This window comes from Polaromonas sp. (genome assembly GCF_041689105.1).
Classification (GTDB): Bacteria; Pseudomonadota; Gammaproteobacteria; order Burkholderiales; family Burkholderiaceae_C; genus Polaromonas.
This window is the reverse complement of sequence record NZ_JBDNGU010000088.1, coordinates 1-55,515: the sequence shown is the minus strand read 5'-3', so window position 1 is coordinate 55,515 and position 55,515 is coordinate 1. Positions and strand designations below refer to the sequence as shown.

54 protein-coding genes are annotated in these 55,515 nt (G+C 62.1%); 32 read left to right on the top strand and 22 right to left on the bottom strand.

Going from position 1 to position 55,515, the window contains the following annotated elements; genetic code table 11:
* The first annotated feature begins 504 nt into the window (after window positions 1-504).
* The 12 genes from ACESMT_RS08645 to ACESMT_RS08590 all read left to right on the top strand — a co-directional run bounded on the left by ACESMT_RS08645 (window position 505) and on the right by ACESMT_RS08590 (window position 16,152).
* A complete protein-coding gene (locus tag ACESMT_RS08645; RefSeq protein WP_372826165.1) occupies window positions 505-1,104 on the top strand; it encodes a hypothetical protein in 600 nt (199 codons plus the stop codon).
* Window positions 1,101-2,846: a type I secretion system permease/ATPase gene (locus ACESMT_RS08640; RefSeq protein WP_372826164.1), complete on the top strand. Its 1,746-nt coding sequence runs from the start codon at window positions 1,101-1,103 to the stop codon at window positions 2,844-2,846. Before ACESMT_RS08645 ends, ACESMT_RS08640 begins: the two co-directional genes overlap by 4 nt.
* A gap of 28 nt (window positions 2,847-2,874) precedes the next feature.
* The gene (locus ACESMT_RS08635) at window positions 2,875-4,614 is read left to right on the top strand and encodes a type I secretion system permease/ATPase (RefSeq protein WP_372826163.1); all 1,740 of its coding nucleotides are present in this window, start codon (window positions 2,875-2,877) and stop codon (window positions 4,612-4,614) included.
* 150 nt (window positions 4,615-4,764) lie between these two features.
* On the top strand, window positions 4,765-6,132 hold the full coding sequence (locus tag ACESMT_RS08630; protein WP_372826162.1) for an HlyD family type I secretion periplasmic adaptor subunit: 1,368 nt from the start codon (window positions 4,765-4,767) through the stop codon (window positions 6,130-6,132).
* Window positions 6,133-6,136: 4 nt separating this feature from the next.
* Complete coding sequence (locus ACESMT_RS08625; RefSeq protein ID WP_372826161.1) at window positions 6,137-7,510, top strand: TolC family outer membrane protein; 1,374 nt, start codon at window positions 6,137-6,139, stop codon at window positions 7,508-7,510.
* A gap of 76 nt (window positions 7,511-7,586) precedes the next feature.
* On the top strand, window positions 7,587-8,357 hold the full coding sequence (locus ACESMT_RS08620) for a transketolase (protein WP_372826160.1): 771 nt from the start codon (window positions 7,587-7,589) through the stop codon (window positions 8,355-8,357).
* A gap of 23 nt (window positions 8,358-8,380) precedes the next feature.
* Window positions 8,381-9,262 carry a transketolase gene (locus ACESMT_RS08615; protein WP_372826159.1) on the top strand — a complete coding sequence of 294 codons (882 nt, stop codon included), beginning with the start codon at window positions 8,381-8,383 and terminating at the stop codon, window positions 9,260-9,262.
* Window positions 9,263-9,265: 3 nt separating this feature from the next.
* On the top strand, window positions 9,266-11,230 hold the full coding sequence (locus ACESMT_RS08610) for an NAD-dependent epimerase/dehydratase family protein (protein WP_372826158.1): 1,965 nt from the start codon (window positions 9,266-9,268) through the stop codon (window positions 11,228-11,230).
* A gap of 18 nt (window positions 11,231-11,248) precedes the next feature.
* Window positions 11,249-13,087: a hypothetical protein gene (locus tag ACESMT_RS08605; protein WP_372826157.1), complete on the top strand. Its 1,839-nt coding sequence runs from the start codon at window positions 11,249-11,251 to the stop codon at window positions 13,085-13,087.
* Between the two features lie 30 nt (window positions 13,088-13,117).
* A complete protein-coding gene (locus ACESMT_RS08600; protein WP_372826156.1) occupies window positions 13,118-14,026 on the top strand; it encodes a class I SAM-dependent methyltransferase in 909 nt (302 codons plus the stop codon).
* A complete protein-coding gene (locus ACESMT_RS08595) occupies window positions 14,019-14,447 on the top strand; it encodes a GtrA family protein (RefSeq protein WP_372826155.1) in 429 nt (142 codons plus the stop codon). Before ACESMT_RS08600 ends, ACESMT_RS08595 begins: the two co-directional genes overlap by 8 nt.
* A 67-nt stretch (window positions 14,448-14,514) precedes the next feature.
* Window positions 14,515-16,152: a hypothetical protein gene (locus ACESMT_RS08590; protein ID WP_372826154.1), complete on the top strand. Its 1,638-nt coding sequence runs from the start codon at window positions 14,515-14,517 to the stop codon at window positions 16,150-16,152.
* 51 nt (window positions 16,153-16,203) lie between these two features.
* Here the strand turns inward: ACESMT_RS08590 and ACESMT_RS08585 are convergent, their stop codons facing one another.
* A complete protein-coding gene (locus ACESMT_RS08585; protein WP_372826153.1) occupies window positions 16,204-18,201 on the bottom strand; it encodes an SDR family oxidoreductase in 1,998 nt (665 codons plus the stop codon).
* A 224-nt stretch (window positions 18,202-18,425) separates the two neighbouring features.
* Here ACESMT_RS08585 and ACESMT_RS08580 point away from each other — a divergent pair, with 224 nt between their 5' ends.
* The 4 genes from ACESMT_RS08580 (at window position 18,426) to ACESMT_RS08565 (ending at window position 21,923) form a co-directional block, all read left to right on the top strand.
* Window positions 18,426-18,932 carry a phasin family protein gene (locus ACESMT_RS08580; RefSeq protein ID WP_372826152.1) on the top strand — a complete coding sequence of 169 codons (507 nt, stop codon included), beginning with the start codon at window positions 18,426-18,428 and terminating at the stop codon, window positions 18,930-18,932.
* A gap of 117 nt (window positions 18,933-19,049) precedes the next feature.
* On the top strand, window positions 19,050-20,354 hold the full coding sequence (locus ACESMT_RS08575) for a patatin-like phospholipase family protein (RefSeq protein WP_372826151.1): 1,305 nt from the start codon (window positions 19,050-19,052) through the stop codon (window positions 20,352-20,354).
* Between the two features lie 88 nt (window positions 20,355-20,442).
* Window positions 20,443-21,102 (top strand): TetR/AcrR family transcriptional regulator, encoded by a 660-nt coding sequence (locus ACESMT_RS08570; protein WP_372826150.1) that lies wholly within the window; start codon window positions 20,443-20,445, stop codon window positions 21,100-21,102.
* A gap of 47 nt (window positions 21,103-21,149) precedes the next feature.
* A complete protein-coding gene (locus ACESMT_RS08565) occupies window positions 21,150-21,923 on the top strand; it encodes a hypothetical protein (protein WP_372826149.1) in 774 nt (257 codons plus the stop codon).
* 115 nt (window positions 21,924-22,038) lie between these two features.
* Here ACESMT_RS08565 and ACESMT_RS08560 read toward each other — a convergent pair whose 3' ends face one another.
* The 7 genes from ACESMT_RS08560 to ACESMT_RS08530 all read right to left on the bottom strand — a co-directional run bounded on the left by ACESMT_RS08560 (window position 22,039) and on the right by ACESMT_RS08530 (window position 29,741).
* Complete coding sequence (locus tag ACESMT_RS08560; RefSeq protein WP_372826148.1) at window positions 22,039-23,136, bottom strand: M14 family metallopeptidase; 1,098 nt, start codon at window positions 23,134-23,136, stop codon at window positions 22,039-22,041.
* Window positions 23,133-24,329 (bottom strand): M20 aminoacylase family protein, encoded by a 1,197-nt coding sequence (locus tag ACESMT_RS08555; RefSeq protein ID WP_372826147.1) that lies wholly within the window; start codon window positions 24,327-24,329, stop codon window positions 23,133-23,135. The genes ACESMT_RS08560 and ACESMT_RS08555 overlap by 4 nt, the downstream gene beginning before the upstream one ends.
* A gap of 34 nt (window positions 24,330-24,363) precedes the next feature.
* A complete protein-coding gene (locus tag ACESMT_RS08550) occupies window positions 24,364-25,038 on the bottom strand; it encodes an HAD family hydrolase (RefSeq protein ID WP_372826146.1) in 675 nt (224 codons plus the stop codon).
* Complete coding sequence (locus tag ACESMT_RS08545) at window positions 25,026-26,564, bottom strand: ArnT family glycosyltransferase (RefSeq protein WP_372826145.1); 1,539 nt, start codon at window positions 26,562-26,564, stop codon at window positions 25,026-25,028. Before ACESMT_RS08545 ends, ACESMT_RS08550 begins: the two co-directional genes overlap by 13 nt.
* An 11-nt stretch (window positions 26,565-26,575) precedes the next feature.
* Window positions 26,576-27,562 carry a YbhN family protein gene (locus tag ACESMT_RS08540; protein ID WP_372826144.1) on the bottom strand — a complete coding sequence of 329 codons (987 nt, stop codon included), beginning with the start codon at window positions 27,560-27,562 and terminating at the stop codon, window positions 26,576-26,578.
* The gene (locus tag ACESMT_RS08535; protein WP_372826142.1) at window positions 27,505-28,359 is read right to left on the bottom strand and encodes a decaprenyl-phosphate phosphoribosyltransferase; all 855 of its coding nucleotides are present in this window, start codon (window positions 28,357-28,359) and stop codon (window positions 27,505-27,507) included. The genes ACESMT_RS08540 and ACESMT_RS08535 overlap by 58 nt, the downstream gene beginning before the upstream one ends.
* 251 nt (window positions 28,360-28,610) lie before the next feature.
* Window positions 28,611-29,741 carry an ABC transporter substrate-binding protein gene (locus tag ACESMT_RS08530; RefSeq protein WP_372826141.1) on the bottom strand — a complete coding sequence of 377 codons (1,131 nt, stop codon included), beginning with the start codon at window positions 29,739-29,741 and terminating at the stop codon, window positions 28,611-28,613.
* A gap of 66 nt (window positions 29,742-29,807) precedes the next feature.
* Here ACESMT_RS08530 and ACESMT_RS08525 point away from each other — a divergent pair, with 66 nt between their 5' ends.
* The 5 genes from ACESMT_RS08525 (at window position 29,808) to ACESMT_RS08505 (ending at window position 35,794) form a co-directional block, all read left to right on the top strand.
* Window positions 29,808-31,907 (top strand): molybdopterin-dependent oxidoreductase, encoded by a 2,100-nt coding sequence (locus ACESMT_RS08525; RefSeq protein WP_372826140.1) that lies wholly within the window; start codon window positions 29,808-29,810, stop codon window positions 31,905-31,907.
* Window positions 31,908-31,912: 5 nt separating this feature from the next.
* Window positions 31,913-33,022, top strand: coding sequence for an aminopeptidase (locus ACESMT_RS08520; RefSeq protein WP_372826139.1), 1,110 nt, complete (start codon window positions 31,913-31,915; stop codon window positions 33,020-33,022).
* Complete coding sequence (locus ACESMT_RS08515) at window positions 33,015-33,341, top strand: polyhydroxyalkanoic acid system family protein (RefSeq protein ID WP_372826138.1); 327 nt, start codon at window positions 33,015-33,017, stop codon at window positions 33,339-33,341. Before ACESMT_RS08520 ends, ACESMT_RS08515 begins: the two co-directional genes overlap by 8 nt.
* On the top strand, window positions 33,338-34,567 hold the full coding sequence (locus ACESMT_RS08510; RefSeq protein WP_372826137.1) for a CaiB/BaiF CoA transferase family protein: 1,230 nt from the start codon (window positions 33,338-33,340) through the stop codon (window positions 34,565-34,567). The genes ACESMT_RS08515 and ACESMT_RS08510 overlap by 4 nt, the downstream gene beginning before the upstream one ends.
* A 600-nt stretch (window positions 34,568-35,167) precedes the next feature.
* Window positions 35,168-35,794 carry a cyclopropane-fatty-acyl-phospholipid synthase family protein gene (locus ACESMT_RS08505; RefSeq protein ID WP_372826136.1) on the top strand — a complete coding sequence of 209 codons (627 nt, stop codon included), beginning with the start codon at window positions 35,168-35,170 and terminating at the stop codon, window positions 35,792-35,794.
* A 181-nt stretch (window positions 35,795-35,975) separates the two neighbouring features.
* Here the strand turns inward: ACESMT_RS08505 and ACESMT_RS08500 are convergent, their stop codons facing one another.
* Entirely contained in the window at window positions 35,976-36,230 is a 255-nt protein-coding gene (locus tag ACESMT_RS08500) for an acyl-CoA-binding protein (protein ID WP_372826135.1), read from the bottom strand.
* A 324-nt stretch (window positions 36,231-36,554) separates the two neighbouring features.
* On the opposite strand from ACESMT_RS08500, the gene ACESMT_RS08495 reads away from it, so the two are divergent.
* Window positions 36,555-38,093 (top strand): wax ester/triacylglycerol synthase family O-acyltransferase, encoded by a 1,539-nt coding sequence (locus tag ACESMT_RS08495; RefSeq protein WP_372826134.1) that lies wholly within the window; start codon window positions 36,555-36,557, stop codon window positions 38,091-38,093.
* Window positions 38,094-38,406: 313 nt separating this feature from the next.
* Here the strand turns inward: ACESMT_RS08495 and ACESMT_RS08490 are convergent, their stop codons facing one another.
* From ACESMT_RS08490 to ACESMT_RS08470, 5 genes are all read right to left on the bottom strand, one after another.
* A complete protein-coding gene (locus tag ACESMT_RS08490; protein WP_372826133.1) occupies window positions 38,407-38,655 on the bottom strand; it encodes a hypothetical protein in 249 nt (82 codons plus the stop codon).
* 2 nt (window positions 38,656-38,657) lie between these two features.
* Window positions 38,658-39,707 (bottom strand): NAD(P)H-dependent glycerol-3-phosphate dehydrogenase, encoded by a 1,050-nt coding sequence (locus tag ACESMT_RS08485; protein ID WP_372826132.1) that lies wholly within the window; start codon window positions 39,705-39,707, stop codon window positions 38,658-38,660.
* 47 nt (window positions 39,708-39,754) lie between these two features.
* Window positions 39,755-40,222, bottom strand: a complete 468-nt coding sequence (gene secB / locus ACESMT_RS08480; protein ID WP_372826131.1) for a protein-export chaperone SecB — start codon at window positions 40,220-40,222, stop codon at window positions 39,755-39,757.
* A 111-nt stretch (window positions 40,223-40,333) separates the two neighbouring features.
* Window positions 40,334-40,591 (bottom strand): glutaredoxin 3, encoded by a 258-nt coding sequence (grxC, locus tag ACESMT_RS08475; RefSeq protein ID WP_372826130.1) that lies wholly within the window; start codon window positions 40,589-40,591, stop codon window positions 40,334-40,336.
* 206 nt (window positions 40,592-40,797) lie between these two features.
* Complete coding sequence (locus ACESMT_RS08470) at window positions 40,798-41,208, bottom strand: rhodanese-like domain-containing protein (RefSeq protein ID WP_372826129.1); 411 nt, start codon at window positions 41,206-41,208, stop codon at window positions 40,798-40,800.
* Between the two features lie 157 nt (window positions 41,209-41,365).
* Between ACESMT_RS08470 and gpmA the strand changes: the two genes are divergently transcribed.
* The 3 genes from gpmA to ACESMT_RS08455 all read left to right on the top strand — a co-directional run bounded on the left by gpmA (window position 41,366) and on the right by ACESMT_RS08455 (window position 44,561).
* Complete coding sequence (gene gpmA, locus ACESMT_RS08465) at window positions 41,366-42,109, top strand: 2,3-diphosphoglycerate-dependent phosphoglycerate mutase (RefSeq protein WP_372826128.1); 744 nt, start codon at window positions 41,366-41,368, stop codon at window positions 42,107-42,109.
* Window positions 42,110-42,274: 165 nt separating this feature from the next.
* Window positions 42,275-43,711 (top strand): S41 family peptidase, encoded by a 1,437-nt coding sequence (locus ACESMT_RS08460; RefSeq protein ID WP_372826127.1) that lies wholly within the window; start codon window positions 42,275-42,277, stop codon window positions 43,709-43,711.
* An 82-nt stretch (window positions 43,712-43,793) separates the two neighbouring features.
* Window positions 43,794-44,561, top strand: coding sequence for a ThiF family adenylyltransferase (locus ACESMT_RS08455; RefSeq protein ID WP_372826126.1), 768 nt, complete (start codon window positions 43,794-43,796; stop codon window positions 44,559-44,561).
* Here ACESMT_RS08455 and ACESMT_RS08450 read toward each other — a convergent pair.
* Window positions 44,554-46,548: an AsmA family protein gene (locus ACESMT_RS08450; protein WP_372826125.1), complete on the bottom strand. Its 1,995-nt coding sequence runs from the start codon at window positions 46,546-46,548 to the stop codon at window positions 44,554-44,556. The two genes, ACESMT_RS08455 and ACESMT_RS08450, sit on opposite strands and share 8 nt — an antisense overlap.
* Window positions 46,549-46,828: 280 nt before the next feature.
* Here ACESMT_RS08450 and ACESMT_RS08445 point away from each other — a divergent pair, with 280 nt between their 5' ends.
* Window positions 46,829-47,194 (top strand): response regulator transcription factor, encoded by a 366-nt coding sequence (locus tag ACESMT_RS08445; protein WP_372826124.1) that lies wholly within the window; start codon window positions 46,829-46,831, stop codon window positions 47,192-47,194.
* Window positions 47,195-47,221: 27 nt separating this feature from the next.
* On the opposite strand, the gene ACESMT_RS08440 is transcribed toward ACESMT_RS08445, so the two are convergent.
* Window positions 47,222-47,854, bottom strand: a complete 633-nt coding sequence (locus tag ACESMT_RS08440) for a response regulator (RefSeq protein ID WP_372826123.1) — start codon at window positions 47,852-47,854, stop codon at window positions 47,222-47,224.
* A gap of 161 nt (window positions 47,855-48,015) precedes the next feature.
* On the opposite strand from ACESMT_RS08440, the gene ACESMT_RS08435 reads away from it, so the two are divergent.
* The 6 genes from ACESMT_RS08435 (at window position 48,016) to ACESMT_RS08410 (ending at window position 51,476) form a co-directional block, all read left to right on the top strand.
* Entirely contained in the window at window positions 48,016-49,341 is a 1,326-nt protein-coding gene (locus ACESMT_RS08435) for a CHASE3 domain-containing protein (protein ID WP_372826122.1), read from the top strand.
* A 203-nt stretch (window positions 49,342-49,544) separates the two neighbouring features.
* Window positions 49,545-49,709 carry a DUF1328 domain-containing protein gene (locus ACESMT_RS08430; RefSeq protein ID WP_372826121.1) on the top strand — a complete coding sequence of 55 codons (165 nt, stop codon included), beginning with the start codon at window positions 49,545-49,547 and terminating at the stop codon, window positions 49,707-49,709.
* Window positions 49,710-49,792: 83 nt separating this feature from the next.
* Window positions 49,793-50,194 carry a hypothetical protein gene (locus ACESMT_RS08425; protein ID WP_372826120.1) on the top strand — a complete coding sequence of 134 codons (402 nt, stop codon included), beginning with the start codon at window positions 49,793-49,795 and terminating at the stop codon, window positions 50,192-50,194.
* Between the two features lie 34 nt (window positions 50,195-50,228).
* Window positions 50,229-50,594, top strand: coding sequence for a hypothetical protein (locus ACESMT_RS08420; protein WP_372826119.1), 366 nt, complete (start codon window positions 50,229-50,231; stop codon window positions 50,592-50,594).
* 26 nt (window positions 50,595-50,620) lie between these two features.
* On the top strand, window positions 50,621-51,067 hold the full coding sequence (locus ACESMT_RS08415) for a hypothetical protein (RefSeq protein ID WP_372826118.1): 447 nt from the start codon (window positions 50,621-50,623) through the stop codon (window positions 51,065-51,067).
* A 94-nt stretch (window positions 51,068-51,161) separates the two neighbouring features.
* On the top strand, window positions 51,162-51,476 hold the full coding sequence (locus tag ACESMT_RS08410) for a BON domain-containing protein (RefSeq protein ID WP_372826117.1): 315 nt from the start codon (window positions 51,162-51,164) through the stop codon (window positions 51,474-51,476).
* Window positions 51,477-51,676: 200 nt separating this feature from the next.
* Here ACESMT_RS08410 and ACESMT_RS08405 read toward each other — a convergent pair whose 3' ends face one another.
* From ACESMT_RS08405 to ACESMT_RS08380, 6 genes are all read right to left on the bottom strand, one after another.
* On the bottom strand, window positions 51,677-52,141 hold the full coding sequence (locus ACESMT_RS08405; protein ID WP_372826116.1) for a BON domain-containing protein: 465 nt from the start codon (window positions 52,139-52,141) through the stop codon (window positions 51,677-51,679).
* Window positions 52,142-52,182: 41 nt separating this feature from the next.
* A complete protein-coding gene (locus ACESMT_RS08400; RefSeq protein ID WP_372826115.1) occupies window positions 52,183-52,380 on the bottom strand; it encodes a CsbD family protein in 198 nt (65 codons plus the stop codon).
* Between the two features lie 144 nt (window positions 52,381-52,524).
* Complete coding sequence (locus ACESMT_RS08395) at window positions 52,525-53,028, bottom strand: thermonuclease family protein (protein ID WP_372826114.1); 504 nt, start codon at window positions 53,026-53,028, stop codon at window positions 52,525-52,527.
* On the bottom strand, window positions 53,025-53,396 hold the full coding sequence (locus tag ACESMT_RS08390) for a DUF2784 domain-containing protein (protein ID WP_372826113.1): 372 nt from the start codon (window positions 53,394-53,396) through the stop codon (window positions 53,025-53,027). The genes ACESMT_RS08395 and ACESMT_RS08390 overlap by 4 nt, the downstream gene beginning before the upstream one ends.
* Window positions 53,397-53,496: 100 nt before the next feature.
* A complete protein-coding gene (locus ACESMT_RS08385; protein ID WP_372826112.1) occupies window positions 53,497-54,330 on the bottom strand; it encodes a DUF429 domain-containing protein in 834 nt (277 codons plus the stop codon).
* Between the two features lie 14 nt (window positions 54,331-54,344).
* Window positions 54,345-55,226: an EamA family transporter gene (locus ACESMT_RS08380; protein ID WP_372826111.1), complete on the bottom strand. Its 882-nt coding sequence runs from the start codon at window positions 55,224-55,226 to the stop codon at window positions 54,345-54,347.
* Window positions 55,227-55,515 lie beyond the last annotated feature (289 nt).

Sequence of the window (55,515 nt, the reverse complement as noted above, 5' to 3'; positions counted from 1 at the left end):
CGCTAACCCGACCTACAGGATTCGGGGAGCTTCGTGGCGCAGGCCGGCAAGCAGTCTTGTAGGTCGGGTTAGCCGAAGGCGTAACCCGACATCGGCGTTCTTGGCGCTGTCGGCGTCCGTGGCGAAGGATGTCTGTCGGCGTCCGTGGCGGAACATGTCGGGTTACGCTGCGCTAACCCGACCTACAGGATTCGGGGAGCTTCGTGGCGCAGGCCGGCAAGCAGTCTTGTAGGTCGGGTTAGCCGAAGGCGTAACCCGACATCGACGTTCTTGGCTTGGTCGGCGTCCGTGGCGGAGGATGTCGGGTTACGCTGCGCTAACCCGACCTACAGGATTCGGGGAGGTTCGTGGCGCAGACCGGCAGGCAGCAGAGGATGTCGGGTTACGCTGCGCTAACCCGACCTGCGTCGTGTGAGTTTTCTTTGTGATCCGGATCACAACTTGGCGAAGTGGCCTTAAAAATTCATATAGGAAGCCGTACAATCCGCTTCCTATATGAATTTTATGTTGCGCATTCCCCTGAATGGTTCGTCAGAGCAGCTGACCAGCCTGCGCGCACTGCAGCAAGCGTTTGCGCAGGTGTGCAACGCATTGGCGCCCTTGGTGCAGGAGTCGCGCTGCTGGAACCGCGTGACGCTTCATCACCTGGCCTACAAATTACTGCGAGAAAAGTTTCCGGCCATGGGATCCCAAATGGTGTGTAACGCGATTTACTCGGTTTCGCGGACCAGCCGCCTTGTCTACCAGCACCCCGCCAGCCCGTTCAACCTGACCCGGCTGGGTGACAAGCCGCTGCCGCTGCTGCGCTTTACCGATACCTGCCCGGTTTACTTCGACCGCCACACGCTCAGTGTCAAGGCGGGGCAGCTGTCCATGTATACCCTGGATGGGCGTATCCGGTTTCATCTGGCGCTGCAGCCGGGCGACGAGGCGAGCTTTCATGAAAAAAAGTTGCGGGAGATCGTGTTGTCCCGTACGGCTGCCGACGGCTTTGAGCTGTCTTTCCTGTTTTTAATGCCCGGCGAAGGCGAAGAAGTTCCCCTTGCTGCGGAGCAAGACCTGGGCGAAATCCCTGAATACGTGATGGTTGAGGAGGCCACATGATCTCTCAAAAAACACCTTCTGAATTGCGCCGCGCCATGACGACGCTTCGGCCTTACTTTGTCCGGGCCACCTGGTTCAGCCTGTGCGCCTCCCTGCTGATCCTCGCCCCCAGCGGCTACATGCTGGAGGTTTATGACCGGGTCATCAACAGCCGCAGCCACATGACACTGGCGATGCTGACCGTGCTGGTGCTGGGGGCGTACGTGCTGATGGAAATTCTGGAATGGGCACGCGCCGAGATTTTGTACGAGGGGAGCGTGCAGCTGGACCACAAGATGCGCAATCGGGTTTTTGACGCGATCTTCGAGGCCAATCTCAAACGCATGCCCGGCGGCAGTGTGCAACCGATCAACGACTTTCGAGTGGTCCGGGAATTCCTGTATTCGCCCCCGCTGCTGGCGCTGATGGAAGCCCCCGTGTCACTGGTCTTTTTGGGTTTGATGTTTGCCATCAGTCCGGTGCTGGGCTGGTCGGCGGTGGTGGGCTCGCTGGTACAGGTTTTTGTGGGCTGGCTGAATGAAAAGAACACGCAGCCGCCTTTGGTGGCCGCCAATCGCAGCGCGATTGCAGCGCAGCAATATGCCGACAGTTCGCTGCGCAATGCGCAAGTGATCGAGTCCATGGGCATGCTGCGCGATATTCACCGCCGCTGGATGGGCAAGCAGCGGGAGTTTCTGGGCTTGCAGGCGATCGCCTCAGACCGGGCGGGAGGTTACCAGGCGGCCACCAAGTTCCTGCAAGTCACCATGGGCTCGCTGTTGCTGGGGCTGGGCGCCTGGCTGCTGCTGCACAACCAGCTCAACGGCGGCGCCGGCATGATGATCGTCGGTTCGATCCTGGGCGGCCGGGTGCTGGCACCATTGGTCCAGATCGTGACCCAGTGGCGCACGGTGGTCAACGTCCGTGATGCCTGGCAACGTCTGGAGGGTCTGCTGGCGACCGTCCCGCGCCGGCCGGTCGCGATGACACTGCCAGCCCCGCACGGCCTGCTGCAAGTGGAAAGCCTGATGGCGGGTGCGCCCAGTGGCGGACCGGCCATCATCAAGAATGTGGCCTTCAGTCTGTCCCCGGGTGAAGTCCTGGCAGTGGTCGGTCCCTCCGCGTCGGGCAAGACCACCCTGGCGCGGCTGCTGGTGGGTCTTTGGCCGGCAGCGGGCGGCAAGGTACGGCTTGACGGCGCAGATATCTTTACCTGGGACAAAAGCGAGCTGGGTCCGCACATCGGCTATCTGCCGCAAGGGGTGGAGCTTCTCGAAGGCACCCTGGCAGAAAATATCGCCCGCTTCGGCGACATCGAGAACGCCAAGATCAAGGCCGCCGCCCGTGCCGTCGGCCTGCACGATTTCATCATGAGCCTGCCAGAGGGTTACGACAGTCCGGTCGGCCGGGAGGGCGCCATGTTGTCTGGCGGTCAACGCCAGCGGGTGGCTCTGGCGCGTGCCATTTATGGTGACCCGGTGCTGGTGATCCTGGATGAGCCCAATTCCAGCCTGGACGAGGCTGGCGACGCGGCCCTTGCCTCTGCGATCCTGGAACTCAAGGCGCGGGGCACGACCTTTGTCGTCATGACGCACCGCACCAGTGTGTTGGCGGTAGCGGACAAAATGCTGGTCTTGCGCGACGGCATCATGCAGGCCTTCGGCCCCCGGGATGAAGTGTTGGCCGCCTTGAAACAGGCCAATGAACAGGCTGCGGCGCAGTCCCGCCCGGGCAGCGGCGGTGCCCTCGCCAGCATGGCCTGACGCACGGATGCGAAAACAGAACCTACTCATGAAAACACCCGAATTCTTCAATCGCAGTGAATTAACTGCCACGCTGTGGGCTTTCCGCGAGGAATTCCTGCTCGTCGGGCTACTGAGCTTTTTGACAAATCTGCTGATGCTGGCGCCGACCCTCTACATGCTGCAGATATTTGACCGCGTCCTGACCAGTCAAAGCGAACTCACACTGCTTGCGGTTTCGGTCATTACGTTGTTCCTGTTCGGCGTGATGGCGTGTTCAGAGTGGCTGCGCTCGCGGGTGCTGGTCCGGGCTGGCATGCGCTTTGACGAGCAGCTCAGCACCCGGGTTTTCAATGCCAGTTTCGAGGACTACCTGAGCCAGTCATCGAAGAGTCCGTCGCGGGCTTTCGGCGACCTGATCCAGATTCGCCAGTTCATGACGGGCAGCGGCATCTTCGCGCTGTTTGATGCGCCGTGGGCGCCCATCTATATTGCGGTCACCTTTTTTCTGCATCCCTGGCTGGGCATTTTATCGCTGCTGTTCGCCGTGATCCAGGCTGCGCTGGCCTGGTTTGGACACCGGCACACCGTCGCCCCTTCCGAAGAAGCGGCCAAAGTCAGCAGTGAAACCAACAGCTACCTGCAAAGTAAATTAAGAAACGCGGAAGTGCTGGAGTCCATGGGCATGATCGGCAATCTGCAAAGGCGCTGGAATGACAAATATGCGGTCTGGATGGACAAAAGCGCCTCCGCGCAAGGCCTGACCCATCGCGTGACCGCCTGGAGCAAGTTCATTCGGTACAGCCAGCAGTCGCTGTCGCTGGGGGCCGGCGCCTTGCTGGTGATTGACGGGCAAATATCGCCTGGCGCCATGATTGCAGCGAACGTGCTGATGGCGCGCGCGCTCGCGCCGATTGACCAGTTGGTGAGCACCTGGCGCGGTTTTGTGTCGAGTAAAAACGCCTTTGCCCGGCTCGAAAAGCTGCTGGCGGACTACCCGGAACGCGACCCGGCGCTGACGCGGGTCGGGCCCACGGGCGAGATCACGCTGCACCAGGTGTTTGCCAGTGCCGCAGGACGCACGACACCGATTTTGAAAAATGTGTCGTTCGCGGTTCCAGCGGGGACCGTGGTGGCCGTGCTGGGGCCGTCCGGGTCGGGCAAGTCCACGCTGGCCAGGGTCATGGTCGGAATCTGGCCGGACGTGATCGGAGAAACGCTGCTCGACGGTTTGCCGATCCAGGCCTGGAATCGCATCGAACTCGGGCCCCATCTGGGCTATCTGCCGCAGGATGTGGAGCTGTTCGAGGGCTCGATTGCGGAGAATATTGCGCGCCTTGGTGAGGTCGATTCCGACAAGGTGATCGCGGCGGCGCGCTGCGCCGGAATGCACGAGATGATCCTGCGCTTTCCCAAAGGTTACGACACGTCTATCGGCGAGGCCGGTAACCTGCTGTCTGGCGGACAACGGCAACGCATTGGCCTGGCGCGCGCGATCTACGGTGAGCCGTCCCTGATCGTGCTGGACGAGCCGAATGCGAATCTGGACGACGCCGGCGAAGCCGCCTTGCTGCGCACGGTGCGCGAGCTGAAAGCCAAAGGAAAAACTGTCTTTCTGATCACGCATCGACCCGGCGCCATTGCCGTGGCGGACCGACTCATGGTTCTTCGGGATGGCGAGATTTTTGCCGATGGGCCGAAGGAGGCCGTGCTGGCCGCCTTGCGCTCCCCCGCTGCCGCGCCCTCTTCCGCACCACCGGTGCCGCCGATGTCACCCCAGCTCGCCTGATTCCATGTCCAGATCAATACGATATGTTGTTGCTTCGCCTTGCCGTGCTACAGCACTGTCTGCGGCTTCGCGCCTAATCTCCTATCGATCTGAAAATGGAATGAGTCGGCTACAGCGCCCCTTTTTCATTACTTTTCACCAGAGTCCGCCATGGCCAAACCAGATTTCTTGAAACGCCTGACCCGCCCCGCTGACGCGCCCACCGTGGGAGAGCCGATCTGGGGCGATGCCCCCCAATCCGACCTGGGCCGGGGCGGGCGCATCGGCCTGTGGGCGCTGGGCATCGGCTTTGGCGGCTTTCTGCTGTGGGCGGCCTTGGCCCCGCTGGATGAAGGCATTCCCAGTCAGGGGCACGTCGCGATAGATACCAAACGCAAGACGGTCCAGCATTTGAGCGGCGGCATCATCAAGGAAGTGCTGGTCGGCGAAGGGGATCAGGTCAAGGAAGGGCAGTTGTTGATCCGACTTGATGATGCGACCGCCCAGGCAAACTTCGGGTCCGTTCGGCAGCGCTACCTGGGACTGCGTGCCACCCAGGCGCGCCTGCTGGCCGAACAGGGCGGCCAAAACACCATCACCTTTCACCCGGACTTGCAGGCTGCCGCAGGAGATCCGCTGATCCGCCAGCAAATGATGAACCAGGAGCAGTTGTTTCAGTCGCGCAAAGCCGCTTTGCGTGCAGACCTGCAGGGCATCGAGGAAAGCGTCCAGGGCCAACAGGGACTCTCGCAGGCTTATGAGGGCATGATGGGCAACCGGCGCAACCAGCTCGCATTGCTGAACGAAGAGCTCACCAACACGCGCGGCCTGGTCAAGGAAGGTTACGTGCCGCGTAATCGCCAGCTGGAACTGGAGCGGCAGGTTTCTGAATCGAGCACTGCGATTGCTGAACTCCAGGGAAATACGATACGGGCCAAACGCGCCATGGCTGAACTGCGCCAGCGCTCCATTTCCCGGCAGCAGGAATACCGCAAGGAAGTGGAGTCGCAACTGGCCGAAGTAACGCGGGAGGTGCTCAGCGATTCAGGGAAGTTCATCGCGCTGCAGGATGAACTGGCACGCACCGAGATCCGCTCGCCGGCGGCGGGCCAGGTGGTTGCACTGGCCACGCAGACCGTTGGCGGCGTGATTGCCCCGGGTCAGAAATTGCTGGATGTGGTACCTGCCAATGAATCGCTGCTGCTGGAAACGCGGGTGCTGCCGCACCTGATTGACAGCGTGCATGCCGGCATGCCGGTGGATGTGCGCTTTTCATCTTTTGCGCATTCTCCGCAATTGGTGGTGCAGGGCAAGCTGGTTTCGGTGTCAGCCGATCTGCTGACCGACCCGCAAAACGGCATGGCCTATTATCTGGCGCGGGTAACCGTGACGCCAGAGGGGCTGAAGAAGCTGGGCAAGCGTCAGATGCAGCCTGGCATGCCGGTTGAGGTGGTTCTAAGAACCGGCGAGCGCTCGATGCTGACTTATCTGCTGCATCCGCTGACCAAGCGCATTGCCGCGTCCATGAATGAGGAGTAGTCTGTTGAATACCCTGTCCCGTCCCGCATCGCGTCGACGCCCGGCCCGCCGGCTCCTGGCGCTTGTCGCTGCACTGTCCTTTAGCGCCGCTTGCATGCCGGCCTGGTCGCTTGACCTGCAGCAGGCCTACGAGGCGGCCCTGGCCGAGGACGCATCCATACGCGCGACGCGGGCGGCAACCGACGCGCGCCGCGAGCGTGTGCCCCAGGCGCGCGCGCAACTTCTGCCGAATCTGTCAGCCAGCGTTTCGCGCAACCGCAACAACCTCGAAAGCACCACGCCCAACTTTCAGGGCAACCCGGTTACCACCAACATCCGTTACGGCAGCGGCAGCGACGCGCTGACCCTGCGCCAACCGATCTTTCGCATGGTCCAGGTGGCGGACTACCGTCAGGCGCAAGCGCAGGTCGACGATGCCAACGCCATTCTGGAGCGCGAGCTGCAAAACGTTGCAGTGCGTGTCAGCGGTGCCTACTTTGAGGCCTTGCTGACTGCAGAACAGCTGGCGCTGGTTCAGGCGCAAAAAACCGCCTACACCACCCAGCTCGATGCGGCACGCAAACGTCTGGCGGCCGGCGCCGGGACCCGAACCGATATTGACGAGGCGCGGGCAGCCCTGGATCTCAACGTGGCACAGGAACTCGAGGCCCGCCAGAACGTGGACTTCACACGCCGGCAACTCCAGACCCTGATCAATCGCCCGATCGATCACCTGGCCGTGCTGGATGCGCAGAAGATGCAATTGGTTGCGCCGACTCCAAACCGCGTGGAGGACTGGATAGAGCGTGCCGAGGCCACCAGCCCGGAAATCCAGTCACTGAAAGCCCAACTTGAGGCAGCGCGGTATGAAGTGGAAAAAGCACAAGCGGGCCACTTCCCGACACTGGACGTCGTCGCGCAATGGTCTCGCAATGACAGTGATACCGTCACCAGCGTCAACAACCGCTACACCAACAAGTCGATCGGACTGCAACTCAATGTCCCGATCTTTGCGGGCGGTTATGTGAATTCCCAGGTGCGACAGGCGCTGGCTGAGCAGGAGCGCGTCGGGCAGGCGCTGGAGGCCTTGCGCCGCGACCTGGGCGTGCGACTGCACCGCGAATTTCGCGGCGTTACAGAAGGTGTGCTGAAGGTTCGGGCACTCGAACAGGCCGTGCGCTCAACGGAGCAGGTCGTTCTGTCCAACCGCCGCTCGTTCGAAGCGGGTAGCCGCACCTTGGTGGATACGCTCAACGCCGAGCAGCAAAAGGTCTCGGCCCAGCGCGATCTGGCGCAGGCGCGTTTCGTTTACCTGATTTCACGCGTGCGGCTGCAAGCGCTGGCGGGCGGGCCAAAAACAGAAGTGATCGATCAGGTCAACGGCTGGCTGAAGCCTTGAAACAGGTCCCTCAATGGCTGGGAAATGCTCGGCTTGAGGGAGCCTCGCGAAAGGTTGGCATAGGTAGAATGCGCTGATGCTGGCACCTCAAGACTTTTCCCGCGCACGCAAGCGACTGCTGCAGATGCACTTCGACAGCGGCGTGGGTCACATAGGCGGCAATTTATCGGCGCTGGATGCCATGCTCGTCGTCTTCCACGAGTTCCTGAAGGGCAATGACCAATTCATTTTGTCCAAAGGACATTCCGCAGGCGCTCTGTACACCGCGCTGTGGAGCACCGGACGCTTGAGCGATGCGGACCTGACGACCTTTCACCGTGACGACACCCTGCTGGCTGGTCACCCTCCGGCCCAGGGCATTGCCGGGATTCCCTTCGCGACCGGCAGTCTGGGTCATGGCCTGTCTCTGGCCGCAGGGACGGCTCTGGCTTTCAAGCTGAAGGACGAGACGGCCAGGGTTTTTTGCCTGACGTCTGATGGTGAATGGCAGGAGGGTTCTACCTGGGAGGCGCTGATCTTTGCCTGTCACCACCGGCTGGACAATCTCTTTGTGCTGGTCGACCACAACAATTTGCAGGGATTCGGCTCGACAGCCGCTGTGGCATCGATGTCGCCGTTGTGGGAACGCCTGCAGGGCTTCGATGCACATGTACAGGTCATTGACGGCCATGACCCCGATGCCCTGCGCGCGGCGCTGGCCGCCGGCGAACCGCGCCTGAACATCATCGTTCTCAAAACCATCAAGGGGCATGGCGTTGAATTCATGGAAAACCGCATGGAATGGCACTACTTGCCGCTGGCCGCGTCTCAATTCGAGCAGGCCATCCACGAAATTGACGTGCCGTGAGAAAGCAACTTTGTGACGCGCTCGTGGCGCGTGCCTCCAAACCTGACTTTGTTTTCCTGACAGGTGACCTGGGCTTCATGGCACTGGAAGCGCTGCAAACTGCTTTGGGGCCGCGTTTTATCAATGCCGGTGTGGCTGAACAGAATATGATTTCAGTCGCCGCTGGAATGTCGCAGCAGCGCCTTGACGTTTGGGTCTACAGCATTGCCCCCTTTTGTTATGCGCGCCCCTTCGAGCAAATCCGCAATGATGTCGCCTTTCATGACTTGCCGGTCAAACTGATCGGCAATGGTGGCGGATACGGTTATGGCGTCATGGGGCCCACGCATCACGCCATTGAAGACTACGGGGTTTTGCTCACCTTGCCGAATTTTCGCGTCTACGTCCCGGTGTTCGATGAGGATATGGCGGCGGTTATCGCCAGGGCCGGTGAGGTCCAGCACCCTGCCTATCTGCGTATGGGAAAGGGAGAACCCCCGATAGGCTACGAGGTGGCCGCCTATGCGCCCTGGAGGCAGCTCACCGAAGGAAACGGGCCGGTGGTGATTGCAGTCGGGCCGTTGGCCGGCACCTACATTGCCCCCTTTCAACAAATGCCGCAAGCGGTCCGGCCCAAGCTTTGGGCTGTGGCGGAACTGCCGCTGGAGCACAACCCCCTGCCTGATGGTCTGCTGGCGCAGATCGCATCATCAGGAGTTTTGCATGTGGCAGAAGAACACGTTCGTCGTGGCAGCTTCGGTTCGGAGCTGGCTTTGCATTTTCTGGACCACGGATTGCACCTCAAACGATTCGTCCATCACTATGCCCGCGCCCATCACTTCGAACGGTATGGCTCGCAGCGGTTTTTGCGACAAGCCAGCGCGTTGGACCCCGTGAGCGTCCTGACGGCGCTGGAGAGCGACTGATCCATGCAGGATATTCAGGTCAGTATCCGGGCGCTGAAGGGTCCCATTCTTGTCACAGGCGCTTCCGGCTTTATCGGCGCCAACCTCTTCAAGCTCATTGCCAGCGTGCGTAATGATGTCTATGCCGTTGTGATGCGGGAGAAAAACTGGCGCCTGGCGGACGTCAAGGACGAGCTGATAGTTGCCGTGGACCTCAATGACGCGGCGGCGACGAAAAATCTGGTGGATAGCATCACGCCGCAAACCGTTTTTGACTGTGTCGCCTATGGCGCCTATTCGTTTGAGGAAGATCCTGGCCTGATCCACCAGACCAATTACCAGTCACTTGTCACCTTGGTCAGCCAATTGGTCAAACGCCCGTTTTCGGCGTTTATCCATGCCGGCAGTTCTTCGGAGTACGGCAAAAACTGCACGGCCCCGGAAGAAGATGCCGCCTGCGAACCCAACAGTCACTATGCAGTGTCGAAGCTGGCGGGGGCCAATTACCTGCGCTATATGGGAAAAGAGCATGGTTTTCCCTGCGTCAACCTTCGCCTGTATGCGGTGTACGGGGCGATGGAGGACACATCGCGACTTATCCCCAATCTGCTGCATCAGGCGCTGAAGGGCAGACTTCCGCCGTTCGTGGACCCGCGCACGTCACGCGATTTTGTCCATGTTGATGATGTTTGTGCAGCCTTTGTCATGGCTGCGGTCAAACTGCATCCGCAGCTCTACGGAGAAAGCTTCAATATCGGCAGCGGAGCCCAGACCACCATCGCCGAACTCGCGGCGCTGACCCGGCGGGTATTCTCAGTCAACGAGGAGCCTCGTTTCGGCAGCATGGAAGGCCGTGACTGGGATTTGCCAGGCTGGTACGCCAACCCGCGCAAGGCTGAGCAAGCCTTGGGCTGGAAGGCCACGATTGAACTGGAAGAGGGCCTGCGGATGTCTGCGGACTGGGTCTCCCAGCTCAACGAAGCTGACTTCACATCCAGCAGCAAAAAAGAAAGCGCCCAGCGTCAACGAAGCATCTCGGCCATTGTGGCCTGTTACAAGGATGCCGAGGCAATTCCCATCATGTACCGGCGCTTGACGGACACATTCAGAAAATTGGGGATTGATTACGAGATCATCTTTGTCAATGACGGCAGCCCGGACGGCTGCGAGCAGGTGATTTGTGAGATCAGTGCGACAGATCCGCATGTGATGGGAATTTCGCACTCGCGCAATTTCGGCTCGCAAATGGCTTTTCGTAGCGGGATGGAGCTTTCTACCAAAGACGCGGTGGTGCTGCTCGACGGTGATCTGCAGGATCCGCCAGAACTCATTGAGCAGATGTACGCTCAATGGAAAGCCGGCTATAACGTGGTCTATGGTCGGCGAGTGCGGCGGGAGATGGCTTGGCACTGGGGGCTCATGTACAAGGCGTTTTACCGGGTCTTCGCGGCATTTAGTTACGTCGACATTCCTTTGGACGCGGGCGATTTTTCGCTGATGGACCGGCGCGTGGTCGGCTGGCTGCTCAAGTGCCCCGAGCGCGACCTGTTTGTGCGCGGCCTGCGAGCCTATGTCGGTTTCAAGCAAACCGGCGTCGACTATGTGCGTCCCGAAAGGATGTTTGGACGCTCAACCAATAGTTTGCTCAAAAACGTTGATTGGGCCAAACGGGGCATTTTCTCCTTCAGCAACACGCCTTTAACCATGCTGACGACTGCAGGTGTGGTGTTGCTGGCCCTGTCGACCTTCGCTGCGATCATTGTTGGATTGCTACGCCTTCTTTTTCCGGAAATCGCGCCGCGAGGAGCGACCACTCTCTTGATTGTCGTCCTGATGTTCGGATCGCTGAACCTTTTTGCAATCGGTCTGGTCGGAGAATACGTTGCAAAAATCATGGTCGAGGTCAAAGGGCGCCCGCGTCTGATCCGCTCCGCGCTGATCCGCCACGGCAAGTCTACCGGCTTGCTCCCCGATGGCAAGGCACTGTGAAATCTAACGACCGCAAGCGTGGCTGACAAGCTGCCCCTGCTTGCCTTGTATGCCGCAGTGGGACTGCTGTTAGCGCTTTGGCCGCTTTTTCTGCGGCCGGTCCGAGAGGCGGGCGAGATCAAACCGCTGCTCTCCACCCTTACGCGCCACCGGGTACCCCTGACCCTGTTTGGCCTGGTTGCGGGGTTGCTGGTTGGCACGGTCCTGCCTTGGTGGCGGCGTGCGGGATGGACGTTGAGCGTATCCATGGGTGAACTGGCACTGCTGGCAGCTGTCGTGGCAGTTTTTGTCTGGTTTTTTTTGCGGCCCGTCACAGTCGCTCTACCCGCAGGCAGGCGCGCGCAGACAGCCCTTTTTGTGCTGGCTGCCCTGGTCTTGAGTTTTTGTACCCTCACCTATCACCATCGCGAGGTCCTGAACACGGCCTGGCACCACTGGGGAGCTTACATCGGCCCGAGCGAGTTGCTGCTGGCAGGCGCGCGAATTTTCAGGGATTTCCCGCCGCAATACGGGCTCGGACCCACTGCGTTAATCGCGCTGGCATGCACCGACACATGCTGGGCTGGCATGTACTACCTCGTGGGACTGCTGACGTTTTTGTTTGCGGCAGTCACGGCCATGTTGGCATTGCGCGTGACCGGGCCGGTAGGGCTGGCGCAACGTGCGCTGGTGCTGCTGCTCGTCCTTGCCTGCTGCTTTTTCTGGACCGCCTACGCACCGATGCTGGGCTCGCCAACGGCCACGCCCTCTGTCAACGGCATGCGCTTTCTCCCGGTTCTGGCGATGGTGGCGCTGCTGCTTCGGGCTGATCGTCAGGGTCGCGAATTTCCTTACTGGATCGGTCATCTGGCGTGGGGCCTGACATCACTTTGGTCGGTCGAGTCCGCCTTCTATGCGACCTGCGTTTGGTGGCCTTACTATCTGTTGCTGCGGCAAGCCGCTTCAGGGGGCTCTCCAGCGTCCACTTTGTTGCGCAGCGCTGGACATCTCACTGGCGTGTTGCTGGTCGGGGTCGCCGGTTTCTTGCTCGGTTATTGGCTGGTGTACCGAACCTTTCCCACCGCAATGGGCCTGTTCGCCTACATCGTTGACCCGCCCGGCGCCTTGCCGGTGAACGTCCGTGGAACCCTCTGGTTTTTTGTCGCTGTGATGGCCTTGGGGACGTGGGTCAACCTGGCGAATTTCAGGCACCATGGCAACACCGCAGCTCTGCGCCACGGCATGGCGCTGTCGCTGTTGGCGTATGCCACTTTCTCGTATTTCATCGGCCGCAGCCACGACAACAACGTGCTGAACCTGCTGCCCTTCCTGCTGCTGGTGCTGCTTCATGCCTGGGCCCGGACAAACGGTTTCGGCCGGGGGCTTTCAGCCGCCCTGCTTGCGTGCCTGCTAGGCTGGTTCAGCGTGTTCGGTTGGGAGCCCTGGCGTGCAGGCGCTCAGGCAGTTGCCCAACCGTGGTTCGATCCCCATTGGATACGCGCAGCGCTTCCCGGTCCTGGGCCAGGTTCCGACCTTTTCCCGGACAGTGCACAGAAGGTCATAGCGCGCACACAACGGCTGGCGGCCAGGCCCGTCACGGTGATGGGGCCCACAGTCAACCCCTCTTCCACCTCGGCCGACGCGGTTTGGAGCGCTATTCACGGCCCTGCGAACGTGTATATGTTTGCGCCAGCCATACGCAGGGAGTTTCTGCGCCAGACTGCCGGATCGCTCCGCCGCAGTGGCTGGCTCGTCGTCCAGATCAGTCAGCCACTGGCCGCCGGTCTCATTGAAGATTTCGACAGTGTGTACACCCGGGAGCAGGCGTTCGAGCTGGAAGGTTATCTTGCCATTCTTTACACTGCACCAGCGCCTTAACGCGCCGGATTTTCTGAAGAACAACCACCCATGAACACCCTGTCCAGACCCTGCCCGGTTTGCCATGCAAGCGCTGACCGGGGCCGACTGTTTCTGGAAAAGAACATTGATCCGGCCAAGCTGTCGAGTTTCAGCTTTTCGTCGCGCAAGGCGCCTGAATACATGTGCCACCGCTTGCTGCAATGCACCGTCTGCGACGTGGTTTATGTCGACCAGCCACCTGCGGCCGACGAATTGGCCCGCGCTTACCATCAGGCCGACTACGACAGCGCCGAGGAGGCCAACGATGCAGCCGTTGCCTACCTGCGCGCTGCTCAGGCCGTCTTGGCGAAACTTGAAAAGTCCGGTAGCGCCCTGGAAATTGGTACGGGTACCGGGATTTTTCTGGACTGCCTGAGACAAGCGGGCTTCTCCGAACTGGTGGGCGTTGAGCCGTCCACCGCAGCCATCCGGGCCGCACCGGCGCATCGCCGCGCGTGGATACGTGAAGGCGTTTTCCAGGAGGTGGACTTCAGGCCGGCTTCTTTCGACCTGGTGTGCTGCTTTATGACGCTTGAGCATGTGCGTGACCCACGCGTCATTGTCGAAGCAGCGTTGCGTCTGCTGCGACCGGGAGGGGCCTTCATTGCCGTCACGCACGACTACCGAAGCCCGGTAAACCGCCTTCTGGGCAAGCGCTCTCCGATTATCGATGTTGAACACATGCAACTGTTTTCCCAACCCAGCGTGCGGCGCCTGTTGGAGGACGCGGGATACCGGGGGGTGACGGTACAGGCCTTTGCCAATCGCTACCGGCTGGGCTACTGGTTGCGTCTGGCCCCGTTGCCTGCGGCCGTGAAGTCAATGATGTCGCGCTTGCTCGGGGCGACAGGTCTTGAGCGTTCCCGCGTCAGTGTGAACGTCGGCAATATGTTTGTTGCAGGGTTCAAGCATGACTGACCGTTGGCAACGCTGCGTTTCGGCCTGGAATACCAGCCGGAGCGCGGCACTCTTGCGAGACAGCCAATTTTTGCGGTTTTTGCTTTCCGGGGGAATCAACACGCTGTTCGGTTACGTTGTTTACGCCGTTGGGATCCTGGCTGGAGCGCCCATATGGCTTGCCTTGCTTGGCGGAATGGTGACGGGCAGCGTTTTCAACTTTTTCACTACCGGTGGCTATGCGTTCCGCCAGTTATCTCCAAAACTGTACCCGCGTTTTCTAGCCTGTTATTTGCTGTTGTATGGTGTCAACCTGGCGCTGATCGAATGGTTGTCGGCCTGGATCAGCAACACGCTGCTCATCCAGGCTCTGCTGCTGGTTCCGCTAGCCTTGTTGTCCTACTTCATGATGGCGCGGCTGGTGTTTGCCACCCATGCCTGAGGCAACCCGCCCACCCCTCCTACGATCAGCGCAGGCCCTTATGGTCCTGGCACCGCCCTGGCTCGCCATGGCTCTGGCCGCAGCCACTTTTTTCTGGCACCTCCATGGGCTGGGGCATGGATTGGAGCTGACGGACGAGTCCTTCTATCTGCTCAGCTCAATACACGCCGATAACATTCGGCTTTTTTTCACGCCGTGGCACTGGATCGGCAACGCCTTGTGGCAGGTCAGTGGCAGCATCGTCGCTTTCCGCGCGGTGGGTTTGGGACTCGTGACAGCATCCGCGGTGCTGCTGGCTTGGGGCATGTTACGAGCTGCGCCACTGGCTGGCATGAACGCTCCAGTTGGGCGCGCGGCACGATGGGCTACTTTGTCCTCCGCGGCGAGCGGTGCCCTGCTGTATGGCTCATTGTTGAGCTTCACGCCATCGTATAACCTTCTGAGCGCCAGTGGCGCCTGTTTCGCCATGGGCTTGGGGCTGCTGTCAATGACATACAGCGGCGGACGGGCCCAAGCGCTCGCCGTGCTGGCGGGCGCCGCGTTGGGAATCACGATACTCTGCAAATTTTCCGCAGGGCTGGGCGTCGCGGGCTTGTTGCTTGGCGCGCAGGCAGCCTTGGCACGGAGGCAGCGGGCCAGGCAGTTTGAGCTGTTGCTGCTGCTGGCAAGCGTCATCGCCACGGTAGCGCTAACGGTGTATTTGAAGACAGGCTTTGAAGAAGCGATTCGGCAATTTCGCGCTGGTATCGAAATCGTCTGGTTTGCTCAAGGCGATAAAACCACGGTGGGAAGAGTGATCCGAAGCGCAACGGACGTGGCGAGCATGTTGGCAAATGCCATTCTGGCGTTCTGGGGACCGCTGGCTTGCTTCGTGCTGGGTTTGAAATGGAAACCAAAACTACTCGGCTCTATCGGACTTGCGTGGTTTGCGGTTCTGCTGGTGACGAATGATCATTTGACCGGGGGAATGAGTCGGTACACGACACAAGCTTTACCATTGGTCGGGTGCTTGGCCCTTGCCTTGCTCGCAAGCACCGGACAATGGCTAAACAACGACCGGTCCGTACTGCTCTGCGGGATACTCCTTGCTCTGCCATTTGCCGTCGCCCTCGGCACCTGGAACCCGCTGCAAATACAAATCATGACGGCTTTGGCGCCATGGGGCGCTATCGTGGGGCTACTGGGGTTCTCGAGCCAGCAGGCGGATAACCGGGCAGCTTGGGCAAGCGTTCTGTTTGGCACCATCGTACTGTTTCAAGTGATTGGCAGCGGCGACCAACCTTACCGTATGCACCCGATAGGGGAGCAGACTCATCCCGTGTCCATTGATGCGCTCGGCACCGTGAAAGTAGACGCGAAAACAGCGCGTCTTGTTAAGGACATCCAGGTTGCCGCACGGCAATGCGGCATTGCGCCGGGGGCGCCATTTCTAGACTTTTACAACCTGCCGGGTGTGGCACTGATTCTTGGGGCCGTCCCGGTCGACACGCCCTGGCTTCTTGATCGAGACTACGCGGCCGTCGCTCTGCGACGGGCAGACGTTGCAACATTGCAGCGAGCTGTGATCGCAGTGAAATTGGACGCGAATCAGGTCCGCCCGGAATCGCCACCACAACTGGCTTCGTTTCCGCGAGGCTTCAAACTGTGCGGACGCGCCAAAGGCCCGCTCGATGATTTACCCATCGAGTTATGGGCCCCGGTTTGATGCTGATGTGAAACAGGCTGCACAGGCTTGCAACCAAAACGCATTTCTTTTTCAGAAATGAATCCCCCGCATCATCTGCTGCATCGCCACAGCTTCCGGCGACAGGGTCTGCTTGACGGGCTTGTCGCCCGGCTTCGCGCCTTTGGCTGCCGACGAATCCGGGAACATGCGGAAACTGGTGTTCATGGCGATCTGGGCCACGCGTGGCAGCAGCGCATGCAGCACCTGGCCGGCGATGCCCAGGCGGGTGGCAATGCGCACTGACTTGAAGATGCAGGCCTGGGCGACCAGATCGGCGGCTTCCTCGGGGCTCAGGGTCGGCACGTTGTTGTACAGCCCGGTGGGCGCAATCATCGGTGTGCGCACCAGCGGCATGTTGATGGTGGTGAAGGTGATGCCCTGGTCGGCAAACTCGCTGGACGCGCAGCGCGTCCAGGCGTCGAGTGCTGATTTGGAGGCCACGTAGGCCGAAAAACGCGGCGCATTGGTCAACACACCAATGGAGCTGATGTTGACCACATGGCCCTTGTGTTTGGCCACCATGCCGGGCAAAAAGCCCATGGTGACGCGCAGGCAGCCAAAGTAATTGAGCTGCATGGTGCGCTCGAAGTCGTGAAAGCGGTCGTAGCTGGCTTCAATGGCGCGGCGGATCGAGCGGCCCGCGTTGTTGATGAGAAAGTCGACCCCTCCGTGGTTCTCGATCAGCGTTTGCACAAATCGGTCGCAGTCAGCCATGTCGGCAATGTCGGCCGGGTAGGCCACGAAGTGGTAACCCTTGGCCTTGGCTTCCTTGCAGGCCTCGTCCAGCTTGTCCTGGTCACGGCCGCAAATGATGGTGATGGCGCCGGCCTCGGCAAACTTGTGCGCAGCAGCCAGCCCGATGCCCGACGATCCCCCGGTGATCAGCACCACCTTGCCGTTGACCGTGCCCCTGAGTGAGCGGTCAATATGCAGATCGGGATCAAGGTGACGCTCCCAGTAGTCCCACACGCGCCACGCGTAGTCCTTGAGGTTGGGGCATTCGACCCCTGAGCCTTTGAGCGCAGCCAGGGTTTCGCGGCAATCAAAACGCGTCGGATAGTTGACAAAGGTCAGCATGTCCTCGGGCAGGCCCAGGTCGGCCATGATGGCATTGCGCACACGGCGCACGGGGGCCAGCGCCATCAGGCTTTTCTTGACGCTGCGCGGAATGAAGCCCAGCAGGGCCGCATTGATGAACAGGTTCATCTTGGGCGCATGGGCGGCCCGGCTGAAAATATCGAGCACGTCACCCACGCGGTAACCCACCGGATCGACCAGGTGGAAGCATTTTTTGGCAATGCTGGTCTTGTGGCTGATGACATCCAGTGCATCGACCACAAAGTCGACCGGCACGATGTTGATGCGGCCACCCTCCAGGCCGACTGCAGGCATCCACGGCGGCAGCAGCTGGCGCATGCGCTGGATCAGCTTGAAGAAATAGTAGGGCCCGTCGATCTTGTCCATCTCGCCCGTCGTGCTGTCGCCGACCACCATGGCGGGGCGGAACACCGTCCAGGGCACCTTGCACTCCTTGCGAACGATTTTTTCGCTTTCATGTTTGGTCATGAAATACGGGTGTTCGTAGTTTTCGGCTTCCTCGAACATGTCTTCGCGGAACACGCCCTCGTACAAACCGGCGGCGGCGATGGAGCTCACGTGGTGAAAATGTCCGGCGTCGATGGCCTTGGCGAACTCAACGGTGTGGCGCGTGCCATCGACATTGACAGCGATCTGGCTTTCCTCGTCGGCGCTGAGGTCGTAGACAGCCGCGAGGTGATAAAAATGATCGATCTGGCCTTTGAGCTTTTTGACATCGTCGGCCGAGACGCCCAGTTTTTTGGACGTCAGGTCGCCGTGGACGGGGACAACCCTTGCAGCGCTCACACCCCAGTACTCGCGCAGGGCCTCCACCTTGCCTGCACTTTCCTTGCGGATCAGGAAGTGCACGGTGGTACCTTTGCGCGCCAGGAGCTTCTTGACCAGGCGCTTGCCGATGAAGCCCGTGGCTCCCGTGACGAAATACTGCATTGTGTTCTCCGCTAGACAACTGTAGGACCAACGTTGATTCTTGCCGAAACACCGTTGGCTCCTGGTCAGCAGAAACCCGCGCCTGCCCTGTTTTTCCATGGGTAGGCGTGCCTGGCGTTCTAGAAGCGAGCACCTAAACCTGAGCGCCCGCTGGGCTTATATTTTGGCGATGTGCTGCACAACCATGCGGCGTCAATCAACACCCCCATCGCCAGGAGTCCACCATGGTCAAGAAACTGCAAAAAATGAGCGCTGACAAAAAATCCGCCCCGCAACTGTCCGGCGCCGTCAAGGAATCTGCCCAGCAGATCTGGCTGGCCGGGCTGGGTGCGTTTTCGAAAGCCCAGGAAGAAGGCGGCAAAGTCTTTGAAACCCTGGTCAAGGAAGGCTTGTCCATCCAGCGCAAGACCCAGGCTGTCGCCGAGGAAAAAATATCCACCGCTACCAACAAGATGGCCACCATGGCCACCGACATCAGCTCGAAGGCCGGCCACCAGTGGGACAAACTGGAAAGCATTTTTGAAGAGCGCGTGGCCAAGGCCCTGAACAAACTGGGCGTGCCTTCGGCCAAAGACGTGGATGCACTGATCGCGCGCATCGATGAACTCAACAAGAACGTGCAGAAGATGGCCAGCAAACCCGCTGCAAAGGCAGCACCTCGCGCCGCAGCCAAGCCAGCTGCAAGCAAGCCGGCCGCCAAAAAGCGCGCGCCGGCACGAAAATCCGCCTGAGACCTGCCCTCACCATAAAAAAGACGATGGACGTCCTTTTTTTACGCCTGCTTGCTGATCGGCGCGTTGCTGCAAAGCAGCAAATCCACCCATAGCTGGCGTCTACACTTTCCCTTCATGACTTCAAAGCAGCATCCAGGAAAAACCAGTCGGCCGAAGGCGCAAAAGACAACTTCCGGGAAATCGGGGCCGCGTATCGCTTTGGCCCTGGCGGGCGGCGGGCCGTTGGGCGCCATCTACGAAATCGGCGCCCTGTGCGCGCTCGACGAATCGCTGCAGGGTTTGTCCCTCACCCAGTTGCACCACTACGTCGGCGTTTCGGCGGGCGGATTTATCGCGGCCGGGCTGGCCAACCGAATGACACCGAGCGAGTTGTGCGCCGCGTTTATTGAAAACGACCACCAGGCCTCCGAAGTCTTCGACCCGGCCTGGCTGCTTGTTCCTGCCTATGGTGAATTTTTTCGCCGGGGCATCATGCTCCCGGGCCTGGCCGTCTCGGCCCTGTGGCGCGCCACCTTCGGGAAAAAGTCCCTGGTCCATGCGTTCGAGGCGTTCGGCCAAGCCCTGCCGACGGGAATTTTTTCCAACGAGGAGGTGGACCACCGCCTGAGCGGGCTGTTCTCCAGAAACGGCCGCACCAATGACTTTCGCCAACTGGGCACCCGACTCACGCTGGTTGCCACCAACCTGGACAGCGGCGAGGCGGCGCCTTTTGGCCAGCCCGGCTGGGACCATGTTCCCATCTCCAAAGCGGTGCAGGCGAGTTCGGCGTTGCCGGGACTGTTTCCCCCGGTGGAAATTGATGGCAACTATTACGTTGACGGCGCGCTCAAGAAAACACTGCATGCTGGGGTGGCGATGGACGGCGGCATCGACCTCATGCTCTGCCTGAATCCGCTGGTGCCTTTTGATGCGACACAGGTGCCGGAGTTTTCCATGGGGCAGCGCGTCATGCAGCGCGGACTGCCCAGAGAGAGGCAATCCATTCCGCGCATCGTGGACGGTGGCCTGCCTGCCGTGCTGAACCAGACCTTCCGCTCCATGATTCACTCGCGCCTGGAGCTGGGCATGAAACACTACGAACACGTTTACCCCGACACGGACATCGTGCTGATCGAGCCCGATCACAGAGACACGGACATGTTCCTGGCCAACACTTTCAGCTACGGCCAGCGTCGCCAGCTGGCCGAACAGGCCTACCAGAAGACACGCGCCATGTTGCGTTCGCGAAAAACCAGCCTGTCCGCCAAACTGGCTCGGCATGGGGTGTCCCTCAACATGGCGGTACTGGAGGACCCCCGGCGCCACCTGGTCAGCCAGATGCCCGCGCCGACCCGGCTGGGCCGGGCCATCCGGTCCCTGGAAGAACTCATGGAAGATGTGAGCCACGCCATCGGTCCGTCGGCGAGCCACCCGGCATGAGACATCCGGCGACACCCCCCTCTCGACTTCCCTACTTCCGGCCCGTGCATGAGTGGGTTAGAGTAGAAAAAAATACGAGGTAGACACCATGGCGAAAAAAGCGCCGCGCCGAACTGCTGAACGCATCCTGGAGGTGGCGCTTGATCTGTTCAACCGTTTTGGCGAACCCAATGTCTCCACCACACTGATTTCCGCCGAACTGGGCATCAGCCCCGGCAACCTTTACTACCACTACCCTGCCAAAGATGAGCTGATCAACTCGCTGTTCGACCGCTACGAGCGGGCGCTGAGCGAGCTCCTCAACGCCAGCGACAGTGTGCGGGATGTCGAAGACGCCTGGTTTTTCATGCATTCGCTGTTCGAGCTGATCTGGCAATACCGCTTCCTGTACCGCGACCTCAACGACCTGCTCAGCAAGAACCGCCGGCTCGAGACGCATTTCCAGTGGGTGCTGAAAAACAAGGCCCGCTCCGTCAAGGCCATGCTCGACAGCATGAGCCGCGCCAATGCCGTCAGCATCGATTCGCGCGAGGTCGAGGCCACCGCCACCAGCATGGTGGTGGTACTGACCTATTGGCTGAGTTTTGAATACGTACGCGACCCGCGCAACGCGCTGGAGCCAGAAAACGCCCAGTCCGCGTTGCTGCGCGGTGCCCACCATGTGCTCAATCTGCTGATTCCCTACCTGGAGCAGGGCCAGCGCATGCACCTGCAGGCCCTGGTCGGCGCTTACACCAACCCTGCCTGATCAACCCCTCAAGCATCCACAAGCGACAACATTCAAGGAGACAACACATGGCCAAATGGACCGCTTTCCCGCACGCAGGCGACTACGCCTTTGATGCGGCCAGCCTTAAAAAGAACTGGGCCCGCCTGCACCAGGGGGACTGCGAGGCCGTTCCCAAGGAGGCCGCCGTGCTACTGGCCTGGGTGTTGTTTCACAACGGGGAGTTCCAGAAAGCGGCTGAAGCCGGCCTGAAAGCCGGCGGCGGTGGCATCACGGTGGCCAACAAGGCCACCAGCATTTACGCCAACTCCCTCGAAAACAAGGAAAAAGCCAAGCTGGACCTGTTCATGGAAGTGGCCGAACGGGCTGAAGCGCAGCAGGCGGCAGAACCCAAAAATGCCAATGCGTATTACTGGCAAGCCTACGCGCTGGGCCGTTACGGCCAGGGCATCAGTGTGGCCAAGGCCCTGGCACAGGGGCTAGGCAGCAAAGTCAAGAACGCGCTGGAGCACGCCATCAAGCTCTCGCCCAAACATGCCGATGCGCACATCGCGCTGGCGGCGTTTCATGCGGAGGTGATCGACAAGGTCGGCTCGTTGATTGGCGGCATGACCTATGGGGCCAAGAAGGACCAGGGCCTGGCACTGTTTCGGGACGCGCTCAAGCTCAACCCGACGTCGGCCATTGCCATGATCGAATATGCCAACGGCATGGTCATGCTGGAAGGCGACAAGAAAATGAAAGAAGCGACAAAGCTGTATGAGCAAGCTGCCAGCAGCACACCGCTGGATGCGATGGAAAGGCTGGATGTCGAAATGGCCAAGGCCGAGCTGGAAGACTGATACGGTTTTACGACCGGATGGTGCCGGTGCGGCACGGAGGTCGGGTTAGCGCAGCGTAACCCGACATCTTCGTTCGTGGTGGTGCTGTCGGGTTACGCCCTGGGGCTAACCCGACCTACGAGGCCAGGCCATCGACTGCCTGGAACAGCGATTGCCGGGCCTGCGTGATGATCTGCTGCTTCCAGTCGTCGGTATCGACGTAGAAAGCATCCATCATCTGCTGCTTGATCTGCGCGGCCAGCGCCGCGGGCGCCTCGGGATGGACGTTGAGCCAATGCTCGGCGCGCAGCGCCTGCATCATCTCGAACGGCGGCAGGGTGCCGTATTCCATCGCGATGCCGGTGTACTCGGCGTCAGGGCACTCTTCGTAAATCGAATTCCACATCAAGCCGGTCAAAAAGGCTGAGCTTGAGGAGCCGTCGTAAATCGAGGTGACCGGCGTTTTTCCGCCGTTGTCCCACCAGGCGCGCGCGCGCGCCAGGGCTTCCTTGTCGTCACGGCAGGCGCAGATGCGCTCGCCGACACCGCTGGGGCCAAGACCGGTATGGATGTCGATCCAGGCCACGCGCCGGGCAAACTGGGCGTGGGTCTGCAACACCTGGCGCAGGGTCTGGTTGCTCCAGGTCGGCGCGGTGCCGCCAAAAAACAGCCCCTTGTCGAACTCATGCTGGCCCCGCGTGATGGCCGCCTGGTAGGCGTCCATGCCACGCTCCTGAATGTAGTGGCCGGTGGCGGCGGCGTTAGCTTCCGTCGGCGGCCACTCTTCAGGCAGCAACAGCGGCTGGATTTCGCGGTAGGCTTCGTTGACCGGGAGCGGCTGTGAGAAGTCGTGAAAGTTGCGGTTCAGGTCCACGTTTTCATGCGTGGTGCGCCGGATGTGTGAAAAGCCGTAAGGATTGAGCGCATGGATGTAAAGCACCGCCACGCCCTGCGCCATGGCCTTGGCGCGCCACTCGGCGTCGCGCAGGGCACGCACCTGCACGCCCGAGCCGCAGTAACCCTCGACGCCATGGCAGGCGCTGCTGACGATCAGCACCGACCGCGCATCGGCCGGCCCGTCCAGCACCACGTCCATGGCCAGCATTTCGCCGTCGCGCCCGGCCTCGGGATGCAGGTGGGTGTCCACGGTCAGCCCGGCGGCGGCGGCGGCCTCCAGAAACTTGGCTCGGGCGTCGGCGTAATTGGTGGAAAAGACTTCTGTCACGCCGTTCATGCGGCTTCCCTGGTCAGCCAGCTCTCGGCCAGCCGCACCCAGAAGGTCGCTCCCAGCGGAATCAGGTCGTCGTTGAAGTCGTAACTTGGGTTGTGCAGCATGCAGGGCCCGCCGCCGTGGCCGATCTCGCGATGCGCGCCGTCGCCGTTGGCAATAAAGACGTAACAGCCCGGCTTGGCCTGCAACATGTAAGAGAAGTCTTCCCCACCCATGGTCGGCTCCTGGTCGATCACGTTGTCGACGCCGACAATCTCGGCCATCACCTTGCGTGCAAACCCGGTTTCCTTCGCGTGGTTGATGGTGGGCGGGTAGTTGCGCACAAACTCGAACTCGCAGTCGGCCTCGTGCGCGGCGCAGATGTTTTCAGCGACCTGCTTCATGCGTTTTTCGATCAGGTCCAGAACTTCCAGCGTGAAGGTGCGCACCGTGCCCTGCAGCTCGCAGCTGTCGGGGATCACATTGGTGGCCTCACCGGCATGGATCATGGTGACCGAGATCACGCCGGCATCGACCGGCTTCTTGTTGCGGCTGATGATGGTCTGGAAGGCCTGCACCATCAGGCAGGCCACCGGAACCGGGTCGACGCCGTTGTGCGGCAGCGCGGCATGGCCGCCCTTGCCGCGAATGGTGATCTTGAAGTCGCTGGTCGAGGCCATCACCGGGCCCGCGCTGGCGGCAAACTTGCCGACCTGCATGCCCGGCCAGTTGTGCATGCCGAACACGGCGTCCATCGGGAATTTGTCGAACAAGCCGTCCTTGATCATCTCGCGTGCGCCGCCGCCGCCCTCCTCGGCCGGCTGGAAAATCAGGTAGACCGTGCCGTCGAAATTGCGGTTTTTGGCGAAGTGCTGGCCGGCCGCCAGCAGCATGGCGGTGTGACCGTCGTGGCCGCAGGCGTGCATCTTGCCCTGGTTTTTGCTGGCGTGCTCAAAGGTGTTGAACTCCTGCATGGGCAAGGCGTCCATGTCGGCGCGCAGGCCGATGGCGCGCTTCGAGCTGCCGTTTTTGATGATGCCGACGACACCGGTGGTGCCCATGCCGCGATGGATGGGGATGCCCCACTCGGTGAGCTTTTGCGCCACCACATCGGCGGTGCGTACTTCTTTAAAGCACAGTTCAGGGTGGGCGTGGATGTCGCGGCGCACGGCGGCAATGCCTGCGGCCTGGGTGACGATGGAGTCAATGACTTTCATGAAAACCTTTGGGTGGTCAGGCCCGCTGCATCCCTTACTTTCGGGACGGTTTGCGGGCCCAGGGTTGGCCTTGGTAGTGCGCATAGTCTGCCAGATTTAGCAGGGGTACGTCGCCGCTCGAATCGCCATAGGCATGCAGTGTGATGTGCGCACGCGACTGCCCGCGCGCGGCCAGCCAGGCCTGCAGCCGCCGCACTTTTTCTTCGCCATGGCAGTTGGGGGTGGCCATGCGGCCGGTCAGCGCACCGTCCCGCGCCTCCAGCTCGGTGCAAATCACAGCGTCCATGCCGAGGGCGCGGCCGGCATCGTGTAAATAAATACCCGGCGAGGCACTCACAATCACACAGCAATGGCCGAGCTGCTGGTGGTGGCGCAAGCGCGCCAGCATCTCCGGCTGCCATCGCCCCGGCAGATAGCGGGCCGCGAAATCAGCGGTCCATTGCGCGATTTCCGCTTCGGTGCGGCCTCCCAGGCTGGCCTGCAACAGGCGCGCCTTGGCCCGGTGGTTGCTCATGAGGCGCAAGGCAAAGGCGGCCAGCCAGGGTCCGCTCTGCCCCAGTGCCAGCAGAAAGCGCGGCCAGCCCAGCCCGCGCCACAGATAAGGCAGCAAGGTGTCGCGCCGCGTCAGCGTGCCGTCGAAATCGAAAGCGGCGACTTCTGCGGCAAGCGGGTCGGGCCTGCCGCCGGGCGCAGCGCCTACTTCGGGCATCGCACCTGCCCGCACAGACGCTCGCAAAACGGGCAGCCGGTCATGGGCAACCAGACCGGGATGTTGTAGTAGCGCCGGTAAATGGTCGCCAGCACGCCATCGCGGTAGGCCGGGTAGTTGAAGCCCCGGCCCTCGACCGCATAAAACGGCACGCCGTCCTGGACGTAGCGGAGCACCTGCACCGAATCAAAATAGGGCCGGTAGTCTTGCAGAGGCGGCGCATCCATGCGCACGATGCGCACGGTTTTTCCCTGGTACAGCGAAAAGTCCACCAGCATGTCGTCCTGCCGCGCATGGAAGTTGCCCGGGCCGAACACCGGCACGTACTGACGCAGTGTGTAGCCGAAAATCGAGGCCGGCGTGTAGGCGCCGGCCATCAGCACCACGCCGGGCGCCGCCACCTGCGCCAGCATCTCGCCGGTCTTGTAACTGCGGATGATTTGCGGGTAGAGCTTGCTGCTTTTCCAGTCGTCCAGAGAGCTCGCATACAGGCCGGCGACAACAAGCACATGCAGGCCGGCAAACAGCGCCATGCCCAGCGCGCAGGCTTTGAGCTTTTCCCTGGGCAGGGCAAAGGCCAGCAGCGCAAAACCAAACGGGTAAAACGACAGCACCCAGTGCAGGCCGACCACTTTTTTGAGCGACAGCAAGGCAAAAAACAGCAGCGGCACCACCACCACGCAGGCCAGCAGCCGCTGCTGGCGCGCGGTGGCGGCCAGCGCGCTGCGCTGCTTCCAGGCCAGCCAGACGGCCACCGGTGTGACGAGGTAAACCAGCATGGCCAGGTACAGCAGCGGCTTGTTCCAGGCGAAGGCCGCGTCTTCGTTGCGGTTGTAGAGGTTGAACATGATGTTCGACCAGCCGTGCGACAGGTTGTAGGCGATGTTGATCGCCGGCCCGGGCAGCGCGCTGAGCACCAGCAGCGCAAAAGCCGGCCAGCGCTCGCGCCGGTACAGCGCGAAATACACCAGGTAGGTCAGGCCCAGCACCACCGAAAAATACTTGGATAAAAAAGCGCAACCCAGAGCCAGGCCGGACAACGCATACAGCGCCCAGGCGGCCCGGTCCATGCGTTCGCGCCGTTCGGCCCGCAGCAGCAGGGCGACCGAGAGCACCGACCAGAAGATCAGCGGCGTGTCGGTGGTGATCAGGGTGTTGAGCCAGTTGATCGGGGCCAGCCAGAAAAACAGCACGGCCCAGGCGGCGCGCGCCCGGTCCAGCGGCGCAAGCGCCCAGCCCACCAGGGCGCCCAGGGCCAGCGGCAGCAGCACCACCGGAAGGCGGATCGCCCAGGTCGTGTCGCCCAGGGTGGCACGCATCAGCGCGATCAGCCAGCCGACCATGGGGGGGTGGTCGTAATACCCCCAGTCGGGGTACACCCCCCACCAGTAGAAAAAGGCCTCGTCGCCGGTGATCGGAAAAGTCCCCGCAATCCACAGCCGCAGTGCCAGCGACAGCAGGCCGGCGGCCACCAGCCAGCCGGTGATGGAGACGGAAGCGGCCGCAGCCCTGACGCGTAAAAGCATGGGTGAATATCTTATTTGAAACTGATGTCCTGCCGGATCGCGGCACTATAGACCAGCGCCAATGCACCGATGGCCACGGCGAGCCACAGCGTCACCAGCCGCACCTGCACCGTGATGCCCAGCGCCAGGGCCGCGCTGGCCCCCTGGGCGACCAGCAGCGCCGTCAACAGCGCTTCCATGCCGCCCAAGCCGGCCGGCAGCAGCGACAGCGCGCCGCCGACCATGGCGACCGCATAAAAGCCCGTGGCCTCCAGCGCGGTAACGGACAAGCCGGCTTCGCGGCACAACAGCCAGACGGCCAGCCCCTGCGCGGCCCAGGCCACCAGGCTCAGGCCCAGCCACAGCAGGGGCCGGGTGGCCAGGCAGCCCCAGGCCTCTTGCAGCCACACAAACCGCCGCAGCAAAGTCTCGCGAAACCTGAAGAACAACACAGCTGCGGCCAACACGGCCAGTGCCGCAAGACCGATCAAGCCAAAGGTCAACCCCGGCCCCGCCAGCGTGGCCAGCCACCAGGCCACCGGCAGGCACAGCAGCAGCAGGCACAGCAGGTCGGCCAGGCGCTCGGCCCCGAAGATCGCCAGGCTTTGCGCTGTGCTCAGGGGATGGCGTGCGAGCAGCAGGCCGCGCGCCGCCTCACCGATGTTGCCGGGCGTCGGCGTGAAGGTGTAGCCCGCCAGGTACAGCCGGAGCGCGTCCGTGAGTTTCATCGGCCGTCCGTAATGCGCCATCCACAGGCGCCAGCGCAGGCCGCGCAGCAGGTAGTTCAGCAGGCAAAGCGCCACCGCCTGCAAGCCGGCCAGCGAGACCAGGCGCTGCAGCGTCGCCACCGGCGAGCTTTCGCCGAACAGCGCCAGCACCACCGCGTACACCGTGGCGGCAGCGCCCAGCACCAGCAGCAGGGGCTTGAGCGGCAGGCGAACGGCCGGCCGGCCAGGCTCGCTCAAAAGCGGTGCCCCAGAAACACCAGCAGCCAGCCCGCCAGCGCCAGCAGAATCCACGGGTCGCGCAGCAGGTCACGCGACACATCTTCACCGCGCCCCCGGTGCACCTGGTAGGTGTAGCGTAGCATCGCAAACACCACGATGGGCACGGTGTAAAACAAGCGGTCGCCATGCTGGCGCTGCGCGTCGGCGCTGACGGCAAACAGCCCGTAAGTCATCAGCGAAGCCGTCATGGTCACCGCCATGAAAATATCCAGCAGCGCCGGCGAGTAGTGCTCCAGCACAGCGCGCTGGCCGGCCTCGTCATGAAAACTCTCAGCCTTGCGTTTGGAAAACCCGAGGAACAACGCTACAAACAGGCCGGCCAGCAGCAACCACCGCGAGGGCGGGATGCCGACGGCCAGGGTGCCGGCCAGCAGGCGCAACATGAAACCCGAGGCGATGATGGTCACGTCGACCACCGGCACCTGTTTGAGGTGCCATGAATACGCCAGGTTCAGCGCCACGTAGAGGCCCAGCAGCACCAGCAGCCGGGTGTTTCCGGCAGCCAGTCCCAGGCCCGCCACGAGCAGCACCACCGCCAGCGCCAGTGCAGCGGCGGGCTGCACCGCGCCACTGGCCATCGGCCGGTGGCGCTTGACCGGGTGCCGCGCATCGGCGGCGCGGTCGTGCCAGTCGTTGAGGATGTAGACCAGGCTGGAAAAGCAGCAAAACGCGGCAAACGCATGAAGCACCGTCAGCGCCAGCGGCGCGTTGTTCCAGGCCTCGCTGAACATCAGCCCGGCGAACACAAAGACGTTCTTGAGCCACTGGTGAGGGCGCATCAGGGTGACGAGGCTGAGCAACAAACGCATGAGCAATAAGGGCAGAACGGGTGAATGCCGGCACATGGAGCATGGCCGGTCGGCTGCAAGCATAACTGACGGCGCCCGCCGCGACGCCGCCAGGCGAGAAGACTGTGTCAGGAGGAGCGACTGGCCTTGTCAGGCCGATTTTTAAACAAAATCAGCCCTTGGCCCTCGTCCAGTCTACGCGAGCAGCTACCAAAAATATAGCACCCCGCTTGCCGGTGAACCCGCCGTCGGTGATCACTCACGTTGAGGCCTTACTCCCGCACACGCCCCTGCGAGTCGATCAGGCTGAGTTCAACCAGCCTGGAGCTCACACGCTCATCGGTGAAGTGAACGCGAAAGCCACCGACATTGACTTCGTCCAGGCTTTCAATCGCCTTTTTCAGCTTGGCCCGCGTCGGGTCTTTCGGAATGCGGCGCAGCGCCTCGGTGAACACACGGGCGGCGATATAACCTTCCAGCATGTACACATTGGGTTTGCCGAGCTTGGCGGCAGCCAGGTCGGCCTGCAGGTCTCGCACCACGGCCAGCTTGGGGTTGTCGCTTTTGGGCACAACGCGCACCACCACCACACCGGCGCCGGCCGCACCCAGTTGCTCGGCCAGAAGGCTCTCGCCGGTACTCGAAAAGCCGTGGATCGGACCACGGAAACCCTTGGCACGCAGGTCACGTATCGCGTTGGCAGCACCGGTGGCGTCGCTGATCACGAGCATGGATTCAGGCTTGCCCGCCAGGGCTTTGTCCACACTGTTGGCCACGCTTCCGCTGGTGATCGCGGCCTTGACCACCAGGTTGGCGCCCAGGCTGGTCATGGTGCGTTCGGCCGAATCCAGGGCGGAGAGGGACTCGCCGTCAGTGGCATGCAGGATGGCGAGCTTGCGCGCACCCAGCGTTTCCGCGTGTTTGGTGATGGCCGCAGCCTCTTCCGAGTAGCCCGGACGCATCGAATAAATGTTGGCATGGAGTTGCCCGCGAAACTCGTCGGCCGCAGACATGGGCGCGAACAGCAGCACATCGCTGTCCTTGATCAGCGGGTAGGCTGCCGTCACCTGGGGCGAGCCGACATAACCGAACAAGGCAAGGACGCCCTGGTCATGCAGGGTTTTGATATTGGCTGCTATGGTGGCGGGGTTGCCCCTGTCGTCCAGCGACACCAGGTCAATCTTGCGGCCATTGATGCCGCCGGCTGCGTTGATGCGGTCGAAGTACAACTTGCTGCCCTGGTTGTAAGGAACGGCCAGGGCAGAGCCGGACCCGGTCAGTGCCAGCGATTGGCCCAGCACAATAGCGGTTTTGCTGTCGCCCTCCTGGGCAAAACACGCGGCACCGACCAGCCCCAGGCTGATGGCGATGAGGAGATGCATCAAGCCTTGAAATATTCTCATAATGTCTTCGTGAATTGTTCTGTGGACACCCAAGCCTCCTTCTCAAAAACTATAGTTCCAATCAAAATGAATACCACCGGCATCTCCCCTAGCGTCAGTTTGGTGAAAGCTTCGGGCCAGGTGCGCGGCGCCTGCCCCCACGACTGCCCCGACACCTGCGCGCTGATCACCACGGTGGAAAACGGTGTTGCAACCCGGGTGCAGGGCAATCCGGACCATCCGCAAACCGGCGGCGTGCTCTGCACCAAGGTGTCGCGCTACACCGAGCGCAGCTACCACCCCGAGCGCATCCTGCAGCCACTCAAACGTTCGGGGCCCAAGGGCTCGGGGCGCTTCGAGACCGTCAGCTGGGACAGCGCGTTGGACGACATCGCCGCCAGGCTAGGGGCGATCGCCGACCGCAACCCCGAAGCCATCGTCCCCTACAGTTATGCCGGCACCATGGGACTGGTGCAGGCCGAGGGCATGGCGGCGCGCTTTTTCAACAAGCTGGGCGCGTCGCTGCTGGACCGCACCATCTGTTCTGCGGCCGGCGGCGAAGCCTTGGTGCAGACCCTGGGCGGCAAGGCCGGCATGAAGGTCGAGTTTTTTGCCGAATCCCAGCTCATCCTGATCTGGGGCAGCAACTCGATTGCCAGCAACCTGCATTTCTGGCGCCGCGTGCAGGAGGCCAAGCGCGGCGGCGCGCGGGTGGTCTGCATCGACCCGCGCAAAACCGAAACCGCCGAAAAATGCCATGAACATATCGCGCTGCGGCCCGGCACCGATGCGGCGCTGGCGCTGGCGCTGATGCATGAGCTGATCGTGCATGACTGGCTGGACCACGACTATATCGCCCGGCACACACTGGGCTGGGCCGCGCTCAGGGAACGGGCGCTGCTGTGGCCACCGGAACGCGCCGCGCAGGTGTGCGGCGTCCCGGTGGCGCAGATCACCCGGCTGGCGCGCGACTACGGTACGACACAGGCTGCTGCGATCCGACTGAACTACGGCATGCAGCGCGTGCGCGGCGGCGGCAACGCCTCGCGCGCCATCGCCTGCCTGCCGGCGCTGACCGGCGCCTGGCGGCAGCGTGCGGGCGGCCTGCTGCTGTCGAGCTCGGGCATGTTCCCGGTCAACAAGGCCGCCCTGCAGCGGCCCGACCTGCTGGCTGGCCGCCGGCCGCGCACCCTCAACATGATCACCATCGGCGACGACCTGCAGCGGGACAGCTCGCCGGCCTTTGGGCCGAAGATCGAAGCGCTGATCGTCTACAACAGCAACCCGGTGGCCGTCGCCCCGGAGTCGGGCAAGGTGGTGCAGGGGTTCGAGCGCGAAGACCTGTTCACCGTGGTGCTGGAGCACTTCCAGACCGACACCGCCGACTACGCCGATTTCATCCTGCCAGCCACCACCCAGCTCGAACACTGGGACATCCACGCCGCTTACGGCCACACCGACGTGTTGCTGAACCGGCCAGCGATTGAGCCGCTGGGCCAGGCGCGGCCGAACAGTGCAATTTTCCGGGCGCTCGCAGCGCGTTTGGGGTTCACCGAGCCGTGCTTTTCAGAGGACGACGAAACCCTGTGCCGCGCAGCCTTCAGCCACCCCGATGGCGACCGGGTGGATTTCAATGAGTTGCTGGACAAGGGTTTTGCCACGCTGGCGATCCCCGACGCGCCTTTTGCCGACGGCCGTTTCCTCACACCGTCCGGCAAGTGCGAATTTTTCAGTGCGCGGCTGGCGGCGCAGGGCCTGGACGGCCTGCCCGACCACCTGCCCAACCACGAGGCCGCGGGCAGCTCCGCTGAATTTCCGCTGGCCATGATCTCGCCGCCAGCGCGCAACTTCCTGAACTCCAGCTTCGTCAACGTCAAAAGCCTGCGCGACATCGAGGGCGAGCCGCTGCTGGAGATCCATGCGGACGACGCCGCCGCGCGCGGCATCGCCGATGGCGCCATTGTGCGGGTCTTCAACCAGCGCGGCACCTACCGCTGCAAGGCCGAGGTCTCTGCCAGGGCTCGCCCCGGCGTGGTCAACGGACTGGGCGTCTGGTGGCGCAAGCTTGGCCTGGACGGCACCAACTTCAACCAGCTGACCAGCCAGAAGCTGACCGACCTCGGGCGCGGCCCGGTTTTCTACGATTGCCTGGTCGAGGTGCAACTTGCCGCCAGGCCGGCGCTCTGACCAAGATGCTTTCCCTCCGGCCATCGCCCAAAATTGTCGCCTTGCTTGGCGCTGTGCTGCTGGGTTTGTCTGGTTGTGCCAGCCTCGGTTACTACTGGCAGTCCGTCAGTGGCCACCTGCAGTTGATGAACGCGGCCCGGCCTGTCAACGACTGGCTGCAGGACAGTGAAACGCCCGAAAAGCTCAAGGCCCGCCTGGCGCTGACGCAGCAGATCCGGCGCTTTGCCGTCAGCGAGCTGAAGCTGCCCGACAACGCCAGCTACCAGCGCTATGCCGACCTGCGCCGCAAGGCGGTGGTGTGGAATGTGTCCGCCGCGCCCGAGTTCTCGCTGACCCTGCACACCTGGTGTTTCCCCGTCACCGGCTGCGTGGGCTACAAAGGTTATTTTGACGAGAGCCAGGCGCGCAGCGAAGCCGACCAGCTGCGCGCGCAGGGCCTGGAGGCCAGCGTGTATGGCGTACCGGCGTACTCCACACTGGGCTGGATGAACTGGGCGGGGGGCGATCCGCTGCTGAACACCTTCATTGCCTACCCCGAAGGTGAGCTCGCGCGGCTGATCTTTCACGAACTGGCGCACCAGGTGGTCTACGCCGCCAATGACATGGACTTCAACGAGTCCTTTGCCACCGCGGTCGAGCGCCTGGGCGGCGCGCGCTGGTTGGCCACCCAGGGCAGCCCGGCAGCGCGTGATGAGTACGCGGACTACAACCAGCGCCGCCAGCAGTTTCGCGCGCTGACCCTGGACCTGCGCCGTGAACTCAACGAAATTTATGAGAAAAAGCTGGCTTCAGCCCAAGAGCGGCGGGCGCAGGCAGCTATGAAAAACATAGCAATGCAAACATTTCACACCCGTTACGCGGTCCTGCGCGAGGGCTGGGGCGGCTACGCCGGCTATGACCCGTGGGTGGCACGCACCAACAACGCATCCCTTGGCGCGCTGGCCGCCTATGACGAACTGGTGCCCGGCTTTGAAGCGCTGTTTGCACGCGGGGGAAGCGACTGGACACGGTTTTATGATGCGGTCAGGCGGCTGGCCGCCCTGCCCAAAGCCGAGCGGCGCACCGCGCTGCTAAGCTTGGTAACAACCCAGAACAAGGAGACACCCCATGGCTGACATCCACATCGAACGCGAGCACACCCTGGGCTTGACCCAGGCGCGCAAGATTGCCTTCCAATGGGCCGAGCAGGTCGAAGAAAAATTCGACATGGCCTGCACCTACGAGGAAGGCGAGACCGAAGACCTCGTGAGCTTCACGCGTTCAGGCGTCAGCGGCGAGCTGAAGGTCACCAAAGACCTGCTGGCGCTGGACGCCAAACTGGGCTTTCTGCTGGGCGCCTTCAAGGACAAGATCGAGGGCGAGATCGTGAAGAACCTCGACACCCTGCTGGCGAAAAAAAAGCCCGCAGTCAAAAAGAAACCCGCGGCGAAATGACCGCGGCAGCCCCCGCGGGTCCGCTGGCGGGCCTGAAGGTGGTCGAGCTGGGTCAGCTCATCGCCGGGCCTTTTGCCGCCAAGACGCTCGCCGACTTCGGCGCCGACGTCATCAAGATCGAAGTACCCGCCGACCCGAACCGGCCGGGAGCGACGGGGGGAGACCCGCTGCGCAAATGGCGCCTGCTGAAAGACGGCACCTCGGTCTGGTGGCAGGTCCAGTCGCGCAACAAGCGCTCTGTCGCGCTTGATTTGCGCCAGCCCGAAGCGCAAGAGATTGTGCGCAAACTGGCGCTGGACGCCGACGTGCTGATTGAGAACTTCCGCCCCGGCGCCATGGAGGGCTGGGGCCTGGACCCTGACGAGCTGCTGGCCCTCAATCCCCGGCTCATCGTGCTGCGTATCAGCGGCTACGGCCAGACCGGACCTTACCGCGACCGGCCCGGTTTTGGCGTGGTCGCCGAGGCCATGAGCGGCCTGCGCCACCTGACCGGCGAACCAGGCCGCGTGCCGGTACGTGTCGGCGTCAGCATCGGCGACACGCTGGCCGCGCTGCATGGCGTCATCGGCATTTTGCTGGCACTGCAGCACCGCCACGCCTCAGGCCACGGTCAGGTGGTTGATGTGGCGCTGTATGAAGCGGTGTTCAACTGCATGGAAAGCCTGCTGCCCGAATACAGCGCCTTTGGCGCCGTGCGCGGCCCGGCCGGTAGCGCGATGCCAGGCATTGCGCCGACCAATGCCTACCGTTGCAGGGACGGGGCCTATGCGCTCATCGCCGGCAACGGTGACAGTATCTTCAAACGCCTGATGCTGTGCGTAGGCCGGCCCGACCTGGCCGCCGACCCCACATTGGCCGGCAACGACGGCCGGGTACTGCGCGTGCAGGAGCTTGACGACGCAATTGGCCAGTGGGCGGCTGGCTTGAGCGTGCAAGATGTTCTGGCAGCGCTGGAAAGCGCCGAGGTGCCTGCGGGAAAAATCTTCACTGTGGCCGACATTGCCGCCGACCCGCACTACGCCGCGCGCGGCATGCTCGAAACCGTGCAGATGGACGACGGCTCGGACCTGGCCGTACCTGGCTTTGTACCCAAGCTCTCAGCCACACCCGGCAGCCATCGCAGAAATGCGCCCGCCCTGGGCCAGGACACCGATGCGGTGCTGCGTGAAGTCGGTTTGACAGAGGTGCAGATCAGGGCGCTGAGGCAGCGCGGCGTGGTTGGTTGAAGAGTTTTCGCTATGCTATTGATAGCTGCTTGCGCTTTTTAAATGAGGGTTGGAGGCACATTTCTTCATGGGTCACGACAAATCCGGCATCGTGCCGTAGGGGGGTGCGGTGGTTGGCGTTTGTTGAGCGCGTTCCTGCTGAAAAAGTGCCAGTATCAACAAGTCATAGCAGCTTGCCTTCGAAAGACAAGAAATCAGGTTGCGGCAGTGGCAAGCCAAAGAGCTTGGGTGAGCGACTGCGCTCATGTCCCCCGGAACAAGCTACGCCTGTCCCTCCTCCTTGACTTCGCTGCGCCGCTCACCCAAGCTCTTTGGCGGCGGGCGTCTTGGTCTTTATCAGGCAAGCGCCTACCGGCCACGCGCCAGGATCGGGCTGACGGGGCGGTTAGCGTCGCGAAATCAAGGAGGAGGCCGCGGGCCGGGGGACATTCGCGTAGCTGAGTGCCCCGTCGGCCAGCTCCCGCCCACAAAGTGCCGCTTATCCAGATGATTGAATGCAAAACCGTATCAGACAATTCATGGGAGTGATCAAACTGTGCTTCTCGTGTTTCACATACGGGCTCACCAACAAACCGCCGGACACCAGTGAAGGGCCCGACCATGCCGTCCAACCGCAGTATTGAGTTCTTCGACAAACAGTTTCAGAAGCAGGCAGCTCTGGGCGAGCACACACTCAATCCGTTTGAGCAGATGGCCATCGGGTATTTGAATGGTCGCGTGCTCGATTACGGGTGCGGCATGGGCAACCTGGCCTTCGCCGCCGCTGAACGCGGTTGCTCTGTCCTGGCGCTGGACGCCAGTCCGGCAGCCATCTCACACATCCAGCAGCGCGCCGAAACCGAGGCCTTGGCCTTGCAAGCCCTGGTGGCAGACCTTCGGGACTACGTGCTGGATGAAGACTTTGATGGGGTGGTCTGCATCGGACTGCTGATGTTCTTCGACTGTCCGACAGCGTTCAGGGCGCTGGCCCATCTTCAGGCACGCGTGCGCAACGGCGGAGTCGCTATCGTCAACGTCCTGGTTGAAGGGACCACCTACCTGGACATGTTCGATGCCAAAGGGTATTGCCTGTTCTCACGCACTGAACTGGAGGCCCGCTTCGAAGGGTGGGAGATTCTTCACACGGAATTGAGCGACTTCCCCGCACCAGGTGGCACAAGCAAGGTTTTCGCCACAGTGATTGCCCGCAAACCCGGCGAACCGCATGGCGGAAAACCTGCAACGTAGCCACTCGATTCGTGTGCCGGACCCGGCTTGAGGTGCGGTGCTGCGCCAGCTTGGGTTGAGCGAGACATCGATCAGCGCGCAGGCAGCGCGGGATGATTGCCTGAAACCGCAGCACGCTATCTTATTCATAGCTCCTGGCGCTCATTCCATAAGGGCTACAGGCCGATTTAACTCATCAGATTCAGCTCAGCGACGCAATCAGATCCACATACTGCTGCATCGCCTCGTCCTGCGACGTGCCTTTCAGGCCGTTCCAGGCGTCCCACTTGGCGCGCGCCACCATGTCGCCGAAGCCGGGCTTTTTGTCGGCGTTGTCGCCGCTGCTGCCCTGCTTGTACAGCGCATAAATCTTCAGCAGGGTGGCGTTGTCGGGCCGCTCGCTGAGGTTTTTGGAATCGGCCATGGCCTTGTCGAAAGCGGCTTGCATGTCTGCCATGAGAATGCTCCATGAGGGTTGGAAATCGATAAAAGAATCCGGGTAACTGCCTGGTATCTTAGCCATACCGTTGACTGCAGAATAGGGCAGTCCTCCCAATACGGTTGGTTTTGATGCCTTGTCCGTAAACCGGATGACAAATTTTGACTTGTCATTGCGGGCCTGACCCGCCATCCATGCCGCGCTGACCTTGTCGACCTGCGTTGAGCCCGGCATGGATCCCGGATCATGTCCGGGATGACAGACCCGGAGCAGGGCGTCAACCGCCGCGCTGGGGAAGACCGCGATGGCAGGCTAGGGCTACCTTTTTTGTTTGGAGTTTTCATGGTCACACGCGTTTCGGCCCAGGCAGCAGGCAAAAAGGTTGCGGAAAATGTGCAGAAAAATGTGAGGCGTGCGGTGTCGGGCACGCTGGGCCTGTCGGGCGAGCGCATGAGCAAGGTGGACACCGCCTGGTTGCGCATGGACACCCCGTCCAACCTCATGATGATTGTCGGCGTCTGGCAGCTCACGCCGGGCGTCAGCCACGCCGCCGTGTGTGAGCGCATCGAAAACAGCCTGCTCAAATACGCGCGCTTTCGCCAGCGCGTGATTGAAGACACGGCCGGTGCCACCTGGGTGGATGACCGCTACTTTGACCTGAAGAACCACGTGATCGCCGAGAAGCTGCCGAAAGCCGCCAAAGGCCAGGCGCAGGAGGTGCTGCAGGACCGCGTGGCTGAACTCGCGATGCAGCCGCTGGACCGCAAGCGCGCCCTCTGGCAGATCCACCTGATCGAAGACTACACCGGCCCTGATGGCGTCAAGGGCAGCGCGCTGATCGTGCGCATCCACCACTGCATTGCCGACGGCATTGCGCTGATCTCGGTCACCATGTCCATCGTCGATGGCGGTACCGCGCCGCCCGAACGCCAGAAAAAAGAGCCCGGCGGTGGCGCCGAGGACTGGATTGCCGACACCCTGCTCAAACCCTTCACCGACCTCACCGTCAAGGCTCTGGGCGCCGCAGGTGATGGCGCGGTGCGCTCGCTGAACCTGCTGAGCGACCCGCAAAAAGGCATGGCTGGTTCCCTCGACATGGCCAAGGTGATGCTGCAGGTACTCAAGGACGGTGCGGCGCTTGCCTTGATGCCGGACGACTCGAAAACCCGCCTCAAGGGCAAGCCTGGGAGCACAAAAAAGGTCGCCTGGTGCCAGCCCATCCCGCTGGACGAAGTCAAGGCCGTTGGCAGGGCGCTGAACTGCTCGATCAACGACGTGCTGCTCAGCTGCGTGGCTGGCGCCATCGGCGAGTACCTCAAATCGCATGGTGACGACGTGAAAGGTCAGGAAATCCGCGCCATGGTGCCGGTCAACCTGCGGCCCATGGAACAGGCCTACAAGCTGGGCAACCGTTTTGGCCTGGTGCCGCTGGTGCTACCGATAGGCGTGGACAATCCCATCGAGCGCGTCTACGAAGTGCGCCGCCGCATGGCCGCACTCAAGGGCAGTTACCAGCCGCTGCTGGCCTTCAGCCTGCTGGCCATTGCCGGGCTGCTGATCAAGCCGGCGCAGGACGCGATGCTCAACCTGTTCTCCAAGAAGACCACCGCAGTGATGACCAACGTGCCGGGACCGCGCGAAAAGCTCAAGTTCTGCGGCGCGACGCTGGAACAAAGCATGTTCTGGGTGCCGCAATCGGGTGACGTGGGGCTGGGTGTGTCCATCCTGAGTTACGGCGGCGGCGTGCAGTTCGGCGTGATCACCGACAGCACACTGTGCCCCGAGCCGCAGCGCATCGTCGACGAGTTCGTGCCGGAGTTCGCCAAGCTCTCGATCGTGACCTTGATGCTGCCCTGGGGGGATGAAGGGCCAACTCCTTAAGCATTTTAGCGGTTTGGGCCTTATAAGACAGACGCCATCAGCTATAAAACTTATAGCAAATTGCCGAATCTGCAGCCATCATGTTGCGTCTACGGTCTGCATTGGACAGTAGCCGCAACTCCCCACTCCCAACCCTCTGCATTTGGCCGCGTGTGCTGCGCTCGCGTGCAAACATGACTGCCGCTTGGGATTCTCGTGCAGGAAGCGCTGCGCGCTTCCTGCACTCCGGATTTGGATTCGGTGTTGTGAATTGGTCTTTATCTTCCTTTCCCCCACCCGTCGGGCTGGGCCGAGGAGCGCAGGCAAAAGCGGATCAGGGCTTGCGATTGTCTGAGCCGAAGGCGAGTTCGAGCAAGACCCCGCTTTTGTCGAGCACCGCAGGTTGCCCGTAGCGCAGCGAAGGGACCCAGACCATCGGGTCGCCTTTTTCTTTGCTTACTTTCTTTTTGGCGACGCAAAAAGAAAGTGAGTTGCCGCCGGGCAACCCCCGGCTTGTTGGAAGACCCGTTTCCGTACAAGCTCGCACAGCCGTCAACCCTTCGCCAAGCTCAAGACAGGCCAAGCTCAGGACAGGCCGAGTTCGGCCGCCGGGTCCCGTCCCATCAGCGCGGTCACCGCCTCGGCAGGCTCCATCTGGCCGTCCAGCAAGGCCACGACGGCTTCGGAGATCGGCATTTCCACACCCAGCCCCTGCGCGCGCTGCACGACGGTTCGGGCGCAATACACACCTTCGGCCACATGGCCCAGCGACTGAACCGCCTGGGCCAGCGTCTGACCCTGAGCCAGCAGCAGGCCGACCTTGCGGTTGCGGCTCAGGTCGCCGGTGGCCGTGAGCACCAGGTCACCGAGGCCTGACAGACCGGTGAAGGTTTCGGCGCGCGCGCCAAGCGCCAGGCCCAGCCTGGTCATTTCAACCAGGCCCCGGGTGACAAGCGCGGCCCGGGCATTGAGCCCCAGGTTGAGACCGTCACACAGGCCAGTCGCGATGGCCAGCACATTTTTGACCGCCCCGCCGACCTCGACGCCGACGATGTCGTCGTTGGCGTACACCCGCAGGGCGGGGCCGTGGAAAGCCGCCACCAGCGCATCGCGCACTTCGGCGTGTTCGCTGGCGGCCACCAGCGCGGTCGGCTGGCCGCGCGCAACCTCTAGCGCAAAACTCGGTCCGCTGAGCGCACCCGCTCTCAAATTAATAGCTGCCTCCGCCCGTATTTCGTGGGCCAGAAGCCCAAAAGTCTTGAAAGATGGGGTGGCACCGGCGCGTGCTGCTTCAAAGCCCTTGCACAGCCAGGCGACCGGCGCATCCACATTGCGCAGGCGCTGCAGCATGTCCCGCAGCCCGGCGATCGGGGTGGCGACGACAAGCAGGTCCTGTCCGGTCAGCAGCGCATCCAGCGACGTGTCAGATCCGCCGGCCAGCATCAGCGCATCGGGCAGTGCGATGCCTGGCAGGTAACGGGTATTCACCCGCTGCGACTGCAAGGCTGCCAGTTGCGCCCCATCGCGCGCCCACAGACTGACCTGGTGGCGCGGCGCCGAAGAATCCCCTGCGCCGGCAGCACTGATGGCCAGAGCGGTACCCCAGGCGCCAGCCCCGAGAACGGCAATTTTCATCGCAGGAGGCCCGGTGACAAGGTCAAAAGCAACGGCAGGCGCCGGGCTCAAACGACAATTTGCGGCGCTTCCTGAGCAGCGGAAGCGGCGGCCGCCTGTTGCTGCTCGAACATGGCCTGGAAGTTGATCTCGGCCAGGTTGACGGGCGGAAAGCCGCCGCGCTGGATCACGTCGGCCACGTTGCCACGCAGATAGGGGTAAACAATCTGCGGGCAGGCGATACCCAGCACGGCATTGAGCTGCTCGGCGGGCATGTTGCGGATTTCGAAAATACCGGCCTGTTTGGCCTCGACCATGAACACGGTTTTGTCCTCGATCTTGGTGTGCACAGTGGCAGTGACGCTGACTTCATACAGGCCATCGGTGATCGGGAGGGCGTCCACGCCGAGCTGGATGTCCACCGCAGGCTGCTCCTGGTTGAGCAGGATTTCCGGCGAATTGGGCTGCTCCAGCGAGATGTCCTTCAGGTAAACGCGCTGAATCTGGAACACGGGATCAAGGTTGGCTTCGGCCATGGTGAATCTTTCGGTGTGCGGTAAAAATAAAACCTGCGGCGCAGGCAGCAGGCACGATCCATTATCTCAGGTGTCCCCGGCGCGGCCGCGCCGGCAAGGGCAAACCGGCGCTCAGCTGTTGAGCAACGGGAGCAGGCGGCCCTGGCTGTCCAGCGCCACCAGGTCATCGCAGCCGCCCACGTGGGTATCGCCGATGAAAATCTGCGGGACGGTACGGCGGCCGGTGATTTCCATCATTTTCTGGCGTTCGGCGGGCAGCATGTCCACACGTATTTCCTCGAGGGCGTCCACGCCGCGCTGCTTGAGCAGCTGCTTGGCGTGAATGCAATAGGGGCAGCTGGCGGTCAGGTATATCTTGACGGTTTGCATTGATTTCTCCGGGGTCGGGTTTTAGGAGCCTGTCGGGCTTGGGGCGTCGAAAGCGAAAATCGGCCCCAGCGAGGACAGTTTTTGCCGGATTTGCAGGCCCATAGCCCAGCCATGGGACAAAAAGACAGTGAAAAATGGACTGCTGCGGTCGATTTGCAGCCGACGATTCCCGGGTCCGCCAGGCCCAACGGGCTACAGCCCGTGAATCAAGCCTTCTCCAGGGGAAGGTTAGCCTCTTTCCACAATTTCAGCCCGCCGGCCAGGCATTGAGCCTGCTCGTAACCGAGTTTCTTGGCCACAGCGAGCGCGCGGTTGGCGCGTGCGCCAGTAGGGCACACCAGAATCAGCGGCAAAGCCTTGTTTTTCACGGCCATCGGCAGCTTTTCCTCGAGCTGGCCCAACGGGATGTTTTTGGCGCCGCCCACATGGCCGGTGGCAAATTCCTCGATTTCACTGACGTCAATGACCACCGCTTTCTCGCGGTTGATCAGCTGCACTGCCCCGCTGGCGCTGAGCGAGCCGGCCGCCATCCCGCTGGAAATCAGGGGCCACAGCAGCATGCCGCCGGATGCCAGCGCAACGCCGATCAGCATCCAGTTATCGATGAGAAATTTCACTTTAAGTCCTTCAGGGTTTTGCAGTTAAGCACTGATTTTAGAATGCAGGGGTGAACACAGCTGATCGCGGCTCCCCGACCGCCCTGTTTTAAACGACTTTCAACCCCCTTCCTTCCTCCATTTAACCCCTTCATCCACTCCTTCAATGGCGTCACCCATGTACAAACTTGTGCTCATCCGCCACGGCGAATCAACCTGGAACCTTGAAAACCGCTTCACCGGCTGGGCCGATGTCGACCTCACCCCCACCGGCGTCGCGCAGGCCATTGCTGCGGGGCGGCTGCTCAAAAGCGAAGGTTATGACTTCGACGTGGCTTACACCAGCGTGCTCAAGCGCGCCACCCGCACGCTCTGGCACACGCTGGACGAGATGGACTGCACCTGGCTGCCGGTGGTGCACAGCTGGCGCCTGAACGAGCGCCACTACGGCGCGCTGCAGGGGCTCAACAAGCTTGAGACCGCCAAAAAATACGGTGATGAGCAGGTGCTGATCTGGCGTCGCAGCTACGACACGCCACCGCCGGCACTGACACCCGACGATGCACGCTACGAGGGTTCGGACCGCCGTTATGCCAAACTCAACCCGGGCGAGGCCCCCTTGACCGAATGCCTGAAAGACACCGTGGCCCGCGTCATGCCGTTCTGGAACGAAGCCATGGCGCCGGCGATTCGGGCCGGCAAACGCATCGTGGTGGCGGCCCACGGCAACTCCATCCGCGCGCTGGTCAAATACCTCGACGGGATATCCGACCAGGACATCGTGGGCCTGAACATCCCCAACGGGGTTCCCCTGGTCTATGAACTCGATGAAAACCTCAAGCCCTTGCGCCACTACTACCTGGGCGACAGCGAGACGATTGCCAAAGCCACTGCGGCCGTCGCCGCCCAAGGCAAGTCGTGATCTGCCCCTCTCATGTGAAGCGCGGGTAAAGCAGGCCGTATTTGACACATTTGTGGGTCATGTGGCCTATGGCACGGGAACTGCTGGCCGGGGCCTTTCTCCAAGGTGTATATTGGTTTAAATTGTGTGGCAACTTGTTTTAATTTCAGGCGAATGAAGGTGTTTATGGGTCAGAAACTCAAGATAGCGGGCTGGATATCCATCGGTGCCGTGGCCGGTGCACTGACAACCGTGCAGTTGCAGGCCGTCGCACGCGGCGGGCTCAGCCCCCTTCCCCTGGAAGAATTGCAGCAGCTGGCCGCTGTTTTCGGCATGGTCAAAACCGACTATGTCGAGCCGGTGGACGAGAAAAAACTCATCTCCGACGCGATCTCCGGCATGGTCGCCAGCCTGGACCCCCACTCGGTTTATTTCGACAAGAAGTCCTTCAAGGAGTTCCGCGAAGGCACCAGCGGGCGTTTTGTCGGCGTCGGCATCGAAATCTCCCAGGAAGACGGCCTGGTCAAGGTGGTCTCGCCGATTGAAGGTTCTCCAGCAGACCGCGCTGGCCTCAAACCCAACGACCTGATCACAAAAATCGACGACACGGCCGTCAAGGGTTTGTCGCTCAATGACGCCGTCAAGAAAATGCGTGGCGAACCGAAAACCAATGTCGTCCTGATGATCTTCCGAAAGGATGAAAACCGGACCTTCCCGGTGACCATCATGCGCGAGGAAATCCGCACGCAGTCGGTGCGCAGCAAGGTCGTCGAGCCGGGTTACGCCTGGATCCGCCTGAGCCAGTTCCAGGAACGCACGGTGGAAGACTTCGTCACCAAGCTCGAGCAGATTTACAAGCAGGATCCCAACCTGAAAGGGCTGGTGCTGGATCTGCGCAATGACCCGGGCGGCCTGCTGGACGCCGCAGTCGCGGTGTCGGCCGCGTTTTTGCCGGACAACGTCACGGTGGTATCCACCAACGGCCAGTTGCCCGAAAGCAAGTTCACCTACAAGGCCTCGCCCGAGTTCTACCAGCGCCGCAATGCCGCCGACCCGCTCAAGCGGCTGCCAGCAGCCATCAAGACCGTGCCGCTGGTGGTGCTGGTCAATGAAGGCTCGGCTTCGGCCAGCGAAATCGTCGCTGGTGCGCTGCAGGATTACAAACGCGCCACCATCATGGGCAACCAGACCTTCGGCAAGGGCTCGGTGCAGACGGTGCGTCCGCTCGGCCCCGACACCGGCCTGAAGCTCACCACCGCGCGTTATTTCACGCCCAGCGGCAAGTCCATCCAGGCCAAGGGCATCGTGCCCGACGTGATGGTCGACGAAACCCTGGAAGGCAGCCCGTTTGCGGCCCTTCGCACCCGTGAAGCCGACCTGGAGAAACACCTCGCCAGCGGCCAGGGTGCCGAAGTCAAGGACCCGGGCCGTGAAAAGGCCCGCGAAGAAGCCCTCAAACGCCTGGAAGAAGAGTCGCGCAAAAGCCCGGAGCAGCGCCGTCCGCCCGAGTTTGGCAGCGACAAGGACTTCCAGCTCGCGCAGGCCCTGAACCAGCTCAAGGGTCGCCCGGTGCTGGTCAGCAAGACCTTCGTCGAGCGCAAGGAAGAGAAGAAGGAAAACTGACCTGCCGGCCGGTACGTGGCCGGCGTGGCGGCATGCCGGCCGTCCGCCTGCATGTTCGTCGCACGCCCGGGTTGCCCGCCCCATGAACGATAGCCAGCTGCTGCGGTATTCCCGCCACATCCTGCTTGATGAAGTCGGGGTCGAAGGCCAGCAGGCCCTGCTGTCCGCCCACGCCCTGATTGTGGGCGCCGGCGGCCTGGGTTCACCGGTAGCGCTCTATCTGGGCAGTGCCGGCGTGGGCCGGATCACCGTGGTTGATCATGATCGGGTCGATAACACCAACCTGCAGCGGCAAATTGCCCATACCCTGTCCCGCGTCGGGCAGTTCAAGGCTGAGTCCGTCCGCCAGGCCATCGCGGCCATCAACCCCGATGTTCAGGTGACGCCGGTCACGGCGCGCGCCGATGAAATCTTGCTTGATGCGCTGCTGCCCGGAGTAGACGTGGTGCTGGACTGCTGCGACAACTTTGACACGCGCCAGGCCATCAACCGCGCCTGCGTCAAACACGGCAAGCCGCTGGTGTCGGGCGCGGCCATCCGGTTTGACGGCCAGGTATCGGTCTACGACCCGCGCCAGGTGACCTCGCCGTGTTACGCCTGTGTGTTTCCGCCATCACAGGCGGTCGAGGAGGCGCAGTGCGCCACCATGGGTGTGTTCGCGCCCCTGGTGGGCATGGTGGGAACCGTGCAGGCCACGGAAGCGCTCAAGCTGCTCTGCAACATCGGCCGGCCCTTGACCGGGCGCCTGTTGATGCTGGACGGCCGCGCCATGGACTGGAGCGAAGTGCGCATCCCGCGCAACCCCGCCTGCCCCGTCTGCAGCCCTCAGGCCGGGATGTCGGCTATTTGACGGAACTGGCCGGAATACGCGCTGCGGCGCGCGGCGCGGCCGCCTGCCTGATCACCTCCCGGCAGTCCGCATCTTTCCCGGGCCCGGTCTCTATGGTAGCGGCCAGCGCCAGCAAGGGGTTGATCACGGCCAGCGCCAGGGCAATGCCGGCTCGTCCCGCCAGCGCGCCCTTGTCGGGGAAAGCCGTTGGCGCACCGAAGGTCCCGCCTATGGTGAGCGGCGAACGCAAGCTCAGTATGCTCGTGTCTTTTGGCGACGGCTCCAGCCGGATATTGAGGGTTTCGTCAGCCAGGCTCACCTGCCCCGTGCCGACGATGACGGTATCGACGGTGTCCAGGACAATCGCCTTGCTGGTCATCAGGCCTTTCTGAACTCCGAAGGCAGCCGCGGCGCAACGCAGCCGCACATTGCGGTCGCCCCGCACCAGAAATTTGATGATCTCGCCGCCATCCAGGCCCATGAACTCCAGCAGGATGTTGCTGATTTCACCGGCCCCCATCAGAAAGGCCACATTGCCGGACGACGAGGCCAGCACCTGGGCCGTCGAGTTGCCGCTGCCCTTGAGGTCGACCTGGCCGCTGATCCTTCCCAGGCTGCTTTTGGTGCTTGCGATGGTCGGAAACAGCTGGTTGAGCTGGATGGCCTTGCCATCGAGCCGGGCTTCGATCGCCGCCGGCTTTGCAGCGCTGTTAATGGCCAGACGCCCTGTCAGCTCGCCGCCCGCCACCCCCAGGGTCAGGGGATCCAGCTGGAGCAATCCCTTGTCGAGGTTGATGACCACACTCATGCGGTCCAGGGGCAACGCCTTCACGTGCAGGATTTTGGTGGCGCTGTAAGACACCTTGGCGTTCATGGCCATGAGCTTGTCGAAGCCGAGCTTGGCGTCCGGCAACACCCTGCCGGCGCGGGCCGGTCGGCGCTGGGGCGTTTGCCCGGCTTTTGCCATGGCAGGCGGCGCATTGTCCGAGGACAGCCCGATGATTGGCCCCAGATCCTCGAAGTCCAGCAGCTTTGACTGAATCTGGCCTGTCAGCAGCGGTATGGGTTTGGCGTTGGTGAAAGTCAGTGCCCCGTTGAGGTCCGACTTGCCAAGCACCCCGCCGATCTGGCTGACGGCCCAACTCGGACCTTGCTTGTTCAGCTGGCCCCGGAGTTTGTAGGGCGGCGTGCCGGGCAGCACGACGCCAAGCAGTTTGTAGAGGTCCGAAAGACTGCGGCCTTCGAGTTCGAAGGTCGCATCCATGTTGCCAAATTCCGCCAGATTGGTCACCGAGCCCCTGGCCTTGAGGCGGGTGCGTCCCACCGCGGCGTCGATTTCAAGCGGGAAGCTTCCCTGGGTGTCAGCGCTCAATTGCAACACCCCCCCGGTTTTGCCCTGGGCGGTAAATGGCTCGCCCTTCCATTTGCCGCGCGCCTTGTAGCTCAGCGGCAATTCGGCGGAGGCCTCGGCCACCAGGGCGAACTCGGCCTTGATGTCTGCGCCTTCGCCAACGGCCAGGTAATGAAGCGTGCCCTGGTCCACCAGCAATTGGCCGATCACCGGCACACTGCTTTCGTCTGCGGTGTTTTTTCCGAGCGCCCAGGTTCGTTTTCCGTCTGGCTCAATCTGCAGGCCCAGCTCAGGTTTCTGAAGCCTGAGCAGGGGCAAGTCGATGCGCCCGCCAAACAGGGACCACAAGCCGATGTGTATTTCTGCCGCCTCCGCCTTGACAAGATAGTGGGCCCTGGCCCATTCGGGGTTGGCAAATTCAATGCCGTCGGCCATGACCTGGATGGTGCGGCCCAGTTTCACATCCAGCTGGCGGGTAATCTCGAAATGCCGCCCGGTCCGTTCGCTGACATAGCGGTTCACCGGCCCACGCAACCAGTCCCACGGAAAAAACACGGCCAGCAGTACCAGCGCCACCAGCAAAACTGCCACGCCGGCCAGGACCCTCGCCCACCATGTATTGCGAAGCCGGGGCGCGGTCGGAAAAAGACTGTTCATAAGTGGCGTGCAGTTCCTGGAGCTGGCAGCAACCCGGGATCGGGGCAGTCAAGACAGTCGCATGGGCCTCTGGGGGCCGCATGGCGACAGTCATTGGTGACCAAGTGTTGAACTGAAACGGCAGGCAGCCCATCGGTTGGGGCGATGCTTGCCTGTCAGCGTTTGCCTACAGTTCATAATGTAGGCAACTTCCTACAGGCTCGTCGTTGTGCAGCTGTCAGAATAACTGGCACACATAGATACAGCAGTTAACCGATCAGTTAACAGACCGACTGAACCCGTGAGACAAAAAACTTATATTGTCGAAGACAATGCCACGATTCGTGACAACCTCATCGCTACGCTTGAGGAACTGGCCGGGATTGAATCCGTAGGCACGGCAGAGACGGAAAATGAGGCCAAAGAATGGCTCAGGAACAAAGACCAGGAATGGGACCTGGCGATTGTTGATCTCTTCCTGAAGCAAGGCAGCGGCCTGGGCGTGCTGGAAGCCTGCCGCAACCGCAAGCCGCAGCAAAAAGTGATTGTCCTGAGCAACTACGCCACTGCAGACATCCGCAAACGCTGCGCCCAGCTGGGCGTGGACGCGGTTTTCGACAAATCCAATGAAATTGATGCGCTGGTGGACTACTGCCTGTCGCTCTAGCCGGCTAGCCGGCGTGCCGGCCTTTCATCAATCAATCAGCTTGTTTTTCAGCGCGTAGTAGGTCAGGTCGCTGTTGGAGGCCAGGCTCATTTTTTCCATCACGCGGGTCCTGTAGGTACTGACCGTTTTCACGCTCAGGGACAGCGCCTTGGCGATATCGCCAGCGGTTTCACCTTTGGCCAGCTTCAGGAAAACCTGAAACTCACGCTCGGAAAGTTGCTCATGGGGTGTGACGTCATTTTTACGATTGAGCTGCTGGGCCAGCAGCTCTGCCACCGCTGGCGTGATGTAGCGCTTTCCCAGCGAGATCACGCGAATCGCGTTGACGATCTCCATCGGATCGCACTCCTTGTTCAGGTAACCGCTGGCACCCTGGCGGATCAGGTTGACCGCGTAATGCTCTTCGGGGTAGCCGCTGAGAATCAGGATGCCGACATCGGGCGCCTTGGCGCGGATCATGGCCAGCGCATCGATGCCGCTTTGGCCGGGCATGGAAAGGTCCATCACCAGAATGTCGAGCTCGACATTGCGCACCAGGTCGATGGCTTCACGGCCACTGGCCGCCTCCCCCACCACGCGGAGGTCCACCTGGTCGGAAAAGAACTGTTTGAGCCCCGAACGCACAATGGCATGGTCATCAACAATTCCAATTTTGATCATTTCGTTTCCTTTTCAAGGGTCTGCGTTTCGACGCGGCACAATGCCTTCATGTGGCGCTGCGTAATACGACGCCGTGCTTTTTGTCTCAAAAGCGATTATTCACGAATTATCGGCAGAAATACGGACCGGAGATCACGATGAGATGGTTTGCAATACCCAAAATGGCAATCAGCCTGCCTTCGGCAGTGTTTGCGGCCGCCGTTTTGATCTTCATCAACGAAACCGGATTCCGCCAGTCCACCCAGGCCACCACCCGCATCGAGGAAGCCCAGGAGACGCGCACCGCGGTTAATCGGATGTTGCAACACATGCTGGACGCCGAGACCGGCCAGCGGGGCTACCTGCTGACCGGCGACGCCCAATACCTGGAGCCGTACGATGCCGCCACAGCGGACATCAACCAGACGCTGGACACGTTGCGCCGCCTTTATGTGCCCTATCCGGCAGAACTCGCGGACTTCGGCATCCTGTCTCGGACGGTGTCGCGCAAGCTCGCCGAAATGGACCTGAGCGTGCGCTTGCGCAAGCAAGGCAAGGAAGAAGCCTGGAAGTTTGTGCTGACAACCGATGTCGGCATGGAGCAGATGAATGTCATCCGCAACCAGATCGGCAAGATGAGGCAATTGAGCAACACCAAGATGGGCGAAGCTCAGGCCCAGATCACCCGATCCCTGCAGCTGTCGCGCCTGGGCATTGCACTGATGGCGCTGACGGGCCTGCTGGGGTTTTACAGGTACCTTCAGAAAACCCAGGCGCTGCTCCATTCCGGCAAGCGGGAACAGGAGTCCCTGCAGCGTGAGCGCGACCAGCTGGACAAGGAGGTGCAGGACCGCACTGCCACGCTGGCCGAACTGGCCACCCACCTGCAGCAGGTGCGCGAAGACGAACGCGGCCACCTGGCACGGGAGCTGCACGACGAGCTGGGTGCGCTGCTGACGGCGGCCAAACTCGACGTGGCGCGCATCAAGTCGCGGCTGGGGGTCATCTCGCCCGAAGCCACCGAACGCATCCAGCACCTGATCGAAACGCTCAACAGCGGTATCGCACTCAAGCGACGCATTGTCGAGGACTTGCGTCCGTCGTCGCTCTCGCACCTGGGCCTGGTCGCCTCCCTGGAGATATTGACGCGCGAGTTCGAGGACCGGGCCGGCCTGAGCATCACCACCGACCTGGAGGTGGTGGAGCTGGACCACACCGCCCAGCTCACGGTCTACCGGCTGGTGCAGGAGTCACTGACCAACATGGGCAAATATGCCGAGGCCCGGCAGGCAGAGGTTGGCCTGCACAACTTTGACAGCTACATCACCGTCGAGGTCAAGGACGACGGCAAGGGTTTCGACAGCATGAATATCAGCGCCGGCAGCCACGGGCTGGCCGGGATGCGGCACAGAGTGCAAGCCGCGGGTGGACGGTTGACCGTCACGTCCAGCCCCGGCCAGGGCACGCGCATTTTCGCGGTCCTGCCCAAGATGAAAGTGGCTTGCTGAGCCCCGCTGAGCGAGCACTCTTACACCTCATTGCAGCCGCGGCACCATCAATCGGCGCAGTCCTACAGGGGGTCATCGTTCTGCCCCACAGGGCCATCCGCCCCTCACCGATGACGGGTTTAACCACAGCCGCCTAAGCTTGCAGCAGGTGTTTCAATTGCGAGCGCCGCAACCCACGGGCACCGCCCTGCAAGGACATTGACATGCTGCACTACTCCGTTGTGTTTCTGGTGATCGCATTGATTGCAGCCGTATTCGGCTTTGGCGGCATCGCTGCCGGTGCAGTCGAAATTGCCAGGATTCTTTTCTTCATCTTCGCAATTTTCGCAGTGGTCAGCTTTGTCGTTGGCCTGATGAAGAGAAACTGAACTTTCTCCACCCGGCATCCGCGTGAACCCCGACGGGTCTTGCGGTACCGGGTGCCCCTTTCAAACTCCTCCAAGGACCTGACATGAAAAACCCGACTTCCAGCTCGCCATCCACACACGACACCCTGAGCAGCGCGCGCCAGTTTTCCGACCAGATGCACAACAGTGCCGAACATGCCATGGAGTCCAGCCGTAGCCTGGCCAACGACACCCTGGACAGGGCAGAAAGCAAAATGCGCCAGTTGCGCGGCAGCATCGACCCCGTGGTTGACAAGCTGGCCTCACAAGCCCAAAAACTGGCGCGTCAGAGCATGGACATGGCTTCCGAGGCCAGCGACCGCGCGCAGCGTTCAATGCACCGCTACGCCGACGCCACGACACGTTATGTTTCCAACGAGCCCGTCAAGGCCGTGCTGATCGCTGCAGCTGTCGGCGCAGCCGTGGCCCTGCTGGTCGCCGCTGCCCGCAATCGCGACTCGCACTAAAACCCGAGCCCGCCCGCCTCTGCCATCGCCCGCCATGCTGCATCCCTTTTTCTCCACCCTGATCCGGCGACCCAATTTGCTGGTGGACCATCTGGCTGGCTATGCCGAGCTCATCCAGCAAGAGGCCTCCGAGGCAGGTTCTGACCTGATTGAGCGCATCGTCGCCTGGGTGTTGGTGCTCGTTTGTGCGACGGTATTTTTAATACTGACCGGTGTTGCGCTGATGCTGGGCATGGTTCTTGACCAATTTCACTGGGTGCTGGTGGCGGTGCCGGCCCTGGTGCTGGCGCTGGTGGTGGCCGCTTTCCTGAAAGCCCGCAAACCGCTGCTGCGGAAACAGTTCGCCGAGGTCAAGGCACAGGTTGACCGCGACGCCCGGGCCTGGCGTTCAGCCGCATAAAGAAAAAAGGGCAAAGCGCAGCGCTCATGACAAATCCGATACTTTCAGCGCAGCAGCGGCTTGCCGCCAGCCGACAGGCCATTTTGCGCGACATGCACTGCGACGGTGACCCACCCGGCATGACGGAGTCTGGCGTGGACGAGGTCAATGCCGATATCACTGAAACCCGCAGCACAGGCACCTCATCCGGCTCACTCGGCCTGCTCCGGCAGGTCGCACGCTCGTGGTGGCAGGCTCACCCGGCAAATCTGGCGCTGGATGTCGCCAAACCGATGATGCAGGAATACGCGCAGGCACAGCCCATGAAGCTACTTGGCATTGCCGCAGCAACCGGCGCGGCGCTGGTCGTGCTTAGACCCTGGCGGCTGATTTCCCTGACGGGCGTTGGGCTGGCCCTGGTCAAGTCCACCGGCGTGTCCGGTGTCGTGCGGTCGCTGCTGCATGGCGCCGGCCAGCACGACCGGCATCGATGAATTCCTTTCGCAAACCGACCGGCGTGGTGCCGTCAGTCGGCCAGCTTTTCAACTCAACGCACCACCACAACTCTATTACCTCCAAGGAAAAACCATGAAATACGCTCGCGCCATTGCCTTCGCCGCCCTCGCCGGCATCACCATCATCAGCACAGGCTGCGCCGTGGGGCGTGGCCAGCAGACAGCTGGCTCCTTCGTCGATGACTCCGCCATCACCACCGCTGTAAAAGCCAAGTATGCAGCCGACAAAACCGTTTCAGCCCTGTCCATCAACGTGGAAACCCTGAACGGCACCGTGCAACTGTCGGGCTTTGCCAAGTCTGCTGCTGAAAAATCGCAAGCAGAAACCATTGCCCGTGGCACCAAAAATGTCCGCGCCGTGCGCAACGACATCGTCGTTCGTCCCTGAAAGCGCCACACTGAGCAGGGCTGACACGGGTCGGCCCCAGGACAGGGTCCGGCTTCACCGCCGGGCCCTGTTTTGCCTGGGGCCAAGGCATTGCAGACAAAGTAAAAACGCCGCACAACAACAATGCGAAAAAAAGCCACTGAACGCACCAGAAGCGGCGCGATCAGTGGCGAGGGGTCAGAACCCTCTGGCTGTGCTGTTTAGCTGGCCTTGAGTACCAGCTGGTTATTCACCGACGACACGCCCTTGACCTGTTTAGCCAGCTCTGTCGCCTTGTCTTTGGCGGCTGCGGTAGGCGCCGGGCCGTTCAAGGTCACGACACCATCCTTGGTGTCCACGTCGATCTTGATGGCGCTCAGACCGGGATCTTTCGCCAGACTGGCATTGACCGATGTGGTGATCACTGCATCGTCGATTTTCTCGCCGATGGTGGTGCTGACCTGGCTGCCAGAGACCTGCGCATCCTTGGCGGCGTCTTTCATGGCATTGCCGGCTTCCCTGGCAGCCTGTTCGGTTTTGGCAATGCCCGAGTCGATGGACTGGCCAACTGTTTTACTGTCATCACTCTTTCCGCAGGCTGTCAGCGCAAGCAGCACGGCAACGCTGCAGACGGCGGCGGCAACCGGGCGGCGCAGAGCGCCAGAACGGGTGGAATGGTTTGTCATGGGGTGATCTCCTTTCAGATGGATCGGACGGATTCGCCTGCTCAGAGCTTGTCGATGGCTTTTCTGGCGGAATCCTTGACGTTTTCCTTGGCATCCCCGTAGCCGGATTGGGCCTTGCCCTTGGCCTGGTCCACCCGTCCTTCGGCTTCGAGATTCTCATTGCCGACAACACGACCGGCAACTTCCTTGGCTTTGCCTGCGGCCTGGTCTACCCGGCCTTCGACTTGATGCTTGTTCATGATGATTACTTTCAATGCGGCCCGCCGGTGTGGCAGACACGATTTCAATGTATCGGGGGCCACAAAAAGCAGGCGTCAGCAGCTACGGGAATTTCCTGTAGGACGCCAGCGCTCGCTGATGTCCTGTGGTGTCCTGTGAACCCTTCATGAAATAAAGCCCGCAGCGCAGGGCCCGTGGTGCTTGCGAAACAGCCGGGGTTCCTGTGCCGAGGCGTTGGCAAACAGCCCGCGCTTCGCAGCGCGGGCGCGCAGCTGCTGCGGCACGTAGGGGCCACCGTCCCGGCCAAAACGATAGGACCAGGCCTGCCCCCCGCTGACCATCCAGCCGCCGATGTCGTCTCCGTCCAGGGACAGTGCCGCGATGATGCGGCCATAGTCGTCCTTGCGTTCCGTGCGGACGTCGATCTGGCGTCCTGCCAGCCGGCCCGTCAGCACCGCGCGCGACGCCCGGCCGCCGGGTTGGCAGATCTCGGGCGCATCAATGCCCGCGATACGCACCTTCACCGGCTTGCCACCGCTTGCACGCTGCACCCACAAGGTGTCCCCGTCTGTGACATGTGTGACTTTTCCGCTCCAGGCCACTGCCGACAGGGCGTTGGCGGCGCCTGCCAGCAGCAGCAGAGCGAGGCCGACGCCTAGCCGCGTCATGCGGCACGTCTCCGCCGGCGGCGCCAGACCAGCGCATACACCGCCGCGTTGATGACCAGCAACAGACCGCCCAGCACCCACTGCCACTCGCGCGTCAGGCCAGCCGGGTAAATCAGCGGCATCAGGTAGTGCTCGACAAACCCTTGCGTATAGGTCGACGCACCTGCGGCGCGGCGCAAGGCATTTTCCAGCGGGGTGAGCGGGCAGACCCAGCCCGTGAACTCCACGGTCGCGCCCCAGGCCAGCGCCGGCAGGTGCAGCCAGGGTATCCAGCGCCAGCGCAAGGCCAGGGCGCCGCCAGCCACCGCGAATACGATGAACAGAAAATGAACTCCGATCACCAGGTCGGCCAGCCATGCATACATCATTTGCTATTTATTTTATAGCTGACTGTGCAGGTGGGATAAGGGCTGAGGCCATATTTCTCTTGAATTTTTAATACACAGCACAAGCCACCACCACAGAATCTCAGGCGGTCACAATCCAGCCTTCGAGCCGGTCCATGGCCTGGGGCAAGCCATAAAGCGGTGCACCCTGCGCGTGCTGGGTTTGCGCCCAGGCGGCCTGCATCAGGCACAGCACGGCGTCCAGCGAGTCCCCGCTGGCGTCGTCGACCAGGGTATCGCGCTGCGCGTGGGTCAGCTTCAGGCGCAGGCCCAGACGGGTCTGGCCCATCTCCAGCGCAGTGATCAGGTCCTTGCGGGCAATCAGCCGCTCGGGGGTCTGCTTGATCCGGTCATCACTCTTGTAGGAGCGGTTGCCGAGCACCTCGCGCGCGAGCAGGCCGGGGTAGGCTTCCAGCGCCACACGCGTGGTGTCGCCGTCATGCAGACCAGGCAGGTGCACGCCAGCAGCCAGCAGGCGCGGCACACCGGCATGCAGCATGTAGGCGACCGGGGGATTGACCCATTTCATCGACGGGCTGGAGCCCGCCGGCCGGTCGGTGGCGCGGTGCGCAAACTTGCCACCTGCGGGGCGCGCGTCGCAAAACGCGGCAAAGGTTTGCCGGATGTCGGCGCGGCTGAGCGCCGCATAGTGCGCGATCAGCGCCGGCCAGTGGCCGGGCCAACCGAGTTTCTCCACCAGTTCGCGCGGCAGGCCGAACGGAAAATCAAAGGCGCCCAGCCAGCTGGCGGGCCCGGACAGCCAGGCCTCAAAAGCATCCAGCGATTCCAGCCGCTGCAGCCCGGACAGCTGGACACGCCCGCCGCGGCTCGCGCCCAGGGCCAGCACGATGGGTTTGCGGCGTGTCGGGGCACTCGAAAAATCGCATCCAAGTAGCAGGGGTGAGGCGGCGGTCATGCCCTGATTTTCCGTCAACCCAGCGCCAGCGCCATCACGCCTGCGGCAATCAGCGCGGCGCCGCACAAACGCTGCAAGCGGTCGCCCTCGCCCAGCAGGTGCCCACCTATCAGCGCCGCAAACAGCATGGACACCTCACGCGCCGGCGCCACATGCGACAGCGGCGCCACCTGCATCGCATACAGCACCAGCACATAGGAGACCGGGCTGATGGTGCCCACCAGCAAGGCGTACTTCCATTGCTGGTGCCAAAGCAGCCATGCTGCCGCCCGGTCGCGCAGCATTGCGGGCGCCAGCAGCGCCAGGCGCACGAAGTTGCCCAGATAGTCCACCAGAATGGGCGACATCAGCATGAATTTGACGGCATAACCGTCCACCACGGTATAGCTGGCGATGAAGACCCCGGTCACCAGCCCATACAACATGCCCTTGTGCACGCGGCGGCGCTGCGCCGGGTCGTGCGCCGCACGCAGCAGGCCGGGGCCACCGGCAATCAGAAAAACACCGCCCGTCACACCGGCGATACCGGCCAGGCCCAGGGCCGAGATCTGCTCGCCCAGCAGCATGACGGCCACCAGCGAAGACAACAGCGGCCCGGAGCCGCGGGCCAGCGGGTAGACCACCGTCAGGTCGGCCTTTCGGTAGCCGCGCAGCAGCACCACGTAATACAGCACATGTAACACGCCACTGAGGGCCACCAGCGCCCACTCCGCCCAGCCCCAGCCAGGCAGCACGCCCCAGGCGGCCCACAGACCCACCGGCGCCCAGACCAGCATCAGCACCACGCTGGTAAAAAAGGCAAAGCGCGCATCGCCACCGGCCTTTTTGGCAGCGATGTTCCAGCTGGCGTGAATCAGGCCGGCGAGGATGACGAGGACAAGGGCGGAAAGCGGCATGACGTAGGCAGGGGAAGCGCCTGCAGCGCGGCAGGCAAAGCGAAAGATGCGGGAGCGCTCTCTTCACCAGTCAGGGCCGCGGAACCGGCTTTGCCGGGCCGCAGGCGCAGCCCCCCCCCTCGGGGGTCAGCGGGGACACGTCAGTGCCGAGCGTGGGGGACAAGGTTTTCCCGCTGGGCCGCCCCAAGGGAAAATGCGCCCCCTCGGGGGGCAGCGACCCGCGAAGCGGCGGAGCGTGGGGGACAAGGTTTTCCCGCTGGGCCGCCCCAAGGGAAAATGCGCCCCCTCG

Coding starts and splice junctions, on each gene's coding strand:
- ACESMT_RS08425 (WP_372826120.1), top strand. CDS start 49,793: ATGAAAAACCCGACTTCCAGCTCGCCATCCACACACGACACCCTGAGC.
- ACESMT_RS08640 (WP_372826164.1), top strand. CDS start 1,101: ATGATCTCTCAAAAAACACCTTCTGAATTGCGCCGCGCCATGACGACG.
- ACESMT_RS08525 (WP_372826140.1), top strand. CDS start 29,808: ATGAATACCACCGGCATCTCCCCTAGCGTCAGTTTGGTGAAAGCTTCG.
- ACESMT_RS08590 (WP_372826154.1), top strand. CDS start 14,515: ATGGCTCTGGCCGCAGCCACTTTTTTCTGGCACCTCCATGGGCTGGGG.
- ACESMT_RS08610 (WP_372826158.1), top strand. CDS start 9,266: ATGCAGGATATTCAGGTCAGTATCCGGGCGCTGAAGGGTCCCATTCTT.
- ACESMT_RS08630 (WP_372826162.1), top strand. CDS start 4,765: ATGGCCAAACCAGATTTCTTGAAACGCCTGACCCGCCCCGCTGACGCG.
- ACESMT_RS08635 (WP_372826163.1), top strand. CDS start 2,875: ATGAAAACACCCGAATTCTTCAATCGCAGTGAATTAACTGCCACGCTG.
- ACESMT_RS08510 (WP_372826137.1), top strand. CDS start 33,338: ATGACCGCGGCAGCCCCCGCGGGTCCGCTGGCGGGCCTGAAGGTGGTC.
- ACESMT_RS08535 (WP_372826142.1), bottom strand. CDS start 28,359: ATGCGTTTGTTGCTCAGCCTCGTCACCCTGATGCGCCCTCACCAGTGG.
- ACESMT_RS08410 (WP_372826117.1), top strand. CDS start 51,162: ATGAAATACGCTCGCGCCATTGCCTTCGCCGCCCTCGCCGGCATCACC.
- ACESMT_RS08405 (WP_372826116.1), bottom strand. CDS start 52,141: ATGACAAACCATTCCACCCGTTCTGGCGCTCTGCGCCGCCCGGTTGCC.
- ACESMT_RS08575 (WP_372826151.1), top strand. CDS start 19,050: ATGACTTCAAAGCAGCATCCAGGAAAAACCAGTCGGCCGAAGGCGCAA.
- grxC (WP_372826130.1), bottom strand. CDS start 40,591: ATGCAAACCGTCAAGATATACCTGACCGCCAGCTGCCCCTATTGCATT.
- ACESMT_RS08505 (WP_372826136.1), top strand. CDS start 35,168: ATGCCGTCCAACCGCAGTATTGAGTTCTTCGACAAACAGTTTCAGAAG.
- ACESMT_RS08495 (WP_372826134.1), top strand. CDS start 36,555: ATGGTCACACGCGTTTCGGCCCAGGCAGCAGGCAAAAAGGTTGCGGAA.
- ACESMT_RS08380 (WP_372826111.1), bottom strand. CDS start 55,226: ATGCCGCTTTCCGCCCTTGTCCTCGTCATCCTCGCCGGCCTGATTCAC.
- ACESMT_RS08580 (WP_372826152.1), top strand. CDS start 18,426: ATGGTCAAGAAACTGCAAAAAATGAGCGCTGACAAAAAATCCGCCCCG.
- ACESMT_RS08620 (WP_372826160.1), top strand. CDS start 7,587: ATGCTGGCACCTCAAGACTTTTCCCGCGCACGCAAGCGACTGCTGCAG.
- ACESMT_RS08390 (WP_372826113.1), bottom strand. CDS start 53,396: ATGATGTATGCATGGCTGGCCGACCTGGTGATCGGAGTTCATTTTCTG.
- ACESMT_RS08460 (WP_372826127.1), top strand. CDS start 42,275: ATGGGTCAGAAACTCAAGATAGCGGGCTGGATATCCATCGGTGCCGTG.
- ACESMT_RS08645 (WP_372826165.1), top strand. CDS start 505: ATGTTGCGCATTCCCCTGAATGGTTCGTCAGAGCAGCTGACCAGCCTG.
- ACESMT_RS08420 (WP_372826119.1), top strand. CDS start 50,229: ATGCTGCATCCCTTTTTCTCCACCCTGATCCGGCGACCCAATTTGCTG.
- ACESMT_RS08440 (WP_372826123.1), bottom strand. CDS start 47,854: ATGATCAAAATTGGAATTGTTGATGACCATGCCATTGTGCGTTCGGGG.
- ACESMT_RS08395 (WP_372826114.1), bottom strand. CDS start 53,028: ATGACGCGGCTAGGCGTCGGCCTCGCTCTGCTGCTGCTGGCAGGCGCC.
- ACESMT_RS08550 (WP_372826146.1), bottom strand. CDS start 25,038: ATGCCCGAAGTAGGCGCTGCGCCCGGCGGCAGGCCCGACCCGCTTGCC.
- ACESMT_RS08500 (WP_372826135.1), bottom strand. CDS start 36,230: ATGGCAGACATGCAAGCCGCTTTCGACAAGGCCATGGCCGATTCCAAA.
- ACESMT_RS08530 (WP_372826141.1), bottom strand. CDS start 29,741: ATGAGAATATTTCAAGGCTTGATGCATCTCCTCATCGCCATCAGCCTG.
- ACESMT_RS08565 (WP_372826149.1), top strand. CDS start 21,150: ATGGCCAAATGGACCGCTTTCCCGCACGCAGGCGACTACGCCTTTGAT.
- ACESMT_RS08385 (WP_372826112.1), bottom strand. CDS start 54,330: ATGACCGCCGCCTCACCCCTGCTACTTGGATGCGATTTTTCGAGTGCC.
- ACESMT_RS08400 (WP_372826115.1), bottom strand. CDS start 52,380: ATGAACAAGCATCAAGTCGAAGGCCGGGTAGACCAGGCCGCAGGCAAA.
- ACESMT_RS08430 (WP_372826121.1), top strand. CDS start 49,545: ATGCTGCACTACTCCGTTGTGTTTCTGGTGATCGCATTGATTGCAGCC.
- ACESMT_RS08515 (WP_372826138.1), top strand. CDS start 33,015: ATGGCTGACATCCACATCGAACGCGAGCACACCCTGGGCTTGACCCAG.
- ACESMT_RS08520 (WP_372826139.1), top strand. CDS start 31,913: ATGCTTTCCCTCCGGCCATCGCCCAAAATTGTCGCCTTGCTTGGCGCT.
- secB (WP_372826131.1), bottom strand. CDS start 40,222: ATGGCCGAAGCCAACCTTGATCCCGTGTTCCAGATTCAGCGCGTTTAC.
- ACESMT_RS08570 (WP_372826150.1), top strand. CDS start 20,443: ATGGCGAAAAAAGCGCCGCGCCGAACTGCTGAACGCATCCTGGAGGTG.
- ACESMT_RS08560 (WP_372826148.1), bottom strand. CDS start 23,136: ATGAACGGCGTGACAGAAGTCTTTTCCACCAATTACGCCGACGCCCGA.
- ACESMT_RS08600 (WP_372826156.1), top strand. CDS start 13,118: ATGAACACCCTGTCCAGACCCTGCCCGGTTTGCCATGCAAGCGCTGAC.
- ACESMT_RS08485 (WP_372826132.1), bottom strand. CDS start 39,707: ATGAAAATTGCCGTTCTCGGGGCTGGCGCCTGGGGTACCGCTCTGGCC.
- ACESMT_RS08455 (WP_372826126.1), top strand. CDS start 43,794: ATGAACGATAGCCAGCTGCTGCGGTATTCCCGCCACATCCTGCTTGAT.
- ACESMT_RS08555 (WP_372826147.1), bottom strand. CDS start 24,329: ATGAAAGTCATTGACTCCATCGTCACCCAGGCCGCAGGCATTGCCGCC.
- ACESMT_RS08585 (WP_372826153.1), bottom strand. CDS start 18,201: ATGCAGTATTTCGTCACGGGAGCCACGGGCTTCATCGGCAAGCGCCTG.
- gpmA (WP_372826128.1), top strand. CDS start 41,366: ATGTACAAACTTGTGCTCATCCGCCACGGCGAATCAACCTGGAACCTT.
- ACESMT_RS08415 (WP_372826118.1), top strand. CDS start 50,621: ATGACAAATCCGATACTTTCAGCGCAGCAGCGGCTTGCCGCCAGCCGA.
- ACESMT_RS08595 (WP_372826155.1), top strand. CDS start 14,019: ATGACTGACCGTTGGCAACGCTGCGTTTCGGCCTGGAATACCAGCCGG.
- ACESMT_RS08435 (WP_372826122.1), top strand. CDS start 48,016: ATGGCAATCAGCCTGCCTTCGGCAGTGTTTGCGGCCGCCGTTTTGATC.
- ACESMT_RS08545 (WP_372826145.1), bottom strand. CDS start 26,564: ATGCTTTTACGCGTCAGGGCTGCGGCCGCTTCCGTCTCCATCACCGGC.
- ACESMT_RS08450 (WP_372826125.1), bottom strand. CDS start 46,548: ATGAACAGTCTTTTTCCGACCGCGCCCCGGCTTCGCAATACATGGTGG.